The 53,229-nt window shown below is 49.4% G+C and carries 77 protein-coding genes and 1 pseudogene (2 of these 78 running past the window's edge); 9 read left to right on the top strand and 69 right to left on the bottom strand.

All coding sequences use genetic code 11. From position 1 onward, the window contains the following. The 7 genes from NK662_RS18890 to NK662_RS18860 form a co-directional block, all read right to left on the bottom strand. Positions 1 to 18: the beginning of a hypothetical protein gene (locus tag NK662_RS18890; RefSeq protein WP_254760503.1), read on the bottom strand. Its footprint begins 150 nt before the window's first position; only the first 18 of its 168 coding nucleotides appear in the window; the start codon lies at positions 16 to 18; its stop codon lies beyond the left edge, outside the window. A 5-nt stretch (positions 19 to 23) separates the two neighbouring features. Then, entirely contained in the window at positions 24 to 644 is a 621-nt protein-coding gene (locus tag NK662_RS18885; protein WP_438503641.1) for a replication-relaxation family protein, read from the bottom strand. After that, positions 586 to 1,767, bottom strand: a complete 1,182-nt coding sequence (locus NK662_RS18880; protein WP_254760502.1) for an FtsK/SpoIIIE domain-containing protein — start codon at positions 1,765 to 1,767, stop codon at positions 586 to 588. The genes NK662_RS18885 and NK662_RS18880 overlap by 59 nt, the downstream gene beginning before the upstream one ends. A gap of 119 nt (positions 1,768 to 1,886) precedes the next feature. Then, complete coding sequence (locus tag NK662_RS18875) at positions 1,887 to 2,069, bottom strand: hypothetical protein (protein ID WP_254760501.1); 183 nt, start codon at positions 2,067 to 2,069, stop codon at positions 1,887 to 1,889. Beyond that, the gene (locus NK662_RS18870) at positions 2,066 to 2,275 is read right to left on the bottom strand and encodes a hypothetical protein (RefSeq protein WP_254760500.1); all 210 of its coding nucleotides are present in this window, start codon (positions 2,273 to 2,275) and stop codon (positions 2,066 to 2,068) included. Before NK662_RS18870 ends, NK662_RS18875 begins: the two co-directional genes overlap by 4 nt. Further along, the gene (locus tag NK662_RS18865; RefSeq protein ID WP_254760499.1) at positions 2,275 to 2,562 is read right to left on the bottom strand and encodes a hypothetical protein; all 288 of its coding nucleotides are present in this window, start codon (positions 2,560 to 2,562) and stop codon (positions 2,275 to 2,277) included. Before NK662_RS18865 ends, NK662_RS18870 begins: the two co-directional genes overlap by 1 nt. A 1-nt stretch (position 2,563) precedes the next feature. After that, the gene (locus tag NK662_RS18860) at positions 2,564 to 2,824 is read right to left on the bottom strand and encodes a hypothetical protein (RefSeq protein ID WP_254760498.1); all 261 of its coding nucleotides are present in this window, start codon (positions 2,822 to 2,824) and stop codon (positions 2,564 to 2,566) included. A 148-nt stretch (positions 2,825 to 2,972) separates the two neighbouring features. On the opposite strand from NK662_RS18860, the gene NK662_RS18855 reads away from it, so the two are divergent. Next, positions 2,973 to 3,182 (top strand): helix-turn-helix transcriptional regulator, encoded by a 210-nt coding sequence (locus NK662_RS18855; protein ID WP_254760497.1) that lies wholly within the window; start codon positions 2,973 to 2,975, stop codon positions 3,180 to 3,182. Then, on the top strand, positions 3,172 to 3,504 hold the full coding sequence (locus tag NK662_RS18850; RefSeq protein WP_254760496.1) for a hypothetical protein: 333 nt from the start codon (positions 3,172 to 3,174) through the stop codon (positions 3,502 to 3,504). The genes NK662_RS18855 and NK662_RS18850 overlap by 11 nt, the downstream gene beginning before the upstream one ends. A 36-nt stretch (positions 3,505 to 3,540) precedes the next feature. Here NK662_RS18850 and NK662_RS18845 read toward each other — a convergent pair whose 3' ends face one another. From NK662_RS18845 to NK662_RS18630, 45 genes are all read right to left on the bottom strand, one after another. Then, positions 3,541 to 4,317, bottom strand: coding sequence for a peptidoglycan recognition protein family protein (locus NK662_RS18845; protein ID WP_254760495.1), 777 nt, complete (start codon positions 4,315 to 4,317; stop codon positions 3,541 to 3,543). Next, the gene (locus NK662_RS18840; protein ID WP_254760494.1) at positions 4,304 to 4,702 is read right to left on the bottom strand and encodes a phage holin family protein; all 399 of its coding nucleotides are present in this window, start codon (positions 4,700 to 4,702) and stop codon (positions 4,304 to 4,306) included. Before NK662_RS18840 ends, NK662_RS18845 begins: the two co-directional genes overlap by 14 nt. A 57-nt stretch (positions 4,703 to 4,759) precedes the next feature. After that, the gene (locus NK662_RS18835) at positions 4,760 to 5,572 is read right to left on the bottom strand and encodes a hypothetical protein (RefSeq protein ID WP_254760493.1); all 813 of its coding nucleotides are present in this window, start codon (positions 5,570 to 5,572) and stop codon (positions 4,760 to 4,762) included. A 5-nt stretch (positions 5,573 to 5,577) separates the two neighbouring features. After that, the gene (locus tag NK662_RS18830; protein ID WP_368736081.1) at positions 5,578 to 6,711 is read right to left on the bottom strand and encodes a siphovirus ReqiPepy6 Gp37-like family protein; all 1,134 of its coding nucleotides are present in this window, start codon (positions 6,709 to 6,711) and stop codon (positions 5,578 to 5,580) included. Positions 6,712 to 6,734: 23 nt separating this feature from the next. Continuing rightward, positions 6,735 to 7,598, bottom strand: coding sequence for a phage distal tail protein (locus tag NK662_RS18825; protein WP_254760492.1), 864 nt, complete (start codon positions 7,596 to 7,598; stop codon positions 6,735 to 6,737). Next, positions 7,591 to 10,395 carry a phage tail tape measure protein gene (locus NK662_RS18820; protein WP_254760491.1) on the bottom strand — a complete coding sequence of 935 codons (2,805 nt, stop codon included), beginning with the start codon at positions 10,393 to 10,395 and terminating at the stop codon, positions 7,591 to 7,593. Before NK662_RS18820 ends, NK662_RS18825 begins: the two co-directional genes overlap by 8 nt. Continuing rightward, positions 10,392 to 10,643, bottom strand: a complete 252-nt coding sequence (locus NK662_RS18815; RefSeq protein WP_254760490.1) for a hypothetical protein — start codon at positions 10,641 to 10,643, stop codon at positions 10,392 to 10,394. The genes NK662_RS18820 and NK662_RS18815 overlap by 4 nt, the downstream gene beginning before the upstream one ends. Positions 10,644 to 10,675: 32 nt before the next feature. Next, entirely contained in the window at positions 10,676 to 11,032 is a 357-nt protein-coding gene (locus tag NK662_RS18810) for a tail assembly chaperone (protein WP_254760489.1), read from the bottom strand. A 56-nt stretch (positions 11,033 to 11,088) separates the two neighbouring features. Then, on the bottom strand, positions 11,089 to 11,490 hold the full coding sequence (locus tag NK662_RS18805; RefSeq protein WP_254760488.1) for a phage major tail protein, TP901-1 family: 402 nt from the start codon (positions 11,488 to 11,490) through the stop codon (positions 11,089 to 11,091). 13 nt (positions 11,491 to 11,503) lie between these two features. Next, positions 11,504 to 11,848 carry a hypothetical protein gene (locus tag NK662_RS18800; RefSeq protein ID WP_254760487.1) on the bottom strand — a complete coding sequence of 115 codons (345 nt, stop codon included), beginning with the start codon at positions 11,846 to 11,848 and terminating at the stop codon, positions 11,504 to 11,506. Positions 11,849 to 11,861: 13 nt separating this feature from the next. After that, on the bottom strand, positions 11,862 to 12,251 hold the full coding sequence (locus NK662_RS18795) for a DUF3168 domain-containing protein (protein WP_254760486.1): 390 nt from the start codon (positions 12,249 to 12,251) through the stop codon (positions 11,862 to 11,864). Next, the gene (locus tag NK662_RS18790) at positions 12,248 to 12,607 is read right to left on the bottom strand and encodes an HK97-gp10 family putative phage morphogenesis protein (protein WP_254760485.1); all 360 of its coding nucleotides are present in this window, start codon (positions 12,605 to 12,607) and stop codon (positions 12,248 to 12,250) included. Before NK662_RS18790 ends, NK662_RS18795 begins: the two co-directional genes overlap by 4 nt. A gap of 16 nt (positions 12,608 to 12,623) precedes the next feature. After that, a complete protein-coding gene (locus NK662_RS18785) occupies positions 12,624 to 12,953 on the bottom strand; it encodes a phage head closure protein (RefSeq protein WP_254760484.1) in 330 nt (109 codons plus the stop codon). After that, positions 12,950 to 13,255, bottom strand: a complete 306-nt coding sequence (locus tag NK662_RS18780; protein WP_254760483.1) for a head-tail connector protein — start codon at positions 13,253 to 13,255, stop codon at positions 12,950 to 12,952. The genes NK662_RS18785 and NK662_RS18780 overlap by 4 nt, the downstream gene beginning before the upstream one ends. Before the next feature lie 45 nt (positions 13,256 to 13,300). Continuing rightward, positions 13,301 to 14,542 (bottom strand): phage major capsid protein, encoded by a 1,242-nt coding sequence (locus tag NK662_RS18775; RefSeq protein ID WP_254760482.1) that lies wholly within the window; start codon positions 14,540 to 14,542, stop codon positions 13,301 to 13,303. Next, the gene (locus tag NK662_RS18770) at positions 14,543 to 15,169 is read right to left on the bottom strand and encodes an HK97 family phage prohead protease (protein WP_254760481.1); all 627 of its coding nucleotides are present in this window, start codon (positions 15,167 to 15,169) and stop codon (positions 14,543 to 14,545) included. It lies immediately after the preceding gene. Continuing rightward, positions 15,105 to 16,397 (bottom strand): phage portal protein, encoded by a 1,293-nt coding sequence (locus NK662_RS18765; RefSeq protein WP_254760480.1) that lies wholly within the window; start codon positions 16,395 to 16,397, stop codon positions 15,105 to 15,107. Before NK662_RS18765 ends, NK662_RS18770 begins: the two co-directional genes overlap by 65 nt. Next, entirely contained in the window at positions 16,397 to 16,570 is a 174-nt protein-coding gene (locus NK662_RS18760; RefSeq protein ID WP_254760479.1) for a hypothetical protein, read from the bottom strand. Before NK662_RS18760 ends, NK662_RS18765 begins: the two co-directional genes overlap by 1 nt. 14 nt (positions 16,571 to 16,584) lie before the next feature. Further along, positions 16,585 to 18,141, bottom strand: a complete 1,557-nt coding sequence (locus NK662_RS18755) for a terminase large subunit (protein ID WP_254760478.1) — start codon at positions 18,139 to 18,141, stop codon at positions 16,585 to 16,587. Continuing rightward, positions 18,131 to 18,658, bottom strand: coding sequence for a hypothetical protein (locus tag NK662_RS18750; protein ID WP_254760477.1), 528 nt, complete (start codon positions 18,656 to 18,658; stop codon positions 18,131 to 18,133). The genes NK662_RS18755 and NK662_RS18750 overlap by 11 nt, the downstream gene beginning before the upstream one ends. Before the next feature lie 119 nt (positions 18,659 to 18,777). Then, positions 18,778 to 19,014 carry a hypothetical protein gene (locus NK662_RS18745; protein WP_254760476.1) on the bottom strand — a complete coding sequence of 79 codons (237 nt, stop codon included), beginning with the start codon at positions 19,012 to 19,014 and terminating at the stop codon, positions 18,778 to 18,780. After that, positions 19,014 to 19,388 carry an HNH endonuclease gene (locus tag NK662_RS18740; RefSeq protein ID WP_254760475.1) on the bottom strand — a complete coding sequence of 125 codons (375 nt, stop codon included), beginning with the start codon at positions 19,386 to 19,388 and terminating at the stop codon, positions 19,014 to 19,016. Before NK662_RS18740 ends, NK662_RS18745 begins: the two co-directional genes overlap by 1 nt. Before the next feature lie 628 nt (positions 19,389 to 20,016). After that, positions 20,017 to 20,559, bottom strand: a complete 543-nt coding sequence (locus tag NK662_RS18735) for a site-specific integrase (protein WP_254760474.1) — start codon at positions 20,557 to 20,559, stop codon at positions 20,017 to 20,019. Next, the gene (locus NK662_RS18730) at positions 20,556 to 21,014 is read right to left on the bottom strand and encodes an ArpU family phage packaging/lysis transcriptional regulator (RefSeq protein WP_254760473.1); all 459 of its coding nucleotides are present in this window, start codon (positions 21,012 to 21,014) and stop codon (positions 20,556 to 20,558) included. Before NK662_RS18730 ends, NK662_RS18735 begins: the two co-directional genes overlap by 4 nt. Positions 21,015 to 21,037: 23 nt before the next feature. Continuing rightward, positions 21,038 to 21,229, bottom strand: a complete 192-nt coding sequence (locus NK662_RS18725; protein ID WP_254760472.1) for a hypothetical protein — start codon at positions 21,227 to 21,229, stop codon at positions 21,038 to 21,040. A gap of 155 nt (positions 21,230 to 21,384) precedes the next feature. Beyond that, complete coding sequence (locus tag NK662_RS18720) at positions 21,385 to 21,624, bottom strand: hypothetical protein (RefSeq protein WP_254760471.1); 240 nt, start codon at positions 21,622 to 21,624, stop codon at positions 21,385 to 21,387. A gap of 61 nt (positions 21,625 to 21,685) precedes the next feature. Further along, the gene (locus tag NK662_RS18715) at positions 21,686 to 21,859 is read right to left on the bottom strand and encodes a hypothetical protein (protein ID WP_254760470.1); all 174 of its coding nucleotides are present in this window, start codon (positions 21,857 to 21,859) and stop codon (positions 21,686 to 21,688) included. 41 nt (positions 21,860 to 21,900) lie between these two features. After that, positions 21,901 to 22,029 (bottom strand): hypothetical protein, encoded by a 129-nt coding sequence (locus tag NK662_RS23635; protein WP_279665179.1) that lies wholly within the window; start codon positions 22,027 to 22,029, stop codon positions 21,901 to 21,903. Between the two features lie 83 nt (positions 22,030 to 22,112). Then, positions 22,113 to 22,541, bottom strand: a complete 429-nt coding sequence (locus tag NK662_RS18710; RefSeq protein ID WP_254760469.1) for a helix-turn-helix domain-containing protein — start codon at positions 22,539 to 22,541, stop codon at positions 22,113 to 22,115. 42 nt (positions 22,542 to 22,583) lie between these two features. Further along, complete coding sequence (locus NK662_RS18705) at positions 22,584 to 22,967, bottom strand: hypothetical protein (protein WP_254760468.1); 384 nt, start codon at positions 22,965 to 22,967, stop codon at positions 22,584 to 22,586. Positions 22,968 to 23,125: 158 nt separating this feature from the next. Then, entirely contained in the window at positions 23,126 to 23,509 is a 384-nt protein-coding gene (locus NK662_RS18700; RefSeq protein ID WP_254760467.1) for a hypothetical protein, read from the bottom strand. A 65-nt stretch (positions 23,510 to 23,574) separates the two neighbouring features. Next, positions 23,575 to 23,916 carry a hypothetical protein gene (locus tag NK662_RS18695; protein WP_254760466.1) on the bottom strand — a complete coding sequence of 114 codons (342 nt, stop codon included), beginning with the start codon at positions 23,914 to 23,916 and terminating at the stop codon, positions 23,575 to 23,577. A 21-nt stretch (positions 23,917 to 23,937) separates the two neighbouring features. Then, entirely contained in the window at positions 23,938 to 24,120 is a 183-nt protein-coding gene (locus tag NK662_RS18690) for a hypothetical protein (RefSeq protein WP_254760465.1), read from the bottom strand. 249 nt (positions 24,121 to 24,369) lie between these two features. Then, a complete protein-coding gene (locus NK662_RS18685; RefSeq protein WP_254760464.1) occupies positions 24,370 to 24,969 on the bottom strand; it encodes a hypothetical protein in 600 nt (199 codons plus the stop codon). A 41-nt stretch (positions 24,970 to 25,010) separates the two neighbouring features. Beyond that, positions 25,011 to 25,583, bottom strand: coding sequence for a dUTP diphosphatase (locus NK662_RS18680; protein ID WP_254760463.1), 573 nt, complete (start codon positions 25,581 to 25,583; stop codon positions 25,011 to 25,013). A gap of 196 nt (positions 25,584 to 25,779) precedes the next feature. After that, the gene (locus NK662_RS18675; protein WP_254760462.1) at positions 25,780 to 25,950 is read right to left on the bottom strand and encodes a hypothetical protein; all 171 of its coding nucleotides are present in this window, start codon (positions 25,948 to 25,950) and stop codon (positions 25,780 to 25,782) included. Between the two features lie 12 nt (positions 25,951 to 25,962). Further along, positions 25,963 to 26,757, bottom strand: coding sequence for an ATP-binding protein (locus NK662_RS23790; protein WP_254760461.1), 795 nt, complete (start codon positions 26,755 to 26,757; stop codon positions 25,963 to 25,965). A gap of 1 nt (position 26,758) precedes the next feature. Beyond that, entirely contained in the window at positions 26,759 to 27,811 is a 1,053-nt protein-coding gene (locus tag NK662_RS18665) for a DnaD domain-containing protein (protein WP_254760460.1), read from the bottom strand. Then, positions 27,808 to 28,014 (bottom strand): hypothetical protein, encoded by a 207-nt coding sequence (locus tag NK662_RS18660; RefSeq protein ID WP_254760459.1) that lies wholly within the window; start codon positions 28,012 to 28,014, stop codon positions 27,808 to 27,810. The genes NK662_RS18665 and NK662_RS18660 overlap by 4 nt, the downstream gene beginning before the upstream one ends. Before the next feature lie 66 nt (positions 28,015 to 28,080). Further along, a complete protein-coding gene (locus NK662_RS18655; protein ID WP_254760458.1) occupies positions 28,081 to 28,359 on the bottom strand; it encodes a DNA-entry nuclease in 279 nt (92 codons plus the stop codon). A gap of 119 nt (positions 28,360 to 28,478) precedes the next feature. Then, positions 28,479 to 28,874: a hypothetical protein gene (locus tag NK662_RS18650; RefSeq protein WP_254760457.1), complete on the bottom strand. Its 396-nt coding sequence runs from the start codon at positions 28,872 to 28,874 to the stop codon at positions 28,479 to 28,481. Next, positions 28,871 to 29,590, bottom strand: a complete 720-nt coding sequence (locus NK662_RS18645) for a BRO family protein (RefSeq protein ID WP_254760456.1) — start codon at positions 29,588 to 29,590, stop codon at positions 28,871 to 28,873. The genes NK662_RS18650 and NK662_RS18645 overlap by 4 nt, the downstream gene beginning before the upstream one ends. A gap of 127 nt (positions 29,591 to 29,717) precedes the next feature. After that, on the bottom strand, positions 29,718 to 29,876 hold the full coding sequence (locus NK662_RS18640; RefSeq protein ID WP_254760455.1) for a hypothetical protein: 159 nt from the start codon (positions 29,874 to 29,876) through the stop codon (positions 29,718 to 29,720). A 2-nt stretch (positions 29,877 to 29,878) separates the two neighbouring features. Then, positions 29,879 to 30,142, bottom strand: a complete 264-nt coding sequence (locus NK662_RS18635) for a helix-turn-helix domain-containing protein (RefSeq protein ID WP_254760454.1) — start codon at positions 30,140 to 30,142, stop codon at positions 29,879 to 29,881. A 23-nt stretch (positions 30,143 to 30,165) separates the two neighbouring features. Continuing rightward, a complete protein-coding gene (locus NK662_RS18630) occupies positions 30,166 to 30,408 on the bottom strand; it encodes a helix-turn-helix transcriptional regulator (RefSeq protein WP_254760453.1) in 243 nt (80 codons plus the stop codon). A 164-nt stretch (positions 30,409 to 30,572) separates the two neighbouring features. On the opposite strand from NK662_RS18630, the gene NK662_RS18625 reads away from it, so the two are divergent. From NK662_RS18625 to NK662_RS18615, 3 genes are all read left to right on the top strand, one after another. Then, positions 30,573 to 30,986 (top strand): helix-turn-helix domain-containing protein, encoded by a 414-nt coding sequence (locus NK662_RS18625; protein WP_254760452.1) that lies wholly within the window; start codon positions 30,573 to 30,575, stop codon positions 30,984 to 30,986. A 93-nt stretch (positions 30,987 to 31,079) separates the two neighbouring features. Then, entirely contained in the window at positions 31,080 to 31,943 is an 864-nt protein-coding gene (locus NK662_RS18620; RefSeq protein WP_254760451.1) for a HipA family kinase, read from the top strand. After that, positions 31,913 to 32,737 (top strand): DUF3037 domain-containing protein, encoded by an 825-nt coding sequence (locus NK662_RS18615; RefSeq protein ID WP_254760450.1) that lies wholly within the window; start codon positions 31,913 to 31,915, stop codon positions 32,735 to 32,737. The genes NK662_RS18620 and NK662_RS18615 overlap by 31 nt, the downstream gene beginning before the upstream one ends. A gap of 220 nt (positions 32,738 to 32,957) precedes the next feature. Here the strand turns inward: NK662_RS18615 and NK662_RS18610 are convergent, their stop codons facing one another. After that, positions 32,958 to 33,140 carry a hypothetical protein gene (locus tag NK662_RS18610; RefSeq protein ID WP_254760516.1) on the bottom strand — a complete coding sequence of 61 codons (183 nt, stop codon included), beginning with the start codon at positions 33,138 to 33,140 and terminating at the stop codon, positions 32,958 to 32,960. Here NK662_RS18610 and NK662_RS18605 point away from each other — a divergent pair. The 3 genes from NK662_RS18605 to NK662_RS18595 all read left to right on the top strand — a co-directional run bounded on the left by NK662_RS18605 (position 33,057) and on the right by NK662_RS18595 (position 35,204). Next, positions 33,057 to 33,353 carry an ImmA/IrrE family metallo-endopeptidase gene (locus NK662_RS18605; RefSeq protein WP_254760513.1) on the top strand — a complete coding sequence of 99 codons (297 nt, stop codon included), beginning with the start codon at positions 33,057 to 33,059 and terminating at the stop codon, positions 33,351 to 33,353. The two genes, NK662_RS18610 and NK662_RS18605, sit on opposite strands and share 84 nt — an antisense overlap. Continuing rightward, positions 33,350 to 34,498, top strand: a complete 1,149-nt coding sequence (locus NK662_RS18600) for a site-specific integrase (protein ID WP_254760449.1) — start codon at positions 33,350 to 33,352, stop codon at positions 34,496 to 34,498. The genes NK662_RS18605 and NK662_RS18600 overlap by 4 nt, the downstream gene beginning before the upstream one ends. Positions 34,499 to 34,754: 256 nt before the next feature. Continuing rightward, positions 34,755 to 35,204 (top strand): hypothetical protein, encoded by a 450-nt coding sequence (locus tag NK662_RS18595; protein ID WP_254760448.1) that lies wholly within the window; start codon positions 34,755 to 34,757, stop codon positions 35,202 to 35,204. A gap of 133 nt (positions 35,205 to 35,337) precedes the next feature. Here the strand turns inward: NK662_RS18595 and NK662_RS18590 are convergent, their stop codons facing one another. From NK662_RS18590 to NK662_RS18525, 14 genes and pseudogenes are all read right to left on the bottom strand, one after another. After that, complete coding sequence (locus NK662_RS18590) at positions 35,338 to 35,934, bottom strand: nucleotidyltransferase family protein (protein ID WP_254760447.1); 597 nt, start codon at positions 35,932 to 35,934, stop codon at positions 35,338 to 35,340. Next, positions 35,870 to 36,850: an XdhC family protein gene (locus NK662_RS18585; RefSeq protein WP_254760446.1), complete on the bottom strand. Its 981-nt coding sequence runs from the start codon at positions 36,848 to 36,850 to the stop codon at positions 35,870 to 35,872. The genes NK662_RS18590 and NK662_RS18585 overlap by 65 nt, the downstream gene beginning before the upstream one ends. After that, positions 36,847 to 37,308: a (2Fe-2S)-binding protein gene (locus NK662_RS18580; protein ID WP_254760445.1), complete on the bottom strand. Its 462-nt coding sequence runs from the start codon at positions 37,306 to 37,308 to the stop codon at positions 36,847 to 36,849. The genes NK662_RS18585 and NK662_RS18580 overlap by 4 nt, the downstream gene beginning before the upstream one ends. Beyond that, on the bottom strand, positions 37,308 to 38,147 hold the full coding sequence (locus NK662_RS18575) for an FAD binding domain-containing protein (protein ID WP_254760444.1): 840 nt from the start codon (positions 38,145 to 38,147) through the stop codon (positions 37,308 to 37,310). The genes NK662_RS18580 and NK662_RS18575 overlap by 1 nt, the downstream gene beginning before the upstream one ends. After that, positions 38,144 to 40,486, bottom strand: a complete 2,343-nt coding sequence (locus NK662_RS18570; protein ID WP_254760443.1) for a xanthine dehydrogenase family protein molybdopterin-binding subunit — start codon at positions 40,484 to 40,486, stop codon at positions 38,144 to 38,146. The genes NK662_RS18575 and NK662_RS18570 overlap by 4 nt, the downstream gene beginning before the upstream one ends. 317 nt (positions 40,487 to 40,803) lie before the next feature. Beyond that, positions 40,804 to 41,232 (bottom strand): methylglyoxal synthase, encoded by a 429-nt coding sequence (gene mgsA, locus NK662_RS18565; protein WP_254760442.1) that lies wholly within the window; start codon positions 41,230 to 41,232, stop codon positions 40,804 to 40,806. A gap of 68 nt (positions 41,233 to 41,300) precedes the next feature. After that, positions 41,301 to 43,322: a transketolase gene (gene tkt / locus NK662_RS18560; protein ID WP_254760441.1), complete on the bottom strand. Its 2,022-nt coding sequence runs from the start codon at positions 43,320 to 43,322 to the stop codon at positions 41,301 to 41,303. 75 nt (positions 43,323 to 43,397) lie between these two features. Continuing rightward, the gene (locus NK662_RS18555) at positions 43,398 to 44,054 is read right to left on the bottom strand and encodes an urease accessory protein UreH (RefSeq protein WP_254760440.1); all 657 of its coding nucleotides are present in this window, start codon (positions 44,052 to 44,054) and stop codon (positions 43,398 to 43,400) included. An 18-nt stretch (positions 44,055 to 44,072) separates the two neighbouring features. Continuing rightward, positions 44,073 to 45,362 (bottom strand): annotated as a pseudogene (gene larC, locus NK662_RS18550) (nickel pincer cofactor biosynthesis protein LarC). A 46-nt stretch (positions 45,363 to 45,408) separates the two neighbouring features. Beyond that, positions 45,409 to 46,155: a nickel pincer cofactor biosynthesis protein LarB gene (gene larB / locus NK662_RS18545; RefSeq protein WP_254760439.1), complete on the bottom strand. Its 747-nt coding sequence runs from the start codon at positions 46,153 to 46,155 to the stop codon at positions 45,409 to 45,411. Positions 46,156 to 46,168: 13 nt separating this feature from the next. After that, entirely contained in the window at positions 46,169 to 47,641 is a 1,473-nt protein-coding gene (locus NK662_RS18540; protein WP_254760438.1) for a gluconokinase, read from the bottom strand. Between the two features lie 3 nt (positions 47,642 to 47,644). Further along, on the bottom strand, positions 47,645 to 48,463 hold the full coding sequence (gene larE / locus NK662_RS18535) for an ATP-dependent sacrificial sulfur transferase LarE (RefSeq protein WP_254760512.1): 819 nt from the start codon (positions 48,461 to 48,463) through the stop codon (positions 47,645 to 47,647). A 38-nt stretch (positions 48,464 to 48,501) separates the two neighbouring features. Then, positions 48,502 to 49,272: an SDR family oxidoreductase gene (locus NK662_RS18530; RefSeq protein ID WP_254760437.1), complete on the bottom strand. Its 771-nt coding sequence runs from the start codon at positions 49,270 to 49,272 to the stop codon at positions 48,502 to 48,504. After that, the gene (locus NK662_RS18525) at positions 49,269 to 50,561 is read right to left on the bottom strand and encodes a nickel pincer cofactor-dependent isomerase, group 22 (protein ID WP_254760436.1); all 1,293 of its coding nucleotides are present in this window, start codon (positions 50,559 to 50,561) and stop codon (positions 49,269 to 49,271) included. The genes NK662_RS18530 and NK662_RS18525 overlap by 4 nt, the downstream gene beginning before the upstream one ends. A gap of 154 nt (positions 50,562 to 50,715) precedes the next feature. On the opposite strand from NK662_RS18525, the gene NK662_RS18520 reads away from it, so the two are divergent. Then, entirely contained in the window at positions 50,716 to 51,867 is a 1,152-nt protein-coding gene (locus NK662_RS18520; RefSeq protein WP_254760435.1) for an ROK family transcriptional regulator, read from the top strand. Between the two features lie 91 nt (positions 51,868 to 51,958). On the opposite strand, the gene NK662_RS18515 is transcribed toward NK662_RS18520, so the two are convergent. Together NK662_RS18515 and NK662_RS18510 are read right to left on the bottom strand one after the other, a co-directional pair. Next, positions 51,959 to 52,819 (bottom strand): sugar phosphate isomerase/epimerase family protein, encoded by an 861-nt coding sequence (locus tag NK662_RS18515; RefSeq protein WP_254760434.1) that lies wholly within the window; start codon positions 52,817 to 52,819, stop codon positions 51,959 to 51,961. Then, positions 52,789 to 53,229, bottom strand: the end of a protein-coding gene (locus tag NK662_RS18510; protein WP_254760433.1) for a Gfo/Idh/MocA family protein. 600 nt of this gene lie beyond the right edge of the window; the window shows 441 of its 1,041 coding nt (coding positions 601–1,041); the start codon falls outside the window, past its right edge; it ends in the stop codon at positions 52,789 to 52,791. The genes NK662_RS18515 and NK662_RS18510 overlap by 31 nt, the downstream gene beginning before the upstream one ends.

The following is a 53,229-nucleotide window of genomic DNA, read 5'->3' as shown; positions in this document are numbered from 1 at the left end:
CTTACCATACAGTCCCATCTTGCTCACACCTCCATGATTTGCTGTACAATCACATGTGCATCGTACTTTGCGGCCAGCTGCTCCAGCTTCATGCACCGGTATGATGTAATAGTAAAAAAGTAAATGATGGGCTTGCGGCCATTGTAGCGCTCACGATAGTATTTGGTGAGTTCGGCATACTTCTGAAGCTTCACCTCATTCGCCTTCATTTTCTGCGCCCGGTCGATCTCCACCGCGCACAGGATACCCTGATCATCCAGCAGCTTTACATCAGGAAGGATGGTCTTTTTCTTATCTTCGATTTTGTACCTAATCATCGTCTCAATCTGCCAGTCGTCCGGGCAGCCCATCATCAGCCAGGCTTCGTTGCGCAGCATCGCATGAGCTACCATGTGAGCGGTAAAAGACTTCCCCTCCTCTCCGAACAGCAGCCGGCCTGCCTTATTGAGGGAGTAGACATGTTCCTTGCGGTAGGTGTGAATGTTCAGGTACGGCTGCAGCTCCTTTAAAATGCGATTTGCATTACGGATGCCGCCCAGATCCAGCACAGCCATCAGATGCCGGCGTGTGGCAAAATGGAGCTGCTTAATCAAGATCAAAATCTTCATCTGCCGTTCTGTTTTCTGCTGCTTTAACAGGTTCACTTGGCTTCACCTCATGCTTTTTCAAAATATCCCACATCTGCTGGTCAGAGATATACGGCACCTGTAGCTCCACAATATGGTCCGTTTTGAATAGCGCCCGCCCTGGCAGTGTAGGCAGCTGCTCCAGCCCCGGCTCATCAAGTACCACCTGAGAGGCGACCTGTGTCGGCAGGCGGAAGCCCAGCTTTGCATCTGCATTCTGCTTCACCTGCCGCGGCAGCGTGTCACCTGTCGGATACTGCGTGCAGAACACCAACCGGACACCTAAGGCGCCGCCGATTCGTGCAATGTGGGAAAGCATCTCTTGGCAGCCTTCCAGCATTTTTTTCTTTTTAGCCGGCATACCCTTGCCTGGACAGAGCTCTGCGCCCTCATCCACGATGACAAAGATGCGCCCGGGCATATTGGATTCCACTACGTTTGAAAGATGCTGCGCCTTCATGAGCTCCATTTTTTCAATCATCAGCCCCACAATGTACTGAAGTGTCAAAAAGGCTTCCTCTGGTGTCTCAGCAATCCCCTTCACCTGTTTCAGGTGCCGATACCGGCCGAACTCAAGCCCACCCTTTAAGTCGATGACGAAGAAGTGTGCATGCTCTGGCTGCGACTCGATGATGGTCGTAGTTAGGACCTTGAGGAAGACCGTTTTTCCCATCCGGGTCAGGCCGCCAGCAGTCAAGTGCGGGATTTTGTCAAAGTCGTGCCAATAGAGTTGATCCAACCCCTGCCCCATCGGTACGCGCCATTTGCCCGGCTCCACCAGCTCTGGTGTCCAGTTCCATCTCTCCGGGATATGCCGAGAGAAAACCCGGATGCGCAGCAGATAGTTGTCATAGGTGATTTTGACCGGCTTCCCCAAACCTTCCCCTACGATTTCCTCAACCTTCTGGATAACCTTACTGGGCATGCCAAGCGGCAGCTTGTAGACATAGGTGGTGCTCCGGTCATCGCGTTTCGTCTCCTCCCAGGTTGGGTACTGCAGCTTGTCGTCACGCTTGATGGCGATGCCGGCCACCTCAAAAAACACTTTAATCTTTTCTTTGTCATCCTGTTTTTTCTTGAGCTTATCGCCGTGCATCGCGAGCACTAGCGCAGCAGCTGGGACTAAAAGCAGTTCGAACATGGTTTTAACCTCCTTTATATCCCTTCAATAGGGATATTACCCCTCGTTTTTGGCAGCGCAGTGTACAGGCTATAGGCCTTGCGGCAGTAAGAGCGGGGCAATTCCCGGTATATGTTCTATCAGAGAAAATGATTGAGCACATATTGAAGAAGATAGATGCACGAGCCTGCAAAGGTTGCCCGCATTGTCATTGCTGGAAGCCATGCTGGAATTGTCAGCCCCTTCTTTTCTGCGGCTTTCATAACCATGACAGACAAACCGGTTGCGGTCCAGACGACAATTGCCTCACCTACGATAGTCATAGTTCTTCCTCCTCTCTGTAGCGTTGGATCAAATCGGTAATGTGCAGATAGCGGAAGTCATCAGCCACATCGTACTGGTGCAGATGGCATAAAATGGCCTCCAGTTCGTCTGGATCCTGTGCCTGGTCGTAAAGATCCTGCAGCTGCTCAGCAGGATACAGGCAACCGACTTCGTTCAGGTGCCGATATTGCGGACGGTCCTTCATCAATCATCTCTCCTGCGCCGGAACTCAATTTTGCTGCCACGCTTCACAATCTCAAATTCCTCCTGCAGCTCCTCCCAGTCCAGCACGCGCACCTCGAGCTCCTCCTCAATATCCTCACACAGATCAAAGTATCCGGGGTAAATCGGACTGTCTGCATTATGCCGTTCAATGTGCCGCTGGATCGCCCGCTTTTCCTCCTTGCTGCGGGCATCGCTGTACAGGCCGCGCAGCGCCTGCGAGCTGTACAGATACGGCGTGCTGTTTAGCCAGGCATATTGATTTCTCACCCTACCACCCCCGCAGCGGAGGCGGGTTCAGGTACGCATCAATGTGCCTCTGGAAACCCTGCTCATTGTATGGGCCGATAAAGTCATCATCAAACAGCTCAACAAGATGGACGTACTCTGGATTGTCGAAGGCTTGGTGGCGTTGCAGATAGTCGTATACGGATTCCACTTCCTCGTCTGTGTCGGCCTCAACCCAGTGATTAAAAACAGTCTGCGGGCAGTATAACGGTGTCTCAGGCAGTGCTTTATATCGCGATCTCACTATTTATCCGCTCCCTTCTCATTTAACTTCCATGTGGAAGTAATAAAGGTATACGCATTAGACATTTTCTATTTGCCTGTCCGCACAAAAAAGATTTCTAAAAGGACAAAAAATTTTTAGGGCGAATACATATATAGGAGGTGGGGATGTGCTACAAAGCAAGTTAAAAGAAATTTTAGACGAGCGAGGATTACGATACGGGTTTATAGCCAGAAGAGTCGGAATTGCAAACTCGACTATGACAGCACTTGTGCAAGGTGGGACTCCGAGCTTATTGGTTGCTATAAGAATTGCTAAAATTTTGGATTTACGTGTAGAGGATATTTGGGTGGAAGGAGGAGAATATCATGGAGGTTAAAACAACCGCATCAGGCGATGCTTACGTGCTGGAACTGCGGAAGGAAAAGGTGAGTGTGGCAAAACGATTAGTCGGGACCTTGTGGATCGCGCTCGGAATTGCCTGTTTTATCATAGCAGTTATCTTATTTACGACTATCATAGGCATTATCCCCGCGGCGTTTATCTGCTTATGTGCAATTGGATGTATCTATTTAGGAATGGCAAAACAAAAGGTTACTTGCCCAAACTGCGACCGGACAATGACTGTGTTACAGCGTACACGAAAATGGAAGTGTACTGCATGTAAAAGGCTTGCACTTATCAATTGGATAGATAAATAAAAAACAGCCCTCCTCCACACGGAAGAGGGCTGTTGCTTACACCGTGAATTTATCATACCAATACTTGTGCCCAACTAGGAATTGCTCCAACTCCGCAAGCGCAGCCTGGGAAGGTGCATCGGATGTGAAGCCGCCTACCGTAAACTCAAGCGTGCCATCGCTCTTCCGGGCCGGTGTGTAGCCCCAATTCTTCTGCAGCAGCAGGCCGTGCACCTCTTTCAGCGCATCCCCTGCATATCCGCCTGTACGTACATATGTTGCTGCCATTTTGACCACTCCCTTTTGATATTCTTGTACCTTTGCCACAAGTGCCGGCCATGCGCCCGTTGCTCGAATTGTGGAAGGGCAGTTCTTCCCGCTCCACTTGTTATGCTGTACGAAGTTAGTGCTGACCGGAATGTTGAATCGGTTCAGCAAGTATGCAGCAATTCTGGCTGCATTGTCCTTCGTTTTCTCAAAGTTACCGCCAGCGTTCACACACAGTTCCATATGAATGGACTGCCGGTTGCCAGTTCCATTGCCGCCATCACCTGCAGCCCAAGCATTTTCGTCAAACGGGATGTGCTGGATGGCTTTGTTTTCATCTACCGTGATGTGCCAGCAAGCGACTCGGGACGTTGTACCAACCGCTTGATTGTACAAAAACTTTGCATGTGCATCCGCATTGGCGCCAGCATCTGTGTTGTCTGTCTCATGTGCTGTGACATATTTAGGGGTCATGGCATAGCCTGGGCGCACATCCTTGTTTGTGTTCGGGATGATCCGTACCTCTACGGGAACGCCATTAATTACATTGCTTTCAAATGTCAGCATTCTTATTCCCCTCCTTCTTTTCTGTATCTTGGATCACGTGCAGCTTGTCTGTAATGACGCTCGGTACATTCAGACCCACGCGTGTCACGTTTTCTACAATGCTAAGAGCTTCATTAATCGTATAGAAGAAAATCGTTCCATACGTCACTACACCATCGAGCTTCAGCAGCAAGTCAATAATGGCAGCTAACATGATGAGCACGAAAACAAACAGCTTTCTCACGTAGCCCCACCAAGCATTCCGGCTGTACAGCTTCCCTTCTTTCCACGCCGCTGCTACACCTGTGACAATATCCAGTAGCATGGCAAAACCCAAAAGCCAGATAAACTTTGCAGCCGTGGTAAAAATACTCTGCAGCTCTTGCAAGCCTAACATTTCCAACATCACGCACTCTCCCTTTTTCAAAATCTATATAAAAGGCGGTCGGCTAAGGCCCTGTTATCACTCGCTCTGGTATCTGAAGATACCAGGGATTCTGATTGTTGCCGGGATTGGTCCGGATAACTCAAATAAAATAACCGCCCGGTCACTCGCGCGGATGATGAGCGTATATATAGACGTACCAGTCTGCCCGGTGATGTACTCAGTTTTGGCAGACCCATATCCGGCCGGCATGTAAAAAAAGATGTTCCCGACTCCCCAGTTCCCTGGGTTTGCAAATGTGCCGCGCAGTTCATTCTCTCCTGATTCATTCTTTCGGCATTGCAGCGGGTTGTCCCCGGCCAATCCTGTTGTCGCGCTTAATAACAGTCCCGTAATATTTCTCCAAGCCTCAGGAAAAGCGTTCGGATTTTTAACGATATACCTTTCATCCGTCACTTTTGCAGCTGCTATAGTGGCCACCGCTGCATCCACACGTACTTGCGCGAGGGAGATTTCCCAACGACTAGTATTCTGCGTAAGAGCAGGCGCTGCTGGTGTTGCAGCTGGCGTCCCCTGCAGGACTACAAGTGCAATGGTGTTCAATGTCCAATCGACACGTAGGGCCACTCTATCCACACGCGGGTTTGTTGCATTTGCCGCAGCGATGGGCAGAGTGACAATTGCATCTGATTCATAATAATGCCCTTGCATCCAAGCTGCTCCTGTGTTGACCTTTATCTGCATGCCTGTGCTGTCTGCAAACACAAGCAATTCGTTCATGACGCCCTTTAGCACCCCGGTTGGCAGCCAGTTCTTCGCCATCTTGGACCATTGTGTCTCCGTAGCATTTGCCCCGGCCCCACTGTCAAACGGGAAGTATGTTTGTGTCATAGCTATTACCTCCTCTCAATATTGCTCACGCGGTTGTTAAGCTGCTTCATCTTCCTAAAAATCCCCATGATAGGGTGACTGAGCGTATCAGGAGTCCCGATAAAGGGGGTAATGACCTCGCCGTCAGTCGTAATCTTAAACCGTACTTCCCGCACCACATCCTGTATGGTATCTAGTACATCTTGTCCGCCTGCCTCATTTTGCTGTGTCAAAATGACAGATACCCGGTCTCCTAGACTGTAGTCCTGACCAAAAGCTATAGACTCTGTATCGACGGGTGTAATGGTCAGACTAGTCTTCTGTGCCTTCTGCGCCAGCTCCGCTATAATAGCTTGGTTGAGCTCAGATACATTGGACGTATTGCGGTTATCCAGAAACTCCTCAATCCTGCCATATGCGGCGATGCTACCAGGGTCGCCAGATTCTACAAAAGTCCTCGCAGTACCATCTCCATTGCCGCCGACTATAATATAGTTTGCGTCTGGATCTGCATCGCTGTACTCAAAGGACAGCAGGTTGCCGAGTGCAGGACTAAATACGGCTGATGCTGTTTTATCTGCTGGCTGATATACAAAAAATTGTAATCCATTGCCTGCTTGTACAATCCGGAATCCTATATCTCCGCCGGCAAGCGCAAGTGTAGAAAACAAATCCAGCAGTGTGCAGAACCGCGCCCGGCCTGTGACGGTTGTTCCTCTTGCCCGATCCGGCTCTATTGTGATGTTCAGTTGCCGATCTGCCTTAGCACCGCTGCCCATGTTGGCAGTTACATATGCCTTCATCACCGTTTCGACTGGTCCTGTTTTCACGTCATAGTCCGCAGTTGTGTAAGGCGGGCCACTTGTAACAGGTAGAGCAAGGTACCGGCTCAACCATACATTGTCATCCAGACCGCTCAAGGTGAGCTGGTCAGTCGAAATATCCCACTTCCGTTTTCGCTGTGTGACTGGGCCCGAGAAAACTGTTATGCCATCCCGTTTTACAATGATGCCGGCACGCGGCTTAACTAGCTCTCGCGCAGCTGCTGTGTTCGTGTGAATTTCCATTGTCCATGCGCCCACAGCATTAAAACGGGAGACCATCTCTAACGATGCATAATCGTCTATTTCAGCGACTTTATTAAAATTTTGATCTCTCACATAAATCTTATAAACTGCCACGACTAGGCCCCCCAGTACCGATTGCGATAGGACAACTGCACACTTGATTGATCTGTCGCATTCGACATCTCAATTCGAATATTGTTCACACCTTGTCGGAGAGACCACAGCGCAGAGTCATCAGAGAGCGTATAGTACAGGTTTGTTCCATCACCTTTCCGTACCGATTTTTTACCTGGTTTTGTGTCAACCGTTAAAGTCTCACCGGCTCCTAAACTCGTATTTAAGTTTAGTACCTCACCTGTTGTCAGGTTGCGCAAAAAAATAGTGTCTCCCGGCCCTGTAATAATCCATTCTGGCCACGCAGGTACATCACCGGTATTGTTAACCGAAGTGTCAGCAAACACCGTGCTGGACGAAAGCCTGATAGGAAAGAACGGGAAAAAGGTTGCCGGCTGTCCGGTCGTAAATGTCTGCACATTTGTGGCCACATCATACCAAAAGGGGTCGAATGCCCGCAGCACTAGAATAAACTTTTGAAATGTCTCCATCCTATTTTCTAGTGTTTCAGACAACTCCAGACCACTATGATACCTGCAGGTTAGCTCACGTTGGCTCCCGTCTGGTGCTGTCACACGCAGCCGCCCATTACCCCGTACAGGATTGAACAGCCGTAAGAGGTTGCGGAGGATGCCCCATATTTCTGCATCGTTAGCGCCTGTCACACGCAGTGGTATGTCTACATCACGCGATTTGATATTGACTTGCCGCAGATAGCTGCCGCTTTGGAATGGCACTTCACCTTCTATAAATTCAACAGGTGGCATAAAGCGTCCAGCCGTGCCGGGCAGCACCATATAGTTCGGTTGATTGCTCAGGATGGTCTCATTGCCATCCGCATCAATCCAACTCATTACATCAGCCATACAGCATCTCCACCCTCCTTAACGCACGCACCAGTTCTGCTTCGTCCATGCTGACTGATTGTGTATATACATTTATCGTTGTATCACCTTTTGTCTTTGCATTTGTTTTCAAATCAGCTGCAGGCGGCCGGACGGCAGGCACCTGGCTGTCACTGAGTTCCGGATTGATCTGCACTGCTTTCGCTAAATCGTTGGAGCTCCGGACTACATGGTCTACTGTGTTTTGGATACCGATGGCAAAGCCTTGCCCTGTGAATTCACCTAAATCCTCGGTAACACGAGAGGGAGAGTGAATATCTAATGCCTTACGCAAACCATTTGTAACACTGTCAGCAATATCAGTAACCTTCTTCCACACCGATGAGGCCATGCTGCCAATACCATTAATTAAGCCTTGTATAATGTTCCTTCCGATTTCAACAAGGTCTATGTTTTTAAATGTATTGATAAGGTTGTTCCCCATATCTTCAGCTGTCCTGATTACGCTGCTGGATGAATTTGAGACGATGCTCTTTAGCCAATCCCAAGCAGAGCTAAAGATGCTTTTTATTCCGCTCCACATCGACGAAAAGAAGTCCTTAATGCCATTCCAAGCAGCTGCAGTCCCACCGGATATAGCTGACCATGCCGATGATAAGGCTTGCTTAACGATGTCGAGTTCCGAGAAAAATATCTGTTTAATTGAACTCCAGATACCCTGCAATGCGCCAAGAATGTTATTCCAAATGGCTTCTGCATCCTTTTGCATAGCAGAAAAATTGAACGTAAACAAATCCACGATCAGAAGCAAAGCCCCAAGGAAAATATTTTTAATCAGTGTCCACACATTTGTAAAAAATGCCATGTAGCCGTTAAAAATATTTTGAATATCACTGCCAACCGCAGTAAATACAGCAGATATAATCCCCTGAATCACGCCTAACACTGTCGTAAACACGTTTTGAATACCTGTCCAGACAGCCGTAAAGAAACCCGTAACTGCCCCCCAGACAGACATTGCAATCCCGACAATAGAAGCCCATACACCTGATAGCCAACTGGATACTGTTGTCCAGGTGTCTATCGTAAACTGCTTAATTTGCCCCCAGTGCTGAATAATGACAGCCGCTATAATCACAATAATAGCGATGGCAGCCACAACAGCGGCTATAATGCCGATGATGGGCGCGATGACAGCCCATTCAACAACTACCAAGGCACCCAGACCGGAAACGAGAAAGCCGACTACGGCCGTTAACAAAATTAATGCTGTTGTAACCACCACTGCAACTGCAATAAATTGCTGTGTCCCCGGTGACAACGCATTAAATTTATTCACCAGCCCGTTTATTGCCTCCGTAACTGAGCGGATAGCAGGGGCCAGAGCTTCTCCGAACTTGATTTGCACGGTTTCTACGGATCCTTTTAGGTTATCTAAAGAGCCGCCGAGGTTATCCTTCATCTTCTTTGCAGCTTCTGCACTGGCACCTCCGCTGTTTTGTAGGGATTTTGTCAGGTTGTCTAATTCCTGCGGACCCGCATTTACAATCGCCAACATGCCAGATACTGCCTCTGTACCGAAGATGGTGCTCATCGCTGCTACCTTCTGTGCATCTGTCATCCCATTCATGCCATGCCCCAGTTGCTCAACAATTGACTTCAAACCGACAAACTTGCCGCCTGAATCCACGACATGTACGCCTAATTCTCTTAGCTGTGCAGCAGCTTCTTTCGGCGGATCCGCAAGACGCAACAGGGATGCCCGAAGGGATGTACCTGCTGTCTCGCCGCGAATGCCATTATTGGCCATAATGCCAATCGCTGCAGATAACTGTTCCATAGTAATGCCTAAGCTTGCTGCTGGCGCCGCCGCATACTTAAATGCGTACTGCATGTCCACCATGCCGGCTGCGGTCTGGTTTGCTACAGCCGCCAGCACATCAGACACCCTGCCGGTCTCCTCTGCTTTCATTTTCCATGTGTTCAGCGCACTGGCTACTGTGTCCGCTACAACCGCAAAATCCTCTCCAGATGCCTCCACAGAGGAAAGAATGCCCGGCATGGCTGACATAATCTGCTGTGCGTTGAAGCCGTAATGCGCCAGTGTCTGCATCCCCTGCACCACTTGCGTGGAGGTCTGCGATGTTTTCGCCCCTAACTCCAGCGCGGTTGCAGAGAGTGCTTTAAGATCATCCTTCGATGCGCCGGCCAGTGCTCCGACTTTTGACAAACCAGACTCAAAATCTGTAAACTTGTTGACAGCCGTACCGATTGCCGTTGCCATCACGCCGCCGACTACACCGGCTGTCATCCCTACCTGCTTGCCGACGTCCTGCATCGCCTGTGAGTTCGCTTTAATGCTGGCTCCAAGCCGCTGGAACGGGTTGCGGTTCAGTACGTTTTCCGTCTGTTGGATCGAGCCGCGTAGCCGCTCGTACTCGAGTTGTAAATCCAACAAGCTGCCCCGATGCCGCATCACTTGTATGGAGTTCTCGCCGTGCACAGCCTTCAGGCGCTCCAGGATGGCTTCCTGCTGCTGAATGGCTGCACCAAGGTCCTGGAATTTCTCACGCTGCATCGTGAGCTTTTGTGTCAATCCTGTGGTGCTGTTTTCCGTTGCGCCGGTGCGTGCCTTCCATAGCTCAAATTCTTTGCTCATGTTGCTCATAGATGCATTAATACTCGTGTTTATTTCGTTGCCCAGACGGCGCAGTTGGCCGCCGAAGCGGTTGAGTGACCCTGTTGCCTGCGCCATACCGGCATCCAAGTCACTCAAATTCGCGCCGATTCGGACAAATATAGATGCAACTTCACTCATTCTGTCACCTCCCCGAAGAGCCGCTTCATCTCTTGCAGCTGCTGCCGCTTCTCAGCAGGCGTAATGGATTTTATTTCCTCTTCCTCGAATCCCAAAATGTCCGCGATGCTCGGCATCCGTTTGACATGCGGGCTAAGTAGAAACTGAATGTACCGGGCTTTTCGCTTTTCTAAAAGCAACCAGCCCAGGTACATGTTTTCGAATTCTCTCGGCGTATAGGTCAATAGTTCAGTAGCCTTGATGCCCATGAGGAACGCCTGCTGCTGCAGCTGGTCGATGTTTATTGTGCGACTTGGTTGAGCTCCGCTTGCTGTTGCAGACGATCCGCCTGGGCTTTCATTTTTTTTAAGATCACGCTCTCATCCAGTGCTTGCGTAATAGCTGCATTCAATACATCAAAATCCAGCGTCGCTTCCAGCTCTGTATCCAGCAGGGTTTCAATATCAACAATCGTCGTGCCTCGGAAATCACTTTCACGCTGCAGGCATGCCCACAAGACGGCATTCAAGTTTTCAAGGTCTAGGCCGGACTGAAATACATCTGCGATTGGCTTTTTGAAGTATTTTTCGAGGGAGAGAAGGGACTTGTAAGTGAATTTAAGTTCGTATTGCTTTTGGTTTAGAACAATAAATGCCATTGTGCATTCCTCCATTTACTTTTCTAGAAAAGAAAAAGAGCCAGCCGAAGCTCGCCCTAAATCTTTTGCAATGCGCCGCTGCCTTCAAATGTGACTTTGTAAGTCGCGCTGTCATCATAAGGCATTTCAATCGGGAAAGATTTGAGAACTGCCATTCCCTGATACTTAGACCCGGCCGCTGTCTGTGCGAAAACCTGTACCTTTGTTCGGGTCATGTACGCATTTTCCAGCGCAAGATAGCCGGCATCATTTTCGACTAGCAGACCGTCTGCCTCAATGCCCCAGCTGCGCAGGCCGTAATCTAGCTCCTGCCATCCGGCAGAATCCTTTGTTGTGAGGTCCAGTGTATCGGCATCCCGTTTGAGTGTGCCGCCGCGCTGGGCAGCTACAGTCGTCCATGTAGGCGATGCAATCGTGCCGGTATTGACCTTGATAATAAAATCCAAACCTCTTGCCATGCCTTATACCTCCTTATTTATAGCCTAATGAAATTGGTGCAACCGTAACGGATGTAACCGCTGAGTAGGACACGTTGACGCGCCCGTTGCTGTCATTAAAGCGCTCTGGATCAAAGAGTCCTACAAGTACATCGCCGGATGTAGCCGGCACGGTGACGGCTAAATTTTGCTTAAATCCGTGGTTGTTGGCTGACTGTGTAGAAAACGTGACAGTCACTGCAGAACCGCCTGCATTTTTCACGCGGAATACTGTTTTCCCATCGTTGATAAATGTGTCTCCGCCTGCTGCCGCTGCAACAAGTGTAGCTGAAAAAGAAGAGGCGTTTGGGTTAATCACGGTAGGTGTTAAATCTGCCATTTTATCTCACTCCTTATCTTTGTACAATTCTGAAAGTATAGGTGAGGACACCATGCTGATACCGGTCATCCTCCAAAATATTTGCGCTGCTGAGCCGCCAAAAATCCATAGTGTAACCGGCATCCAATGTTAAACCGGCACGAATCGCATTATCTACAAGCGAAATAATGTTTTTAACCTCTTTTTTACCCTTGTACGCGCTCCAGATGTGGATAGTGCTCGTAACCTGATGCCCGTCGAAACTCTTTGTCTCCCAAGGCACCGCGCGGTCATCACCTACACGGACATATGGGAAAGAAGCATTTTCCGGGATAAGATCATACACACCGCAGAACGAAGTAATGTTGCCGGTTGTACTCAGCTTCTGAAAAATTGCTTTCTGAATCACATCAAGCGCAATCATATATCACGCAGCTCCTGCCGCAGCTTCTGCAAATACGGCTCCCGATTCTGCTCAAACGCCGGGCCCATAAACGGGCGAGCCGGGATTTCGCGCTTGGCCAATACGTTATAGCTGCCGAACTCCAGAAAATGCGCCTTCCAACCAAGCGGCTTGCGCGGCCCAATGGTAGCAGCCAGACCGCCGTCAAAATACTTCGGCTTAATGCTCTCCTCTGTATCGCCTGTCATGTAAGGCACGAGGCTTTGTGCTTCTTGTTTGATGTTCTGCGCTGTTTCCTGCACCACGCGCTTCACACCGGCTTTTTTAGCAATGTTGTAAATTTGTAGCTTGCTAATTGCACTTTGCAGCCCAGACAATTCTGTATAAAATCCCCTATTCGCCATTCACTTTCACGTCCTGACACATAAGAGTCACATAAATCCGCTTCGCATCCGGCAGCACGCTGTTCACGTCGATAAGACGGCCGCGCCAGACGATGCGGTTGAAGGGGTCAATCGGCGTAGAGCGATAGCGCGTGATAATTTTGTAGTAGGTCGTATTTGTCAGAGCCTGCTGCTCATAGTCCTCCAACCCATTCAAAATGACAACCTGTGCGAAGGTGGTCACGACATCCACCCATGTTTGGATAGAGCCGCCTATGCCATCGTTCACGCGCTTGACTTTTTGCACCGTGATCCGCTCCCTCATCAGCCCCGGATTCATTGATATATCCCCAATCGGTACGGTGTGAGCAGGCTTTTTACCGTGAACGGCAGTTCCTTGAGGTTTGCCGGTCCGACTATGCCCCGATTTTCGTACCAGTGCGTTACCAGCATTTGCTGTACAATGTCAATCGTTTTCGGGACCGTCCATTGATTTGCGGCTGTCATGGCTGCGGAATCAATCGGGCGCTTGAGAAATGTCTCAATGTGGTCTTTTGACGCGGCGATTAGCGCCGTAATAAGCGCATCGTCATCGGCAAAGTCTACTCTGAGATATGCTTTGGCATCTGCCAAACTCAACATATGCACGCCTCCTTCATCAAAAAGAGAGTGCAGAAGCACTCTCCATTAAGTTGCTGAGTTTTGATAGTACGCAATCGGGTTGGTTCCGGCGTTGACCAATTTCCCGTCTGCACGAGCAAACGCCACGAAGCCCACTTGGCCAGAATCCATATATTTTTCGTTGAAGCGAACCAGCGTGATGCCGAGCACATCGCGAATCCAGTAGTTGCTGAAATCACCGAACAGCATGGACTTCGCAGATGCTGCCATCGTCGCCATGTCATTGTTCAGCGTGTATTTGTAGCCGTTGATCGTATCCGGCTCCTTGAAGGCAAGACCAGGCAACCAGAGTGGGCGGCCATAGCTGTCTTTCAGCTTTTTCAATGATTTTAACGTGCTGTCATGCATCATAAACTGTGCATTGGGACGATATGCAATGTCCACTGCGTGCTCCAGCTCAATGAGGTCGTCATACACGATAGATGTTGTCTGTCCTGTTGCACCTGTGGTGCCAAGCGTGGCACCTGTCACAACGCCCTGCGGCTGAGATGTACCTGTCCCCGTCGTAAAGTGCGTGTTGTGAATGCGGCCAATCCGCACGCCGAGCGCCTTTGCCAAATAATCCTCAAGATTGAATGCAGAATCCTGCAGGAGTTCCATGGATACCAGAATCAGCTTGGACGTGTACTTGTAAGCATTCAGTGTAACCTGTCCAAAGGTAACATCCTGCTGCGTGACAGCAGTGTTTTCTGCCACAATCGCACCAACTTGCGATGTGTCATTGACAGATGGAATTGGCAAAGCGTTGCCCATCTCTGTCTGGATGACATTCGCTACATCGCGCATGCCGCCGTAAAACTTCAGCGCCTCAATGAGCTTGTTATAAAAGCCCTGTGGCACCGTATATCCACCAGCTGTATTGGTGCCGGCACTCATTGCACGTTCTTCAGAGCGCTGGCTGAACAGCAGGTTACGCTCTTCTGTAGACAGCATCTCCACGCCGCCTGTCAGCCACTTGCTGAACACAGAACGATACTCATCCTTGTTTACTTCTGCCTTTTCTTTGTCATCCGCCATAAAGCGGTTCTCATGACCGGCAAGAGACTTGTTTTGCTCCTCCAGGTACTCCTCGCGCTCGATTTGCTTGCGCAGGGATACTTCTTCATTGTGCAGCTTATCCAGCTGGTTCTCTTCCTCTTGTGTGAGGCTGCGCTTCTCCTCTTTATGACGGTTCAGCACTTCCTCATACTGCTTGACCACGTTCGCACGCTGGCGGCGCAATTCCAAAATCGTATGCACGTTTGCCATTTAATCACCCATTTTCATTAGTTTTAGTTGGAATTCAAAAAAGCGGCTTGAGCCCTGGTGCTGATGGCGCTGCTCAAACTGCTTTCGAATTGCTTCATCTTCAATTTCTTCTGCACTTCTCACGCTGGCAGAGGTGCTTGTGTAGGCTGGGAAAGTCACAATGGACACCTCCAGCAGATTCACATCCAGCAGTTCGCGCAGGGTTGTGCCATCTTCAAGATCTTCCCATTTGTCATCTTCGGTCGTAAAACCAAATGACATCTGATTGATGTCACCGCGCTTGATGCTCTGCTGCAGGTCTTCTGCCCAGGTAGCATCCGGCGGCGTAACCGAGAAGAAGAGCCCTTTTGCATCACTGCGTAGCTGCAGGGTGCCGGATGCTGTCCGGCCGAGCACATAGCTGGAATCATGGTTGAATAGGCAGCGGATATCGCCGTTTATGGAGGAATCGAATGCTCCCGGACGGATAACCTCTCTAAAAAATCCGTAGAGCAGTTCGCTTTCTGAGTTGTACAAAGCAGCATAACCGCTGATAACAGGTGCTTGAGCCCCTTCATCGCCATCATTGCCCTCCATCTCCCTGATCTCCAGGTCGCTGATTGTCAGCGTTCGTTTTTCCAGCTTCATTATTTCCACCCCCTTTCATCAGTACAGAAATCGGCTGCATGGCGCTGTTCACCATGTACTCATTGCCTCCCTGTTCTTTTGGGATAGGGTTTTGGTTTTCTTTTGCTCGGATATCATTTGCGCTCATCCAGCCGTTTTGCCGCGCAATCTGATAGGCATTGTACCGGCTCAGCATATCGCCGCGCAGCAGATCATCCATGTCGAAGCTGCAGAAGTATTTCTTCCGCTCCCGCGGCAAAAGGAGCTTGCTGTTGATTTCCTGCTCAATCTTAATAGCCCATGGACGGATAGTATGCTTTACAAACTCAATGCTTTGGTGCTCAATGTTATTGTTTGTGGAGCGATCCAACTCAGCCAACATGTGCAGCGGCACCCGATAGATACGGGCAATTTCTGCAATCTGGAATTTTCGGCTCTCCAAAAATTGGCTGTCCTCTGGTGGAATGCCAATTTGTTTGTAGCTCATACCCTCCTCGAGGATGGCGATGCGGTGCGTGTTGTCCAAGCCTTTGTGCATCGTTTCCCAACCAGTCCGAAGATTAGCGTTTGCCGTGTCCGATAGCTGTCCCGGATGCTCGAGCACGCCGCCCGGTTTCGCTCCGTTCCCGAAGTAGGAAGCGCCGAATTTTTCAAGCGCAATCGAAAGCCCGATAGCTTGTGTGTGCATCTTGATAGGAGAATAGCCGCGTAATCCATCGAAGCCTAAGCCGTGTATGTGCAGAACCTGATGCGGCTTCAGCTCACGGATTTGTCCATTGAAAGAGACCCGATATTTAAACGAATTATCGCTGTAATCCACATAAGGGAATGTCGTGTCTGGACGAAGCGGCCATAATGCCTTTGGCCATCCATCCGCCCCCCACTCGATCTCAGCATAGCCGTTGCCCCAGCTGAGCACATGTGACATGAGCAACTCCCAGAATACGATAGCGGTCATGAACGGATTCGGGCTGTCATGGATGAGCATCCACACCGGATGCTCTTTCGCAATCTGCCGGCCATCCTTCATGTGTTTGTATAATTCCAATGGAAGGGAGCCGATTGTTTCACTGATGATGCCGATTGCAGCGCTCACGGCTACGTTTTGCATAGCAATATTTTCGTTGACCGTTACACCTGCATCCGATTGCGGCGGCGACAGGCTCAACACGTCAATGTTCCCTACAAGTCCGGAATAGGATGTTGTGATTAGAAAGCGATTCTCGACCGCCTTAGAAAAGAGACCCATTATGTTTTCTCACCCCCTTTTTGCGCTACAACAGGCTTTAAAAATGTTATTTTCAAGCCGATGCATAGCAAAATGATACCTGGTACCGCAAAGGAGAGCGGGAGATAGATCATGCCACAGCCGATGCTAAGAAGTACAATACCGACTAAAATTAAGATGTCTGCCAAATCCACTGCCTCACCTCCCCCTATAACATCAAGAAGCTTCGTCCTTCATACACACTTGGCTTCTGGGCATCTTCCATTTTGACAGCTACTGCCATGGCATTGATAAGAGATACCGTTAGGTCAATGCGGTCTGTGGACCTGTTTTTCATCGGTTTGATGTTTTCATTGCCATCAACAGCAACGACCACATTCCCAAAGCACCAGCGGCCTAATGGATTGTGGTCGTGTTTCATCATGCCTGACTTCAGCATCCGTTCAATTTCCTTCATGGCCGGCGACATCATAGCCATGTTCTGATTAACTTCAAGAACATCCACATCCTTCGCCATGAGCCGTTGTGTCAGCATACGGCTGTTCCATGGGTCCGTACCGAGCACCTGGCACCGATACTGCTTGCTGAGCTGCAGGATACGGGCTTCCACAAATCCGTAGTCGATGACATTGCCTGGCGTTGCATGCATATAGCCGCCCTGCACCCAGCGATCATACGGCACTTTGTCACGGCTTACCCGCTCCTTCATGTTATCCTCCGGCACCCAGCCCTCACTGAAAAAATACCAATGCGGCAGTCCATCTTGCGGCGGAAAGAGCAAGGTTAAGCCCGTTAAGTCTGTTGTGGAGGATAAGTCCAGCCCTAAATAACAGCGCTTGCCGAGCAGGTCACTCTTATTCAGTTGGGATACTGTGCTATCCCACAAGGTAAGAGGCAGCCAGCCGATTTTCTTCAGGGAAATCCACTGATTCAGCCGGAGCCATCGGAACAATTTTTCCTTGGCTGGATCATTCTTGGCTCCAATTGCCTCTTGTCGAACAGATTCAATATCAATCGTGACGCCCAGCGAAGGATTGGCTATATACCATGTTTTTTCATCAAAAATATCAGCATCTTCAGGAGCTGCAAAAATTTTGACGTACCAATATGGGTCATTCAGTTCTCCGTCTCTCACCTTCAGCGCATACTCATGTACTTCCCAGCCAATTGAGTGGCGGTCCGGATCATCTCCAGCTGTTGTGATGACCCAGTATAGCGGCTCCTTACGGGCGGCACCGGAGCCAAATGTCATAACATCCCACAAGTCACGGTTTGGCTGTGCGTGCAGCTCGTCAAAAATTACGACCGTCGGGTTAATTCCGTGCTTCGTATACGCCTCTGCAGACATAACTTTTAAAAATGTGCCCGTCAGCTTGTTTACGATTTCTTTCCGACTGTCCGTGATCTTGAGGATAGCTGCTAAATCCGGGTCCTGCTCAATCATCTGCAAGGCTGCCTTATATGTTAAGCTTGCCTGCGCTTTGTCTGCTGCACAGCAATAAATCTGTCCGCCGGGCGGGTCACAGATCAGATGCTGGATAGACAGTGCAGCAATGGTCGTTGTCTTTGCGTTCTTTTTCGGAATCTCCAAATAGGCGTACCGGTATTGCCGGTACCCCTGTTCATTCACTGTGCCATACACATCCCAGAGCACATCATGCTGCCATTTTTGCAAAACGAAGGGCTGTCCATAAAAATCATCAGTAAGATTGAGCAACTGAAGGAATTCAATTACCTGCAAAGCTCTGTCTGGATTATGTAGCATTGCCTATCCCTCTCTTCTGCAGGAAGGAGGCCATTTTACTTTGTGATTTCGTCTCTGGTGTTTTCGGTACAGAACGCAGCGCAGATTGAATTGTCATGATATTCTCCTTAGAAATATCAATCAGCATTTTCCGCTTATCTTTCAGTGCCTTATCACAGTCAAGAACTTGCTTTTGCAGCTTCATCTTCAGATCCATCTTTTGCGAGAATGGCATATCTTCCTCCGCTGCCTGTTCTTCAAAATCCAGCAGCGTCTGGCGAAACATCTCCTTGTTCTCTTCGATCTCCTTGCACTCAGCATGCAGGAGACAATGCAAATTAATCATGCTGCCATACAGGTCATCGTCTTTACCGATAGACTTCAGCAGCTTCTTGATTCGGGCAAACTCTTTATGCGCGACCGGGTTCTTTTTGACCTCGGGCATTTCTTTCAGGTGAACGCCAGTGAGCAGCTCACTTTCACCTTGTGCGCGGACAGCCATTTCGGCTTTTGTCCGGTGCCCTTGGACAAGTTGCAATGGTTTTGGTGGTCTCCCCCCTGGCATACTCTCACCTCGTCCAAAAAAATTGTAGTTTTGGGAAAAAAATTCACGCGAAGGGGTCCGTGCGGTCTTTCCGAAGCGGTTTTTAAGGATTTTTAGACCCCCTCCCGTTTCACCTCATTTTCCCTGCTTTTTACTGCTATATAGCCAATTTTATAGGTTGTTACATCATCTACACCTGCGTTAAGTTGTAAATCCGTCCAATGTTGTACCTTTTGCCCCTGTATGTATATCGTTTCATCGCCGCTATGCCCACCACCAGACACAAAGAGGAACGCTGGCGGCTCATCGAACTCTAAGATAAACCTGCGCTTGCTCTTATCACTATCCATTACTCTCTCTCCTTGACCGGCTTACCAAAGCCGCCGTCTTCTGTGACTGTCTTAATATCATGGCACCTCTTACATAGTGGCTGCCAGTTAGTCTTATCCCAGAACAGCGCGCTGTCTCCTTTATGCGGCACGATATGGTCCACTACAGTAGCAGATGTATACATGCCAGCCTGCAAGCAGTGTACACATAGTGGCTGCCTTGACAGATAAGTTGCCCTTGCTTTACGCCAGCGGCTGTTGTATCCGCGCTGATGTGCTGTCTGCCTGTTCTGCTCTGCCGGTCTACGATCTCTACTGTGCTGTTCACAGTAGGCGTTGGGACTCAGTACGGCGCACCCCGGATGACTACATACTTTTAATGGTCTTCTGGGCATAGGCACTTCTCTTGCAACGCTATTTGTACAGGATAATACTGCTTATAGCGTGCCATGGCATAAGATAACATTTCGTCTGCTCGCTGCTCACCATGCATTTCAGTCAGCCTCAAGATAATGGATACAAGCGAAGGAATTGTGTTGGGTTTTATATTCATTCAAACTCCCACTTTCTTTTATATGCAAGGAGGAGCTGCCTGTAATCAGGCAGCTCCACAACTAGGGGATTATACTGGAAGCAAAGGAGCTCCTGGCAACAAACGCACCTGCATTTGCTCCCAGAAGAGCCTAAGCCCTTCCATGCCAAGAATATATTGTCGAACCCATGACGGTGCCAACCGCTTTTCCATCACGACTAGCACGTTATCAATATACCACGGCATCCTCCAAATTGAGCGTCCCTTTTCCGGTCAAAAATTTCGTACTTTTTCGGTCACTCTCTCAGCTGCTCCCGCTTAGCTACGAATCCGCCTGCCTGCCCTATGACTTATCCATATCTTATATTCTGGGTAACTCGGCTACCTGTAAACAGCCCTTGTCCTGCCTGCTTTTTTACTTTCCCTCTAAACGACTTACACAGTACAAAAAATATGGTGATGTAATAAGAGCAAAAAATAAAAAGAGCTTACTATATTTTGAATTTTGTCAGTGCTTTATCCATAGCGTCCTGGTTCACTCCAATATACCTGAGTGTCACCTTCTCTGAAGAATGATTGAATATCTCCATCAGCAAGGCTATGTTCTTCGTCTGCATGTACATGTGATAGCCGAATGTCTTCCTGAGCGTATGAGTACCGATGTCCTCCAGCCCAAACTCTGCAGCTGCTCCCCTAAGAATCTTATATGCCATGCTGCGTCCTATCGGCTTATTACGGCCCTGCCGGCTCCGGATCAAGTACTCCTCATCCTGCCGCCCCTGCAGGTACCATTTCAGTTCCCGCCTCAGTGAGGGAGTGATCTGGATGCGCTTCTGCTTGCCGGTCTTCTTCTCCCTCATTGAGATATGGCTGCTCTGTACATCCTTCACCCTTAGTCTTAAAATGTCGCTGATCCGCAGACCTGTGTTAATGCCCATAACGAACAGCATATAATTACGCTCATTCTGCTGCTTCAGGTAATCTTTAATACCTTGAATCTGTTCCTGGTCCCGGATAGGCTGCACAAAGTTCATGCTTGCTCATCCCCCTCAAACACTTCCAATCTGAGAGCAAAAGCTAAATGGTAAATCGCTTTGTCCCGGTGCCGGCGGAAGGTTCTCTCAGCCATGCCAAGTTCATTGTATACAATATAGTCAGGCTGATCTGTTTCGCCCAAGTACCGCTTGTTGATAATTTCGCGCTGCATCCGTCCCATCCGCCCAAGGACTGCATCGACCCGCTTTGACATATGTGCAAGCCACTGATCGCGCTGCTGCTGCCTCACATTCTGCAGGGCAACATCCGCTGCCGGATCTCCTACAGCATGTGTTGTTCCGTGGTAACGTGGCTCATAGGCTGGTGTCATCTTCATCTCTTGCCGGATCATACCAAACTGGCGATGCAGGCGCACATTCTCCAGCAGCTCCTCCACTTTCTTTTGTGTAGCCTTCCTGTCGATGGGTTGTAAAAAGGTTGCTTGCTCCGTCATGTCCAACACTCCATTCTTGGTTTTTATTTTTGCCGAATGGCACCGCCGCGGCCGCGCTCATATCCCCGGGTTCGTATGCCCATCAGATCTTCAATGTCCCGACGTGTCAGCTGCTCCTTCTTTTTCCCTTTCTGGCGCTTCTTCTGCCGCTTCTCTTGCTCAATCATGCGGGTCTGCCGCTTCCACTCCTTCAGCTGCTCCTTCAAAGTGTTCATCCGCTCCCATCCCCCTTTGATACAAAAAACGGAGGACACTAAAACAAAGAGCTACCTAACCCTTCATTCCAGTGTCCTCCATATCTGGCTGGACCTATGCTGTTTGCTATTATTTTATCACTCTTTTTTTATCAACATCAAAACTTTGCAGCAATTTATTCGAGAGCATTTAACTCCTCGATACTCCGGTTGGACAGCTGTATGTCTTTAACTTTACAATTCCCATGCGTTCTATGAAATTTGCGAATAGCTGCATCCTTATCTTTTGCTCGTATCCATGTTAAGCGAGCAGCCTGTTCTTGATAATAATAGACAAGGAATGTAGGCTGAATTTTATCCTGCTTGCGGGGCAAGAAGTCAAAAATGGTCATCTGTCCCTTAATATTTAGTTCCATATCTCCACCTTGCTTTTATGTGGTAATATTTACGTCACTTTAAATCTAAATGCGGGTTTGGTTAAATTTCTTTCCGAACCATAATAATCTTTATTTCATCTCCTTCTACAATGCCATAGTCGCTAAAAAGACTACTGAAAGCTTCTGCCAATGCAGCACTTCTAGAGTCGGCATATACACTTTTACGGTATTCCCCAACTTCCGTTACTTCTAAGGCAACAATCCATGTTTTCATGTAGCAAACTCCCTTCCTATCTCAATTCGGATTTTATAGCATTACTTCTCCCCTTGCTGCTTTCTCTCCCAATCCTCATACACTTTAATTGCCTTCGCGGTGCAGTCATCGCACATCCACTGCTGCCCGCCTTTTGTGTCGTAAAACTTCCCGCACTCAAGACAGCCCATATTGTACTCCTTTCTCTACAAAATCGGATTTTAATTAAAAATGCCGCGCTGCTTAACTAAACAGTACGGCATTCGGAAATTCTTTATTTTTTAGCCCACTTCTCATTGACGGTATATAGTAACTCTATCTCATCTTCATCAAACCCTGCATTCTGTACCTGCACACAAAAGCTCTCGTTGCAAACTAGAAATTCTCCCGCGCCTGTTACGCTGCTTTCTTCATACCCTTTTTCAAATTTTTGCTCCGCTTCTTTAACATCAATCCCTAAAACAGCTGCTACCTTTTCAATCACTTGCCATTTATTCATCTTCTCCGCCTCCTTCATTGGTCCGAAAACCTCTTCCATTGCCTGTTTCGTCACAATCCATGTACCGCCCGACTTTTTTGCTGTTCCCTCGCTGATTTGCTTTTCAAAACGTCGGAACTTACCAAGCGCATTGCGCAGGTTACTGTCACTGACTCCCCACAGCTTCCCTGCTTCCTGCAAACTATACACCTCATCTAAATTCATACTGCCGCCTCCTTTTCGCAGGTTAAACGAATCGTAAGGAGATTAGGCGATGCAGCAGCTCTTAGGAGCCCATGTTGTGATGTTACCAAGCTTAGCATTGTGAACCCGCAACTTGTATGCTTTTGCAGTCTCTTCCAGCACCTCAATCCAGTCGTTTGTCTCGATTACGAAAGCTTCAGCAGCGTTGAAGTTTTTTTTCACGAACCATCTCTTGATAGATGTGATTTCAGCCGCAGCCTTTGCCACGCGAGCAGCCTTTTGTGCTGGAGCTGCAACCGCAGCCGCTGCCATACGCTTCGCGAAAGCCCATTCAGCTTTCAAGCACTCTGCAAAATACTCAGCCTTTTTGCCGCCATGAAAGTATGCTGCGTTTGCAGCTGCCACCCAAGCATTTGTCATGATCTGCTTTACATCGAACTTTCTCATTTTCCCCATCTCCTTTAAACGTTTTCGTTTAACCTTATGCTCTTATTATAAGTGAATTCGTTTAAAAGTAAATAGGGAAAATGGAAATTTTTAAAATTAATTTTGCCGTACTATTTAGTTGTCAAGGAACGCTTTACAACTTGCTTCCAAATCAAGTTTTAGTCTCCTTCTAGCGTCTTCCGTAATTCATCGACTGCCCTCAGGAGGCCATACGCTTTCCCCTGGAGATACTGTGCCTCATTGAGGTTCCCGGCTTCTTTCAATTCTCCGGCCTCCGCAAAGCAATCTAGCCCTTCAAGCTGCAAAGTACGAAGCGCCGGCAAAGCATTGTTCCCCTTGTGCCTGGCTATGGCTGCCTGCAGATGCTTCACTTCTTTCTTCCGCCGCTTCTCTCGCTGCCGTGCAGCTACCACGCGAGCTTCTAACAGCTTCACTCTGTTCTGCAGCTTTGCCATTGCTCCACCGATCACTACGCCCTCATCATACGTCAGTGTTTTGACAGCCTTGATTGCCGCCTCAACTGCCTGCTGTAGCTGATCCATACCGTTCCCCCTTCCGGCAGCCGCCCTGAAGCGGCCGCCTAATGTCCTTATCCCAAATGCCCTTATTACCGAACCCACACCGTCAGCGTATTTGTGGGAATTGATTCCTGTCCGGACTTATCTACAGTTGTGACATATATTTTGTATGTCCCAATCGGCTCCACTGGCGTGTAGTAGACAACCTTTGCTTGATAGTAGCTCGCGGCCGGAACATATACCTTCTTGCCATTTGTGTACACGTTGTAGCCTGCAGCTCCATATACCGCGCTCCATGTAACCCGAATCTCTTTTGTGAAATCAACATAAGTTGTCACCCCGCGCGGTGCTGCCAGCCCTGCTGCATCTGCAGCTCCTGCCCCAAAACAAAGCGCAAGCGCCGCAACAACGGACAATACAAGCTTTTTCATTCCGTTTCCTCCTAAATGGATTTATTGTTCAGTTACCTGCAACTGATGCTTTTCCAATACCTTCAGCGCTTCTTTAATCTGCCGTACCTTGCTTTCGAATCCCTTGTACTCCGCTGACCAGGCGGGATAATTCCCCATTCCCTCCTGCAGCTCATGTAGTTCTATTCTCAACGTGTCAAGAACGTACGGAATACCGAATCTCATCCAATCACCTCACTTCACATAGAACGATTATTTGGTTATTTCTTTGGCTGTGTAACCCGCAATCTGGTCCGGAACTATGCCAGCGCGATCTACGTTTGTCATGCCTGTAAGTTCATATCCGGTATAGCAGCCGCTCAAATAACTAAACTGAAACGTAAAACTTTCGCACTCAATTACCATCGTGTGTCCGGACTTCAAATAAACCTCTAGCCTATACATTTTTTCACCTCGCTTTCCAAGAAAATGACGTTATAGTTGATCATCCGCCAGCAAGGCCATGACATGTTGCTGGGCCGCATATGCTCTCCTGTGCAAGCTGTTATTTTCCTGAACAGTGATCATATACTCCGAGCTCAGACAATCAAACTGCTGCTGCAGCTCCTGCAGCGCCTTGGCTGCAATGAGCCGCTGCTCCACCTGCCAATCATTGTCCTTTCTCAAAGTTTCATAGTCTTCAGCAAGCTCTGCGTACCTTTGCCGCAGGGACTCCAATTCCGCATTTTCTTCCCGCACGGCCTCAATATAGCCCTGCAGCTTGCCATTCTCTTGCTCCAACTGCTCCACGCGCTCACCGCGGGCCTTCAGCTTCAAAAGCACCTCTTCCTCAATACGAACTGTCCGCATGGCCTTGCCGCCAATCCAAAGCGTATCCTGCGTATCAATGGCACGCTGCAGCCTTGTATTTTGCAACTGCAAATTGTCACGTTCCGCAATCACCTTCTGAATGAGATCCTTCAGGCCCTGAAGTTCTTGCTCACATGCCACTCTTTCCGCTGACAATGGCTGCCGGATACTATGCTGCACCTGTACTGCCTTCCCCGTTCTGACAGACTGCTGAACGCTTGTCATCTTGATTTCCCCCTTTTCCCCTTTTAAAAATCTTATGGCTCTTAGTACCCCTGCTGCTGCCGCTGATGATTGATGGCGTTCTTCTCCATGTAAGCCTGCTCCAGGTCATCCCATGTGAAGCCAAGTGTCTCCACAATGGCAAGGAAGTCGCACATCACATCCTCGTACTTATCTATGATTTGACGCTCATCCAAAGGACAAAGCCCGTGAACCATTTTCTCTAAATCCCGCACAGTTCTGTCGAAGTCCCGGAACCGCTGTGAAATGTCGCCCCCAATTACGTCCGGCCCTTCATATTCCCGCACAAGGGTGATAAGGAACTGCTCTTGCAGCTCCAATCCAATCGACATGATAAAATGATGCATGTCGCTGAGCTCGTGAAGCAGTGGATTGTAGTACTGCTTGTCCTCCTCCATCATGGCTGGAACAAGGACCGCCTTGGTGTTTGGTTGTTTGTATTTAGTGCTCCAAAATTTAAAATCCCTTGTCTCGTTCAGGGCCTCTGCAGTTTCCACCCACAGTGCCGTAAACTTATGCAGCAGCCGATCTGTGCCCTTGTAGGCAATCCGGGCATCCAATTCCTTTTGCATTGCAAACAGGTTCAAATGACTCATTTCCTTTTCCCCTTTCCCTTTCTAACCGCTCTGTTGATCCGCGGTATCTCTGTGCCGCCCAGGTGCTTGCAGTCAGCACCAAGACGCACAGAGCAATGTCTGGCAACCGGGCATCGCGTAAGGCACGCCATAACCCGGTCCTCCTTCTTCATCCATTCCGGCCGGCTATCTACAATGACAACCTGACTATTGCCTTTCATCCGGCCAGGTCTCCCTGTTGAAGTGCCGCAATCATTTGCTGCAGTTGCTCCACTTCCCGGTCCCATTGCTCCTTTGGCATCGGTCCGCAGACCGGGCAAGGTCCCCACCTTGCCACATAGCCTGACTGGACGAAATGCACATGCGTTCCCCCACATATTTCACACATACCCCGTTCCCCCTATTTTCGTTTTCTACGAAAATCCGGACCTACCATGTAAATGATCTCTGTGTTGTCTAAAATGCGAGAGAAGTTGCGCCCATTCACCTTGTCTTCCAGCGCTTCCTCAACCAAGTTCGTGGTGTAAATGGTATGCCGACCTGCCCGGCCATCCAGAATCTCGAAAAGCTTTGTATGACCCCAACTTTCTCCATCAGTATCCTTGCCATAGTGCTCTGTACCAAGGTCATCGATGACCAACAGATCCACGGACTGCAGATAGCTGATAAACTGCGACTCTGAGAAACTAGAATTTTTATTAAAGCTCTCTTGGATCTTCGCAAACAGCTTGGGCACCGAGATGAACATGCAGGAGTATCCTTGCTGCATCAGCTCAATTGTGGCCGCCCTGGCCAAGTGGCTCTTGCCGGTACCGTATGAGCCGGCTAACAGCAGGTTCTGCGGCTTCTCCTTGTCAAAGTTCATCACAAACCCCATCACAGCTGCTTTCGCCTTATATAAGCTCTCTGTAGGCGGATTGTACTTCGCAAAGGTTGCTTCCTTCAGGCTTGGATTGATGAAGGAATGTGCGGCAAACTGCTTCTCCAGCTGCTTCAGCTTCATCCTCTCTCTGTCTGCGATGGCTGCCTTGGCAAGCTCCGCATCCTCTTTTGCAATGACTTCGCACTGGAAGCAGAACTCCCGGCCTTCATGGAAGATCAGAGCCCGGTTGCATGCCGGACAGCGGTTGCCGGTTGTAGCAGGAATCCGGACCCGACCCCGGATTTGCTCAATTGCCTCTCTTGCGCTTTGCACGTTACTCCTCCTCCCTGTACTCAAAGGTGCGCGGCTTCTTCTTGGCTGGCGGTTTGGCAGAAGTATCCGGCTTACGCTTATGACGGTTTTCAAACTCTGTATCTAGCGCTTTGACATCAGCCAGGCTCTTCACGTTCTGATCATGCCAATCGCTCAAAATCTTCTTGATGTAGCCCCACTTCCGGGCATTGTTTTCAACTGCCCGTCGAATGGCTTCAATCATGAGCTCCTGCCCCATGGCTTCGTACCACTGTCCAAACTGCTCTGCAAAGATGGGAGACATCACACCAATATTCTCTTGGTATGTTTGTACGACTTTTGCATATAATGGGTCATACAAAGGATGATTTTGCTGAGGTTGATGAGTGCTATCATCATCCTCTTTTTTTTCTGAAGTAATCTCTGAAGTAATCTCTGGTAATGGCCTGTTCATTTTGAGCAAGTCCTCTGTCCAATTTGAGCATTTGGTCTGCTCATTTTGAACAGACGTCTGTTCACTGAAGTGGATATTATCATCATCATCTTTATTTGTAGTAATCTCTGTAGAAGTCTTTGTATACGTGTCCACTTTTTCGTAAGGACCCCCCTTACTTTTTTGTAAGGATGGGGGTAACTTTTTTGTAAGGACCTCCTTACTTTTCTGATACATGCTACTAATGTATTTAATACTTTCCGGTACCGGCTCAATGAACATAACGTTACTTAACGGTGTTCCATTTACGACTAGGTTACGGAATTCAATATCAACAAGATTTAAATCCTTGAGCAGATCACAGGCACGCTTGACTTGTACTTTTGATACACCAAACTTGTCAGCAAACTGCTGATAGTTCTGCTGAAGCTTGTCAGCACGGAAACGCTGCTTATACTCAATAGCACCAGTCTCCTCATCACGATGCGTCATAGGTCGGTACCAGTACACAACATCACCAAGAATCATGATAGCCAGCATATGTGGTTTTCCTGCTTCTGTCTTAATGTGCTGGAACCAAGAATTATCAATGATGTTCCCCCGTAGGTTCAGACCTCCTATTTCTTGTATAACCCTGTTCATACTACTTCCCCCTTGTTGCACTTCTTCATGTAGCATTCATACCGCGCGTTTGGAGCCACTACGCGCTCCTTGCGCGGCACAGCGCGAATTGGAATGCAGCACTCCCACCCACGGGCTTCCAGCGCCTGCACAGCCTTTACAAGCTGCAGCTTTGTAGGCCGGCGTAAATGGATCATGCCCTTCTTTGTCACACCTGGTCTCATTCCTCCCACTCTCCCCGGCATGCTATACTGTTTTTAAGCTGATGGTCTGTGCTGCCACACAGCCCATCAAGAAATCGTAGCTGCTGCAAAAGCTTCCCATAAGTCCCGGTACGTATCGTACATCCCTTCCTTTTGCAGCTTGTACACCTTTGTCCGTACAGTTGTCTCCGTGCGGCCAAGTGCCATTGCCACACAACGAAACCCATCATATTCATGGAATTTGCAGGCATATGCCAGCTCCTCCTTTGACCAAGGCTTCCCCTGATTCGGGTGGAAGTCAGGATGATACATCATCCTGCCACATCCGTCATACTGCACTGGCTGTACTGGGAGAGTCACTTCCATATTCATCATCACCTCCCTTCATAGGGACAGGGAGATGATGATATGCAATGATTAGAGCTGCAGAGCTATATAAACCGCGGGCCTGCAGATCATGAACCATGTGGATGACACGCTCCTGGTCACTTTCCATACGGCACACCCTTTAACACTTCCAGAACGAGTGCAGCTGCTTCTGCCGCATCATCAGCAGCTTCATGCTTGCCGCGATACTCAGCAATATCCTCTACATCACGATGCGTCTTCATCATATTTCTATATAGCTTTGCATCTTGCTGACGCTCTTTGACATAGCGCTCTTGCTCGCGGATGGCTGCCTGCAGGACTGCTGCTTCTTTCTCCATCTGTTGCAAGATCTCCTCAGCTTTTTGGAGCACTTCCTGCATACCTTCCGTTTTGAATCCCATCTGTTGCAATGAGCCTTCAAAAAATCTTTGCTGCCGCTGCACATCAATCGTGACGCGTAGGAAGGTTACAAGTCCCCTTTGCATTTCAAGCGAATATGGTTCACGTGTCATGCTGTTTCTCCCCCTTTACGAGGCACCCATGCCTCTATGTATCGGACCGCTGCCAGCATATCCTTGCGCTTCACATCACGATAGCTGGCTACCCCAAAGCGGTCCCTGATCTCCCGGTACAGCTCAGCAAACAATTCCTTGCGCCGGTCTCTATCACGGGTCTCAGCATACACCTTGGCAGAAATGGCCTTCTGTAGCCGTCGCTGTTCGCCGTGGTCCAATGTAATCTGCTCCTCCACCTTCTGCCGGATAGCCTGCACCTCGTGCTCCACGCTGCTGACCTTCTCTTTCACCTGACCAAGTTCTTCATCGTGCATGAAAGCCAGCTTCATGGTTGCCAGCAGCTGCTCCCGTTCATTGACTACCGGCAGGCTGTATGATCCAGTGCGCCGGATGTTCGGCAAGACTTCCGAGGTAACCCATTTCCGGAAAACACGCGCTTCCTGTTTGCGACTTCCCATGATGAGGGAATAAAGGCCTGACTCATTGACGGTAAGCATTTGCTGGTTTCCACCAAGGGTATCGGTTAAAACTATACCCTTCTCATCTTCATCAAGCCGCCCCATTGCATCCGATACATTGTTGATTTGCAAAACCTTACAGACATCCTTGGCAATAAAGAAAACCTCTCCGCGATATACAAATGTTCTAACTGGCAGCGCGCCGAAGTTAAAAATTTGCTCTTGCGATTCTGCAATTTGTAGCTGATTCATCATTTCCCCATCCCCTTCTATTTACTGGCCCAGCTATGCAGCATTGTCATGGCAATACCAATTGTGCCGCATGTAGCCAAAATCAAAAGCAGATACCAAGCACCAGGAAACAGCGTCTCCTCTATCACATTTACCCCTCCAGCACGTGAGTTTCTTGTAAATAACGCAACAAATCTAAAAGCTCCCCTTCAATATCCTCTTTCGTCGTTGCTTTATCTCGTGCTGATAAGATTAGGTTTGCAATAGCTAACTGGACTTCTAAGCGAAACGCATACTCCTCAATGTTCACGCTTATGCCTCCTTTTGTGTTTCAAGCCAAGCATCAAGATCCTTCTGTAGGAATAGCATCTTCCGTCCCTCCCAGATCACCGGGAATCCTTCGCTGTGTGCCAAGTCATATATCCGGGACTGGCTGATGTTTAGGTATGCCGCTGCTTCTTTTGCCTTCAGGACCTTGTTTGCCGTTTGCTGGCTTGCAAGCAGCTGCTTCAGCTCCTCCAGAAACTTTTGCTGCTCCTCACGGACGATGGCGCGTATTGTTTCCTCGATGCTCATGTTGTCACCTCGCTTTGTGTAGACTATGATAAGGGCATTTCTCCTTCGATACATTTTGTATCAAAATCGACCTTAAAAATGTCAGGGAATAACTCTCTATCCCTAACCCCATAAAAAATTTCAAGCTTGAGCATTGTCTTTCTTCCTGGATTTGCGTCACCTTTTTCTAATTTACGGATATAAACCTCGGAAACACCAAGGATATCAGCGACTTGTTTTTGGGTGAGATTCCGCAAATGTCTTTCTTGAACAAGTCTAATTCTCAATATGTCCACCTCACTCCCGATACATTTTGTATCGTTAATTTGATTATAATTGATACATTTTTTATCGTCAATCATATTTTGATACATTTTTTATCAATTATACAGAGCGATACAATTTTTATCTATAATAGGACATAGGAATGTCCGAGAAAGGAGTGATCGCATTGACCGAAAAGAGACTTTCTGTTTTAGGTAACCGTTTAAAAGAATGCCGTGGAAAGCGTACGCAAGAAGAAGTTGCGGCACATTTAGAAATATCCAGAGCCCGTTATTCGCATTATGAAAACGGAAGAAGTGAACCCGACAACGAAATGTTACAGAGAATGGCCTCATATTACGACACTTCTTCAGACTACCTATTAGGGATAACAAACGATAAGTCACCCGTGAAAGTAGAAACATACGACTCCCTCACCGAGATCACCAAGTACGTCCAGCAGCTCGGTATCACACAGATGGGCTTCCTCGACATTGAGAAGTGGAAAAACCTCGGCCCGGAGGAAGTCGAGGACATCAAGAGGCATTTTGATTATGTGCTGCATAAGGCGATGGAGAAGAAGAAGGGGCAAGGAAAATAGATTATAAAAGGGCTGCTAAGTGATAAACAGTCCTAGAATGCATTTTAAGTTTTCTCGTTGTAAGATTTCTGTCTTTTAATGAGGAGGAGAAGAATGGTTGAAGCAGAAATGTTAGTAGACATCGCATCACGTGGCGTGACCAAACCGAAGTTTTTCCACTGTAGTGACAACAACATTTATTTGGTGAAGTTTGACTATCCAATCGAAAACAACAGAATTCTTTTACATGAGTTTTTTGCCTATCAGTTAGCTGATCTGTTACAACTCCCTATGCCAACAATGTCTTTGGTACATATCAGTCAGGAACTGTGTAATATGTACTCAGGTATTGAAGGACTGACACCAGGAGTAAAAATTGGCTTTTTAAAAGAAGACATTGAAGATAACTCTACGTCTAGTGGTACACTAAAAGAGCCGTATGTAAAGTTATTCTCAAAGATATCGAATAGCAGTGTATTTCCAGACCTGCTTGCCTTCGATAGCCTAATCCACAATTTTGACCGCACGGGAAATGATGGCAACTTCATACTAACTTCTATTGGGTTCAATCGATATGAAATGAAGCTTATAGACCATGGACATGCATTCTTTGGTCCATCAGCCTCACCGCAAAGATTACATCTTTTGCGCACGTATGCCGAAGTGGATATGAATCTTGTGGGTGTTGTTTATGATGCAATTAAATACCAAATTGACTTGACAGATGGAGAAAATCCGTTCCTTAGTATTATTAACAGGATTGAATCTCTAAACCCACAACATTTAAACATGATCTGTAGTTCTATTCCATCGAGTTGGTCTATAGATACTATTGAGAAGGAAGCACTGACTCACTTTATCTTGAGCCGACGTTTTAAAGTAAAATACCTAATTAACCATTTAGTGAACGCAGGATACTTTCCTATATGGACAAAGGAGGCGTTACCATGGAGCGGGCTGCTTGCAAGTTCTCTGTAATTCAATATATGCCCGACACGGTCAGACAAGAAGTGGTCAACATTGGCGTCATTATTCATTGTCCAGACCGCGGTATCATACAAACCCGATTTCTGCATTACCTTCAAAAAGTATCTAAAATCATGGATATGAGGCAAATTAATGAGTTTAGACATTTTAGATATCAGTTTAATCGCCATCTTAAGGAATTGAGAAATGAATTAGTAGACACTCGTATTACTGGAGAGACTATTACCTTCGACTATTTAGATGTTCTCTCGCAATACAACTTTAATAAATTTATCATTAAGAAACCGCAACCATTATTGACAGATGATCCATTGAAGAAGCTAAACGACTTATTTAACCTGTTTGTTTATGATGAAGATCATTTGGAGAAGCGTGAACAACCTTTCTCTAATACCATATGGACTAAATTTAAAAACGCAGGGATTGAGAAATATGTAAGAAAGGAAGTTCATATTCCTGAATTTCCTATCGCTGTTGATTTTGGATTTCAGAATGGATGCGCTAATCTTATCCAGACAATTAAGTTTGGAGATAATTTCAAGGAAAATTTTAAGGAAGGTTTGGTTTGGAGAGACGCTCTACAAGCAAAAGAAAGGTCTCAAGCGTATAAAGATTCTCCGTTCTATGCAATTGTCAAACCGCCTTCTAACCCTCAAAAATCAGGGTTCTCATTAGCTCTAGAGCAATTTAGCGATATGGACAATGTTGAAGTTATAAAATATGGAACAAGGCAATTTGATGGTCTAATTGATTACATCAAAGATCATGGTCATGTTCTACACTAAATTAAAACTAAAAAGAAAAAAGCCTTTTCCGGGCTTTTTTCTTTTTCCTCTTTTTCCAAACTTACCCTTCCCTTTTACCAACCTCTATATTAAAATAAGAACATACGTTCCTATACATAAATATGAGGTGATATTCATGTTTTCTAACTACGCCCCCACTCCTCTCGAGGACTGGGTCACCGATTTTTACAAGCATCTGAACATTGCTACACCTGATGAACTACAACCGGACACCATTGCGGAACGTGCCGGTATCATCCTGCTGCAGGAGGATATGGATTCTCACTGCATCACCAATTCCTACATACAAATCATTGCGCTGGACTCCCGCCTTCCGGATCTCCAGCGCCGCCAAGCGTTCTTTCACGAGCTCTGCCACATCCTTCGGCATGAAGGGCTGCAAGGTGCTATGCCTCCTCTCTTCCGGGAATGGCAGGAATGGGACGCGGTAAATTTCGCCAGATGCGCGGCCATACCACGGCATATGCTACACTATATACGTCTTGATGGAGATGCTGTCGCGCATGCATCTGAAGTATTTCAAGTCCCTCCCAGGTTATGTGAAGAACGATTGCAGCAGATTTTGAATCGAAAACGGGAGGCGTCGGCATTATGAAAGGCCATATTACAAAGAAAAAACGAGGCGAGTATTATTATTTCGTCATAGATATCGGGCGGGATCCGGAAACAGGAAAGCGCCGGCAGCGGTGGTTTAAGGGAGCAACTACAAAGAAGGAAACGCAAGTCCTATTGACACAGAAGCTCATGGAACTGCAAGAAGGAACATACGTAGAAAAAAATCAGATGACAGTGGGTGCGTTCGCATCGCAATGGCTTGTAGGCAAGAAGAGCTCCATCAGGGATGGCACGTACTCTGTGTATCGCTCCTACGTCAATCTGTACATCACTCCCTATATTGGAGACATCAAGATGCAGGAGTTGGCGCCGCAGCATATCCAGCAGCTGCATACTGCGCTGTTGGAACGTATTGTACCGAGTACTATTGCCAAGGTGCATAAAATTCTGCGGGCGATTATGGACGAGGCGATGACGTTCGGTATAATTCGTAAGAATGTGGTGCGTCTGGTGCAGACACCAAAAGCACAAAAACCGAAAATCAGCTACTGGAACGAGGAGCAGGTGCGAACATTACTGGCCACTTCCCAAAAAAGCCGCTTCTACATCGCCTACTTACTTGCGGTGACAACAGGGATGCGTGTTGGTGAGGTGCTTGGGTTACGCTGGCAGGACGTGGATTTGGAGCGCGGGGTACTGTCCATTATGCAAACACTATCCCAGAATTCAACTACTTTTTCCGAGACGAAAACAGAGAGCGGGCGCCGTTCTGTCACTCTGCTGAATGAAACGCTTCGAGCTCTGAAGGAGCATCGTATTTTCATTGCAAAGGAGAAGCTGCGTGCTGGCGATGCCTATAGAGACCATGACTTGGTTGTATGCACTGCATTAGGAAAGCCAGTTAATCATACAAACTTTCGGGACCGCTGGAAAAAAGAAGTGCTGAAGGCGGATCTGCCGCATATCCGCTTCCACGATTTGCGCCATACCCATGCAACCCTGTTACTCAAACAAGGCGTCCACCCCAAAATTGTGAGTGAACGCCTCGGTCATGCAAATGTGAATATTACATTGAACACCTACAGCCATATCCTGCCTGGTCTGCAGGAAGAGGCTGCACGAAATTTAAATGATTTACTATTCCATCAAACCACGTTTCCAAATGAAAAGCAAAGTAAATTTTAGTGTTAGATAAATGTTAGAAAAAACGGATTTCCTAAAATAAGGATAGCCGCAAACCCTTGTTATATCAAGGTTTCTTCAGCTATTCAGCAGAGAATATGCGTACCCTAAGGGATTGCGCAGGCACATATGATACAGCGCAGAGTCCTTTTCCATTGGATAAGGGCTCTGCGCCTGCTTTTTAGGCGGACAATAACGCATCCGGGCTCTTTTTGAATAGGATACAGGAAAAGGTCATTGGGCAAAGGATTTGGTTATTATGAACCGTGCAACAACAGAAGCTGAGCTGCAGGCAGTCGGCAGTTTGCTGCGGTACCTCGATATCACCACCGCAGTGCTGCTGCTGACCGGCCAAATTACGATTATCGGCGTGTTTGTGACACCGGGAGGATTCCGTCTGTCTGTCGGAGGCCCTTTGACAGGCATCAGCAGACTGGAAGGAAAGCAGCAGCGGAAATGGGCCAGCTGGCTGATCGACATCCTGGATGTCATCATTGCACTGCTGCTGATCAGCGATCAAATTAATGTATCCGGTGCCTTTACCTCCTCCAGACGCTTTACCATTAATGTCACCGGGCCTATTTTTGGCGTTGCCAAAATTGCGGCAGCCTCTCCTGACATCCAAAGCATATCCCGGGAGTTCCAGCGCATTGTACCCCGGCATTATACAGTAGACCAATCGCTGCTGCAAAAACTGATGAAGGACTGATTGTTATGCCATTAACCGATATGCCGACCATTAAGCCGCCTGAAAACGTAATTTATATAAGTGCCCTCTTACTGGTCACATTTATCTTCTTTTTCACACAATCCAAGACCGGAGATGCCGGCCGCGGACAGCTTTAAACGTTTTTTCGTATTTCTATATAATCCTCCCATGTATCCACATCATACAGCCAGTCCCTTCTTTCGCAAGCAATCAGCCGGCCGGCAATGGAAGGATGGCGCAGCACCGAACGGGCGCCTTGGTCACCCTGCAGCCCCTTCAGCAAAGGAAACAGCTGCTGCGAAAGCAGTACAGGAGGCTGCAGGATGCCGCAATGAGACACAGCCACGTAGGACCATTCAGGCTCCTGTTCATATGTCTCCAAAATCTGATTCAGCAGCGCCGCGGGAACAAACGGCTGATCCGCCAGCATGATCAGCACGCCGTCCGCCTGCAGCTGCTCTGCATACGCAATTCCGCAGGAAAGCGAGCGGGACTGCCCGAACCCGGCCTGTTTACAAGGAACGATGTGCACGCGTTCCGTCTGCACAGCAGCAGGCAGCCAAGCCCTGTCATTCGTCACAACGACAATCTGCTGCAGCCGGGACTGCAATGCGGACTGGAGCGCAGAAGCCCCAAGCGGCAGGCCCCGCAGCGGCAGCTGCAGCTTATGAATGCCCGGCCCCATTCTTTTGCTGCATCCGGCAGCCAAATACACCCCTACAATATTCATCGCGCTTCCCCCTCAATACCGCAATCATTTCGGCCACAATGCTGATGGCGATTTCCTCAGGCCCCTCTGCCCCGATCGGAAGTCCGACGGGGGCAGAGAGCCAGTCAGGGGCAAACTCCCGGAGCAAACGGGCGGTACGTTTTCTGCTTCCCAACACCCCCAAATACTGCAGGTTCTGCTCTTGAAGAAGCTCCAGCAGCTCCCGGTCCCGCTGAAAATGATGCGTCATCACCACGACAAAATCCCGTTCAGTCAGAGACAGCTCCGGCACAACCTCTTGCGGAAGCCCAACGAAGTACTGCTTCGCTTCCGGGAAACGGACCGGATTGCACCAAGCCTCCCGCCAATCGCAGACGATTACGGAAAAGCCGGCCCGGCTGGCAAACTGAACAAGCGGCACAGCATCCTCCCCTGCTCCGAAAACAACCAGCCGCGGCTTGGGGGCAATGGTCTGTGTATATATGGAAGCTCCCGGCGCAGCTGCCCCCCAGATGTGCCCGTTCTCACTGAAAAAACCTGTACACTGCTCTTCCAAGCTTTTCGTCACGCGCACCTGGTATCCCTGGTGCAGCTGTGCCACCGCGCATTGAAGCTGCTCTAGAGCTGAATGGTCCAAGCTCTCCAGTAAAATTTGCATCTTTCCGGCACATCCAACCGCCCATGAAACATCCGTGTCATCATAGGTATCATACTCGCACAGCAGCCAGTCCCCGCTCCCCAGCTCGTTTGCCCGGCAAGCAAGATCTTCTTCGATGCACCCGGCACTCAGCATACCCTGCCTCGTGCCGTCCTCCCAAAACACCATTACAGCGCCCGATTTGCGGTAAGAGGATCCTTCTGTTCCAACGAGCGTGGCCATCACACAAGGTTCATCGCGGGCTACGGCCGCCTCCCATATATCCTGCACAGTGTTCATTCCGCCCCACCCTGCTTGCGCAGCACCGATTTCACTGCCTCTTCAATTTCCTGATAGCTTGTGCAGCGGCAAATGTTGGACTGCAGCCAATTCTCAATCACCCTGTCATCCGCATCCGGATGCAGGCTCACCAGGGCATGGCAATTCGTAATGAAGCCAGGCGTACAGTATCCACATTGAAAGGCCCATTTCTCGATGAAGGCCTGCTGGATCGGCACTCCCTGCAAGCCTTCCGCCGTCGTGATTTCCCGTCCGGCAGCTTCAACGGACAACATAATACAGGATTTAAATGGCATTCCATCTATTAATACCGTGCAAGCACCGCAGTCTCCGTTTTCGCAGCCGCGTTTGGCGCCTGTCAGCCCCAGCTGGTTGCGCAGCGTGTCCAGAAGCGTATCAGCCATTCGGATAACCGCTCCTTGGGTGCGCCCATTTACATGAAGATATACCTGTTCCATCAGGTTCTCACCTCCTCCAGCTCAGTTACCGCATCATAAAGCATGTTCCGCAGCACAAACAGGCGGTATTCCTCGGAGCCGCGAAGATCATTGCGGACCCGCCCCGGAATATAACGCAGCGCCTGCTCAATCCGCTGCTCAAGCGGCAGCCGTACATCACTCAGTTCTCGTTCCATTTCTATGGAACGAAACGGAAAGAGACAAAGGCCGCTGCAGGCGATCCGGATGAATCCCTTCCACTTTAAGGCGGTCAGCGTAATCAATGGATAGTCAATTTTCTCAAGCTTGCGCCTTTTCACACTGTAAAATGGCGCCCTTGTATAGACACCATCTGTCAGCACCTGCACCAGAAATTCTCCGGGCTGCAGACGCAGCAGCTCCTGAAAAGCCTCATGAGCGGGTGCATAGCGGATTCCGCCCGGTCCGGCGATGACAAAGGTACTGTCAGCAAGCAAACACGGCAGCACCGCTTCCCGGTACGGAATATGCCCCGCAATATTTCCTCCCAGTGTGATTTTGTTGCAGGATGTGCGGTCTGCCACTCTTGAAACTGTCTGAGCCAGAAGTGGAAACAGATTTGCCTCTGAGATCTGCGTTAAGCTTAAGGCAGCACCCAGAACGAGTGTATCCCCTTGCCACCCCATGACCTTGCATTCTGGAATCTGTTTGATGTCAATCACAGCTCCGGGAGCCGTCAGATTCAATCTGCCGCCGGTGATGATTTCCGTCCCGCCGCTGTAGTACATCGGCCCCTTCTGTTCCTTCTGCAGCTGCTGAAACAATTGTGCGGCCTCGCCAATTGTATTTGGGCGGTAATACTCAAAATCCCTTGGAATCAAAGCAGACGCCCCCTCTCCTGCCCTCTCGTCCGCCAAATCAGTTCGGGTGTAAGAGGCAGATGATGCAGGGAAACACCCGCTGCCACAGATAAGCTGTTTCCCAGAGCAGCCGGCATACCAAGAATGCCATGCTCGCCCAGCGCCCGGGATTTAAAAGCTGTCCCGTCATGTGGAATTTCCAAAAACTCTACGATGTACTCCGGGTGCTCCCCATAATGCAGCACCTTGTAGGACCGGAACTGCGTATTCAAAATCCGGCCCTTCTCATCATATTGATGGCCTTCTCGGGAAGCAAAGCTTAATCCCATGCTCATCGCGCCCATCACCTGGCCCAGTGCGCCCTTATAACTCAATATCTTCCCGGCATCCACCACGCTGACAGCCCGCACAATTTCATAGGTGCAGTCCCGGGTATCAAACTCCACTTCAACTCCTTGGGCAATGATTCCCCATTCCGGTCCATGCATGCCGGCTCCGGTTGCCGGGTCCGCTTCTGTAATCCCCTCCATCATATAAGAGCCCCGTCCGATGATCTGAGGAGAGACAGCTGTTCCATCTTCCTTAACAAATCCCTGTACAATATCAGAAAACTTCACACCCATTTCCGTCCGGTTCCTTTGATACACCCTTTTCCCCGCGACTTCGAGCTCTTCCGCTGGAACTCCCAACAGGGCGGCTGCAGCCTCCTTCATTTGAACAACAGCATCCGCAGCCGCCCTGACAACCGCATTTCCAACCAAATAAGTCGTCCGGCTTGCGGCCGTTTTCCAATGCTTCGGCGCTGTTTTTGTATCCACCTCCATCTCAATATCCACGTCATCCGGATTCATCCCGAGCACCTCAGCCGCCATCTGGGTCAGCACTGTTTTTGTGCCTTGGCCGATTTCAACTGCACCGCAGTTGATGCTGACATTGCCCTCATCTGTAAATGTCAGCACAGCACCCGCTCCGGCGTCCCTTGGTGTTGTAGAATTCTTCCAGGCGAAGGCGATGCCCTTGGCGCGTACCTTTCTCTCTGAGATTTGCTGATACTGTCCCTCATTCCATTTCATTAATTCTTTTAACTGAATGAGACATTGAACCGGCTCTCCTGTGTTGCTCCTTGTCGCTACAACCTGTGTGGGTGTTGTATCTCCCGGGGCAATGGCGTTTTGCAGCCGAAACTCGAGCGGATCCACCCCCAATTTTTTTGCCAAAATATCCATCGTCCGTTCGACCACGAAAGTATATTCCGAATGGCCAAAGCCACGAAACGCGGTGGCGTACGGGTGATTTGTATACAGACACAGGGAATCACACCATACATGCTCAATGGCATACGGCCCTGTACAATCCAAGCCGGCTGCTTTGCTGACTACAACCGCCCGCTCCGCATAGGCGCCCCCGTCAAATAAATATAAGAGTTCTGCCGCCTTCAGCTTCCCTTCCCTCGTGCAGCCAAGACGCACCTTCGCCTGCAGCCCGATGTGGGTTGGCGATGTGGCCGAGTCTTCTTCCCGGCTGTTGCGCAGCTTTACTCTTCGTCCGCCGACAGCCTTCGAGGCAATATAAGCAAGAATTTCCAGTTGCACATGTGTCTTGCCACCGTATGCTCCGCCCACCAGCGGCACGTGCACATTAATTTTGGATTCATCCAAGCCAAAGTCCATGCTGAGCTGCTCGCGAATTTCAAAGGGCGCCTGTGAACTGGAGGCTATCCATACCTCTCCACTCGGCTTAATCTCCGCTTCGGCACATCTTGTCTCCATCGCTGCATGAAGCGATTGCGGAAAAGAGAAATATTCCTCCACAATGACATCACTCTCAGCGAACCCCTGCTGGATGCTGCCCTTTCGAACCTTCGTCCGGTTAGAAATGTTCGTTCCCGGCTCGGGCTTTGCTTCCTCTCTTACCTTGTACTCTCCCAGCCGTTCATGAACGAGGATGCTGTCCGGCTGATAGGCCTGCAGCGGTGTGTGCACGACGGGGAGTTCCCGATAAACGGTCCGCACAGAGAACGCCCCTCTTCTGGCCGCCGCCTCTGTATCCGCAATCACCATTGCCACTGGCTCACCAAAATACCGGACCTTCTCGAAAGCAAGCGGCGGCCGGTCCACAATGCTGGATCCCACCAGCATCGGCATATCCCGCCCTGTTACAATCGCCTGCACACCCGGTATTTGCTTTGCTTCTGCGATATCCATTCCCTCTATGTACGCATGTGCATACGGGCTTGTCACAAATACTGCATGCAGTGTTCCTATTTCCTCTTGGTCATCTATATACTCAGCCCTGCCCGTAACCTTGTCCCAGCTTTCCTTTCGCGGAACACTTTTGCCGACTGCTTGATACTCAGGCATCCCACTCTCTCCTCCTTGCTTTGCTACCAATATATGGACAATCCTGCCTGTTTAGCACAGAGAGTCCTTGCCAAACAGCTTATAAGTACCTTTTACTTTCTCTTTGCTGTTTTGTTACTTACCTTCTTTTACAGTAAATGAAATTCAAAATACGTATTTAGGTTATACTCATTACCAAAAAGAATCTGGGCAAAACATGCTGCAGCCGGATTCTTTCTGCCAACAGGATGGCCAGTCATCATATCAGCCCTTTTGATTTAACATGTCTGCAGCGAAAAAATAAGACCCGGGACAGTGCCGCGGGTCTTGCGTTGCAGTTATTGGGCTCCCGGTGTTTCCTTCTGCTGCCGTTCATGAATGATGGTGCGCCAGTTCAAATCTCCCCTTTGCAGCCCGTGCACCAAAATTTCCGCCGTTCCCATATTTGTTGCCAACGGGATATTGTACACATCACAGAGCCGAATAAGAGCAGAAATATCAGGCTCATGCGGCTGCGCCGTAAGAGGATCCCGGAAAAAGATGACCATGTCCATTTTATTTTTGGCAATTAAGGCACCTATTTCCTGATCTCCGCCAAGCGGGCCGGATTGAAAGCGATGAACGCTCAGACCTGTGTTCTCTATAATCAGGCCGCCTGTTGTCCCTGTCGCATACAGCTCATGCTTTGCGAAAATGGGTTTATAGGCCGCTACAAAATGAACCATATCCTTCTTCTTTTTGTCGTGTGCAATCAGTGCAATTTTCATCCTCTGCTCCCCCTTAATTTAAAAAAGGAGATTCTCCGCACAGAAAATCTCCTTCTCTTATTTTTGCATTATTTATGCAAAGAAGCAACCAGCTCTTTGAAGCGCTGCACTACATTCTCCACTGTAAACCCATACTCCTTCAGCAGTCTGCCGGCCGGGGCGGATGCGCCAAAGCGGTCTACCGTAATCATGCTGCCCTGATCCCCAACATACTCTCTCCAGCCAAGAGAGCAGCCCATTTCAATTGCCAAGCGAGCCGGTATGTTCTTTGGCAGGATACTTTCCTTATAAGAAGACGGCTGCTTCTCAAAGCGGTCCCAGCTCGGCATGCTGACCACAGCAACAAAAACGCCTTCCTGTTCAAGCTGCTGCTGCGCCGCCATGGCCAAGGAAACCTCCGAGCCGGTTGCCAATAGAATGCCTGCTGCTTCCCCGGATGCCGGTGACACTACATATGCGCCCTTGCTCACTCCTTCGTAAACCGCGCTATCCTCCAACGGCAAAGTCGGAAGATCTTGGCGCGTCAGTACAAGCGCTGTTGGTGTGTCTTCACTCTCAATGGCCAAGCGCCATGCCGCAACCGTTTCCTTTGCATCTGCCGGACGAACCACAGAAACCCCAGGCATTGCCCGCAAGGCGGCCAACTGCTCAACCGGCTCATGCGTCGGGCCGTCTTCTCCCACCGCAATGCTGTCGTGTGTAAATACGTATATCACAGGAAGCTTCATCAATGCAGCAAGGCGAATGGCCGGGCGCAGATAATCCGAGAACACAAAGAAGGTTGCACCAAATACCTTGACTCCGCCATGGAGAGCCATACCATTCATGGCAGCCCCCATCGCAAATTCCCGTACGCCAAACCAAATGTTGCGGGCCGCATAGCTGTCCATCCCATAATTCTTCTCAAAAGTGAGCGTTGTCTTATTGGAGCCGGCCAAATCAGCAGATCCGCCAAGCAGCTGCGGAATTTCCTTGGCAGCCGCATTCAGCGTTTTTCCTGAAGAAGCGCGTGTTGCCATGGATCCTCCTGCCGGGAAAATGGGCAACTGCTGCTCCCAGCCCTCCGGCAAGACGCCGGCAACTGCAGCCTGAAACTGTGCTGCCAGCTCAGGGTAGGCAAGCTTGTACGCTTGCAGCTGCTTGTTCCACTCCTCTTCCTTTTGCTTGCCGAGCACTGTGTATGCCTGCACATGCTCATACACCTGCTCCGAAACAAAGAATGGCTCTGCCTCCCCCAAGCCATACGCTTCCTTTGTCAGACGCGCTTCTTCTGCGCCAAGCGGCGAACCATGCGAGTCGGATGTACCTGCTTTGTTTGGAGAGCCATAGCCGATTATAGTTTTTACTTCAATTAAGGTTGGGCGGCTCACATCAGCCTTTGCGTCCTGCAACGCCTGCTGAATTGCTGCTGTGTCGTTGCCGTCCTCCACACGGATAACCTGCCAGCCGTAAGCCCGGAAGCGCTGTTCCACACTTTCCGAGAATGATAGATGCAGGTCTCCGTCGAGAGAAATGTCATTGGAATCATATAGAACAATCAGCCGGCCAAGCTTTAAATGTCCCGCAAGCGAAGCTGCTTCGGCAGATACGCCCTCCATTAAATCTCCATCCCCGCAAATACTGTAGGTATAGTGATTGACAATTTCATAGTTCTCCCGGTTGTACACCTCAGCCAAATGCCGTTCTGCCATTGCCATGCCGACTGCCATTGCAACCCCTTGTCCAAGCGGCCCCGTTGTTGCTTCTACTCCCGGCGTATGCCCAAATTCCGGATGTCCGGGCGTCCGGCTGCCCCACTGCCGAAATTCCCGCAAATCCTGCAGCGTCATATCATAGCCAAACACATGCAGCAGGCTGTACAGCAGCATGGAACCATGGCCGGCAGACAGCACAAAGCGGTCCCGGTTAAACCATTGCGGATTCGCCGGGTTATGATTCATTTCCTTTGCCCAAAGCGCATATGCCATCGGTGCTGCCCCCATAGGCATGCCCGGATGGCCGGAATTCGCCTTTTCAATTCCATCAATGGATAATGTGCGAATGGTATGGATGGCTAACTGATCAAGTTCTGTTTTTTCTGTCACTAGCATACTACAACACTCCTTTTCATTGAATTGTATATGTACAGGATCTCCGCCATGAAAAAGCGGGAATCCAACTCTTTCTTATTGCAGCCACATTCGAAACAGATGCTCCGAAACTCCCAAATTGTACATATAGTACATCCCAAACACAAGACTGACTGCACCTGTACACCGCAGCAGGAAGCGATTCGCCAACATATTCTTCTTGCCGCTGTAGACAAATGGGATGCCAATGACTGTCGTAAACCCAAGCATACCCAGAATGGTGCCAATCCCAAACACAAGGATATATACAGCGCCTTCCCACACTGTGTTGACCATGGACATCGTCAGCACAGTCATGGCAGCGCTGCCCGCTAATCCATGAACAAAGCCAATCATGGTTACCTTCAGAAACGAACGCTTGGCTGCATCAGATGCGGCCTGATGTGAATAATCCTTTTGCAGGGAAAGCAGCCCTCTTGCGCCCAAGCATACAAGCATAATTCCAACAAGAAATTCAAGCGACATTGCCCATTTTTCCGACAGTTGCCCTTTTGTTAAAACAAGCAGCATCCCGACAAGCAGCAAGGTAGCGGTATGGCCAATGCCCCAAAACACTCCCGTCAGTGTGGAGCGTGACAGCTTCCTGCTGCCGCTGACCGCCGTCGCAACTGCCACGACATGATCCGGTTCAATGGAGTGCTTCATGCCCAGTAAAAATCCTAAGGCCAAAATGGAAATATACCCAGTAATCAAGATGAACCCTCCTTTCCTCTATTCAACATGCTTCCATACATATTCGTAGATTTTTTTCAAAGGAACCTGGTGAAGCTTGGCAAGCTGCCGGCATTCTTCAAACTCCGGTGCCCGTTGCACAACTTGTCCTCCCAGCAAGCCCTCCTTTACTGCAACTGCTCCCCATGGTGTTTCCACCTTGCGAAAGCGGCGCTCCAACCGATGAACTGTAAGCGGAGAATAACGGATTCCCAGAGTGGTAGTTTCCCGGAATACGATTTCCTCTATATCCCTCAGCCTGTTCAGCGGGCAAAGAATTTGCAGCAGGGTACCCGGCCGGTTCTTCTTCATGTAGATGGGAATGTAGAATACATCATTTGCCCCGGCCTCCAGCAGCAATTCCATCACATGTCCAAGCCACTCACCGGAAATGTCATCCAAATTCACCTCCAGCTTCATCATTTGGTCGTCAACATGCTCCCCATCAGGCGGCCGCTCCGCATGCATTACCCTTCTCCTCCTTTACTCTCCAATCATGACTCGCAGCACATTCGGACGGTCTGCAAACGTTTTTGTACCCGCTCCGTATCCGATTGCTTCCACCCTCATGGACGGAATGCTGCCAAACTTCTCAGCCAAAACAGCAGCAATGGCTGCTCCAGTCGGAGTGGTCAGTTCAAACCGCACATCTGATTGCGCAAGCAGCACGCCGCGCAGCATTTCCAATGTTGCTGGTGCCGGCACAGGATAGATGCCATGGTCAATGTGAACCCGTCCCGTTCCGACAGGCACTGGAGCTGACTGAATCGCTTCAATCCCCAACTGATGGATAAGGATTGCTGTACCGACAATATCAATAATTGAATCGACCGCACCCACCTCATGAAAATGCACCTTCTCCAGCGGCACTCCATGAATCTTCCCCTCAGCCTCGCCAATTTTCTTAAAAATGCGCAAAGCCATATCAGCAACGGGTTCGGCAAATCCCGCCTTTTGAATCATTGCTGTAATATCCTTGTATGTTCGGTGATGATGCCTGTGGTGATGGTCATGGCCATGATTGTGTCCGTGGTCATGATGGTGATCGTGTCCATGATGATGTTCATGCTCATGATGGTGACTATGCCCGTGATGATGTTCGTGATGGTGGTCATGACTACGGTAATGTGTGTGATCTGACAGCAGGACGTCAAATTTCGTGCTTGTAATGCCATTTTTGACTACCTTGTTCCATTGCAGCTCGTACTCCTCTTCTATTTGCAGCTTCTTCAGTTCCTCCACAAGTACCTGCGGATCTGCTCCAGCATCAAGGAGCGCACCAATTACCATGTCGCCGCTCATGCCGGAGAAGCAATCAAAGTATAGGGTCTTCATGCTATCTTACTCCTTTTTGTACAAGCTGATAAATGAGTGCGGCATTGTAGCCGCCGCCAAAGCCGTTATCAATATTGACGACGCTGATGCCCGAAGCGCAGGAATTCAGCATGGTCAGCAAGGCCGACAGGCCATGAAAACTGGCGCCATATCCAATGCTGGTCGGTACAGCAATCACAGGGACAGAAACAAGACCGCCCACCACACTTGGCAAAGCCCCCTCCATGCCAGCCACTGTAACCACAACAGACGCCTTTTGGATTTCCTCAAGATGACTGAGCAGCCGGTGGATGCCGGCCACCCCCACATCGTAAATACGCCTAACGGGACAGCCAAGCACCTCTGCGGTAATGGCCGCTTCCTCTGCAACCGGAAGGTCTGAGGTTCCTGCACACAGCACTGCAACATAGCTGTCCTCCTGCTGCTCCACCGCTTCCTTCCAATACAGCATACGCGCTGTTTCCTCGTATATAAAATCCGGATAGACGGATTGCACCAGCTCGGCTTTTTCCTTGGAAACTCTTGTAACCAGTACGGTTTCCCCCTTCTCCCGCAGCGCTTTGCTGATGGAGAGAATGTGCTCTGCCGTCTTTCCTTCCCCGAAGATAATTTCCGGAAAGCCCTGGCGCTTCCGTCGATGATGGTCAACCTTGGCAAAGCCGAGATTCTCGAAGGTTGCCAGGCGCTCCTTTGCCTCTGCCACACTTAAGCTGCCTTGCTGCACCTGTTGTAAAATGTCCTCCAGCATATGACTCCCCCACTTAAAAATGCTTTGTGATATCCCGTACGAGCTGCTCGTATTGCTGATAGATTTCCTGATACCGTGCGCTGTTTTCTTCATCTGGATAAAACCTGTTGCCTGCCGGAATATTTTTCTTGATGTCCCCCAAGGTCTCCACGCGTTCGATTGCCAGCAAAGCCATCCAGGCTGCCCCCCAGGCCGCGCTGTGATGACTTTCCGACACCTGTACCTCAGCATCAAAAATATCTGCCAGCATTTGCAGCCAAAGCGGAGAACGTGCCAATCCGCCATTTACATATAAGCATTTCGGTGCTCCGGCCAACCGCTCCAAAGCCTTCCCAATTTGATACAGGTTAAAGGTAATGCCCTCCAGAACAGCGCGAATGAAGTGCTCCTTCCGATGCGCCAGCGTCACCCCGTAAAAGTTTCCCTTCGCCCGCTGATTCCAAAGCGGCGCCCGCTCCCCATTCACATAAGGGAGAAAGAGAATTCCTTCCGCTCCCGGCGGCACATGCTCTGCCTTTTGCAAAAATGCCGGAAAGCTGCTCTCACTGTCAAGCAGATCCTTTGCCCATTGCAAAGCGATACCGCCATTATTCGTTGCACCGCCGATAATGGAAGTGTCCGCTGTGAAAGCGTAGCAAAAGGTCTCGTGCTTTTCATTTACCACCGTACCGTGTGTCACCTGGCGGATGGCACCGCTCGTTCCTGCCGATACCGCCACTTCTCCCGGCAAAATCGCACCGATCCCAAGGTTGGCAAGCTGCCCGTCGGCTGCCCCTATTACAAAAGGCAGATCTTGCGGAATTCCCATTTCTGCTGCCACGTCTGCACGAATTGCAGGCAGGATCGTTGTCGGCGGAACAATCCGGGAGAGCTGCTCCTCCTTCACTCCGGCAAGCTCCAGCAGCTCCGCTTCCCAGTTGAGCGTGCTTGGATTGAATAGGCCTGTAGCAGATGCCATCGAGTAGTCGATGAATTGCTCGCCAAACCAGCGATATATCATATATTCCTTAATGGACATGAAATAAGCTGCCTGCTGGTACGGCTCGTATCCTGTCTCCTTCATCCATAACAGCTTGAGAAATGGTGTCATGGGATGAATGGGTGTTCCCGTTTTTGCATACAAGCTGTAGCCGTCGCCTGCCAGCAGGCGCTCTGCCTGCTCATGGCTTCGGCCGTCCGCCCAAATCAATGCCGGCGACAGTGGATTCAGCTCACTATCCATGCAGACTAAAGAATGCATGGCTGCTGAAAATCCTACGGCAAGCAGCTGTGACACTTGCACGCCAGCCTTCTCTATCACTTCTTTCAGAGCCTGCACGGCCGACTGCTCAATCTCCTGCGGATTCTGCTCCGCCCATCCCGGCTGCGGGTAGAAAAAAGTATTCATGTTTTCCGCTTCCGCCAGGACATGCCCCCGCAAATCGAACAAGCATGCCTTTACGCTTGTTGTGCCAATATCAAGTCCTATGACAAATTCCTTCGACATCCTTCATCTTCCTTTACTGTATTGAGCCAGCGCCTTGTTCATGCTGCCGCTCTTATATCCAAGCAAGTCTAGGGTCACATACTGATAGCCGTAGCTTTGCAGCTTTTCCACGAGACTGTCGTGATGCTGCAGAATGGCTGCCATATCTCCCGGTTCCACTTCAATCCTGGCCATTTCTCCATGTGTCCGAACGCGCACCTGGCGGATTTGCAGCGACTTGATATACGCTTCTGCCCGTTCCACCTTCGTGAGCTTCTCCTGTGTAATCACTTCTCCGTACGCAATTCTGGAGGAGAGGCAGGCAAAGGACGGCTTATCCCACGTTGGCAAGCCAAATTTCTTCGACAGCTCCCGAATCTCTGCCTTAAACAGGTTTGCCTCCTGCAACGGGCCGCGAATACCGCGCTCCTTGGCTGCACGCATGCCGGGACGATATTCATTCATATCATCAGCAATGACACCGTAAATGATATTCTGGAAGCCCTGATCCTCTAAAATGGGAAGTAAATGATCAAACAAGCTGCTTTTACAGAAATAACAGCGATTTTGATTATTCTCTGTGTAGCCCGGAATGGCAAGCTCAGAGGTTTCAATGACCTGATGTGCAACCCCAATTTGTTCAGCCAGTGCAACGGCCTCCTCCAGCTCGCTTGTCGGATATGTCTCAGAATCTGCCGTGACGGCCAGAACACGTTCGGGGCCAAGTGCTTCCACAGCTGCCCGCAGCAAAAAGGTGCTGTCCACTCCTCCGGAAAACGCGACGACCACAGATTCCATTTCCTGCAGAATTGTGATCAGCGTATTATATTTTTCTGCCAGCATTTGCAACTCCCTCTCTTCCTTCGCTGCTTCTCTTTTTCTTAAATTGTCATGCTGCCAAAGCCGCCATCCACGCGGATAAGCGTTCCCGTCACGAAGCCCGAAGCCTTCCCGGAAGCCAGCCACACCGCTGCTCCCTGCAGTTCATCCGGCTCGCCAAAGCGCTGCATCGGCGTATGATTCATAATGGATGCCACCCGTTCCGGACTCAGAATCTTCCGATTTTGCTCGGCCGGGAAAAACCCCGGAATAATCGCATTCACACGAATGCCGTATGGAGCAAGCTCACGCGCCAAAAACTGGGTTGCACTGTTTAAGCCTGCCTTGGAGACAGAATAGGTGAACACCTTGGAAAGCGGCGTCGTGGAGGAAACAGATGAGATGTTGATAATGCTTCCTCCTCTTCCTTGCTCAATCATTCTCTTTGCAAAAATCTGGCATGTTTGTACAATTCCCTTTAGGTTGACATCCATGATGTCATCCCATTCCTCCATCTCCAGTTCAAAGAATGGAGTTGCACTATTTTTCCCGGGAGCATTCAGCAAAACGTCACAGCCGCCGGACCATGCATCAATCTCGTCTGCCACCCGCACCAGATCGGCTCTTGTGCTGACGTCCGCCTGAAACGCCTTGGCAATGCCGCCATTCTCTTCAATTTCTGCTGCAACCTGCTGCGCCTTCTCCAAATTCCGCCCGACAATGGCAACCTTTGCCCCATGTGCCGCCAGGCCCTTTGCCATAGAAGAACCCAGTACGCTGTTTCCGCCGATGGCCACTGCTGTTTTCCCTGTTAAATCGAATAATTGCGTCATATTCTATCCCCCTTGTTTGTTTCAAACAAATTTCCTTCTTCATTGAACGGCAAATCATATACATCAGAAACTTGTTCCATCGACGGATGAGCTGCAATCTCTCCAAGCAGTGCTTCCGATACCTCAATCTCGCTGATTTCCAGCGTATTTTTAATTCTTACGAGTTTCACAGCATGGAAGTCCAATATATTGCAAGTCTTAATGGCGGCCTGAATGGCTTCCCGGTCATTCGGAAGTGTCGTGGCAATCTTCGTTGGCGCGACAACCGTGGAGGTCAGCCCATTTGCATACGTTGTCTCCAAATCCATACGCTCCACCAAGCGCTTAGTGGTAAAGTCGGCTGTTCCGACCCCGTTGGCATTCCCTTCTGTTTGCGGTGTCAAGCCGAGAACGACCATTTTATTTACCTCAGGGCCGCCGTGCGCGTAAGGCGTCGGGTAACGTCCCGTAATATTCGGATCCATGCCATCACCACTGATGTTTTTGCCGATTTCATCAATGACAAGCACATCAAGCTGCTTGAAATACAGCTTCGGCAGCAGGCTCTTCGCCATGACTTGCAGCTCGGGCTCACGTGCAATCATTTCCTCCTGATTCAGTACATCCACAAATGCAACCTTGTCAAAGGCGTTTTCAATTGTGGCAACACCAAACAGGACAGGCAGCTTTTCCATAATCATGCGGGCCATCGCCGGCACATTCTCGGCCATATACTTAAAGCCCAATTGATGACAAGCTTCCGCCCCCTTCTGCTTCCCAAGTCCAATGCTGATCATCTTCATGAGACCGCTCTCAACAGGCCCACGAAAAGCAGTATGCGGCTTAATCCGGTTGACGACGATGATTCCGTCCGCGGCTGCCGCATGCTGGTCGACATATACCGGCAGGCCGTTTGGCAATGTTCCTAGTTGGACAACTTCCATGGAGGAGCGAATTTCACAGCCGACGCTTTCCTCTGTCACGCCCAAATGCTCCAGCACAGCACGTTGCCCCTCTGCAGTTGCACCGCCATGGCTGCCCATGCTCGGTACGATGAATGGACGCGCCCCAGCAGCCTGCAGGAACTGGACGATTGTTCTCGTCAGCTCCACCAAGCGGTCCAGGCCGCGGCTGCCGACTGCAACTGCAATCTTCATGCCCGGCTTGACAATGCCCCGAATATGCTCCTGCTGCAGCTTATCCAGCAATGCTTCTCCAACATGCTCTATTTTTGTATCGTCAAATGTAACCTTCACCCTTGCCATTTTGGGAACAGGGATATCTCTTAGTAAATCCTGCAGAATACCCATCATCATCTTCCCTTTCTTTTTTAAAATATGTACGAGAAAGCTAGACTTTCAATTAATTTGTTTACCAAACAAATTAATTAATTGTATAATATCATCATGAGCATGCTCCGTCAATAGCTTTACTGTGCTTCGGAGCCCATAAGGAGGATGTTTTATGATTACAGGAGATGCAGCCTATATCAAGAGGATGAATCGAGCTTCCATTATTAGCAAAATCATTGAGTATGGCTCAATTTCAAGAGCGGAGTTGGCCAAGGTTACCGGCTTAAACAAAGCAACCATATCGGTACAGGCAGCGGATCTGCTGGAGGAAGGGATTTTAATTGAGACACAGCCGGTGCACGGCGGCTTGGGAAGAAGACCGATCATGCTGTCCATCCATCGAAAAGCGGGCTATGTGCTTGGCGTTGACCTTGATGAAAACACGGCAACCTTTGCCCTGGCTGATTTAACTGCTTCCCTACTTGAAGTCCGCAGCGTTCAACTGAAGAACGCCAGCTACCCTTCTGTGCTGCAGTCCCTGATTGATGATGTGAAAGCCTATCAAGCAAAATGCGATTCTTCCCAATACGGACTTGTTGCTGTTGTCATCGGCATTCATGGAACCGTCAGCAAGGATGAAACCGTGCGCTTTGTTCCGAAATACCAGTGGCGGAATAAGCCCCTGAAGCTGGATGTAGAGGCGGCCGTCGGCATCCCCGTTTATATTGAAAACAATGCCAACCTATGCGCTCTGGCGGAAATGGTGTACTGCGACCCGCAAAGCCAAAACTTGCTTTCCGTCAGTCTGTACTCCGGCATCGGGCTTGGCATGATGATTGATGGGAAGCTGCTGCGCGGCCATCACGGCTACGCCGGGGAAATCGGCCATATGATTGTTGTGCCTGATGGACGGCCGTGCAGCTGCGGCAATCTTGGCTGCTGGGAGCAGTACGCCTCGGAACACAGCTTCATCAAACAACTGCAAAGCCTAAAACCGGACGTTTCACCTGTCCGAATACAGGAATGGCTCAGAACAAAGGAAGCGGGCACCCATCAGCACATGCAAGAGCTTCTCCGGTTTCTATCCATCGGATTAAATAATCTGATTAACGTCTACAATCCTGAGGTCATTGTCATTAACAGCGAACTGCTGGGCTTCTATGCCGGGGCGATTCCTGAAATTCAGGCGAATTTGTCCTCCACCATCAGCCATTACCAGGAGCTTCGCCTATCGACTCTTGGCCGGGAAGCCTGTATGAAAGGCGCCTGTGCATTTGCGATTCAACGCTTTCTTGGTATTGCAGAATTGAATTTATCAGCATAGCGTTCTAGGGATGTCGGGCTTGAAGGGTTTGCTGACAAAAGCCGGGGAAAAGACAAAAGCCAATCACCGCACAGGTAATTGGCTCTTCTTCTTAAAACCACTCAGCATATCCCAGCTTGCGCAAATTCTCAGCAGACGTCCGCAAGCAATCAAACGGATCACGTCCATACACGGCGTCCTGCTCTACTAAAAAGTATTGTGCGCCGCTGGCAAGACCTGCCTCAATAATTGCCTTCATGTCCAGATTGCCTTCCCCAATTTCTGCAAATTCAATGGTGTTCGTGAAGCGTTGCATAAACTTCTGCATATCCTGGAAGTCCACATCACTCAGGTCCATTCTCCCAATTCGGTAGTCCTTCAAATGCAGCAGCGAAATCCGGCCCGCATACTGCCTAATGAACGCCACCGGATTCACACCCGCTCGTTGAATCCAATGCACATCCAGCTCAAAGCCGAGCTTGGACGTATGGTTCTTCATCATATCCAGCAGGTATTCCCCGTCATATTTTTGGAACTCCAGGTGATGCGTATGGTAGTACAGCTCAATTCCATGCCAGGCCAGCCGCTCCGCCATTGCTTCCGCCTTTGCGATAAATTCCATGATTTGCCCATGATCCCCCATGATGTGCAGCGGCATCATCCCGATGCGCAGGAAGCGGCAGCCCAGCACCTTGCAATCGCTTACGATTTTGTCGAAATCCTTCACCAGCGTTTCGCCGGGTGCCCCTGGCAGCATGGGCTCCAAGGCGGCAGAGAGAGCAGCAATTTCTACCCCAAAATCGGCACTTGCTCTCTTCAGCTCTGCCACATTCTCCACAGTCATTGGAATTTGCGATACCTCCACGGCGCGATAGCCAAGCTCCCGCACCATTTTCAGTGTTTCATATACACCAATTTCCTCCACCTTGCCCTTTAGCATCATCATCTGTACGCCAAGTTTCCCCTGCTCCATGCATATTCCCCTCCCAGTCTTATTTCCTGTTGCAGCTCTGCTGATTTGTGGATCATATCAATGATTTGCAGGGACGGCAGCGCATCCCGGGCATGAACATAGTCATGTGAATGCCTATCTATACATGCATAAAAGCGATGAATAAGTTTGGCATGGCTTGCGCCGTAATAAAATTTCGTCCCCGGCAGCTTGCGGTCCTCCGCCAGAATTTCCTGCTCCCCATTTTCATGACAGACAAACAGCATGCTGTCCCGGATCACAAGGCGCTTCTGCTCGAGTGTCACCTGCAGCTCCACGCTGGAATTTTCGGTGTTCGCAACCGTTGCAAAAAACAGGCCGGCTGCACCATCCGAGAATGTCATGCGGGCCGTCGCAGTATCCTCCACCTCAATCCCATAGTCCAGCAGCTG

The organism is Ectobacillus ponti, from assembly GCF_024294785.1.
GTDB classification, from domain to species: Bacteria; Bacillota; Bacilli; order Bacillales; family Bacillaceae_G; genus Ectobacillus; species Ectobacillus ponti.
Note: the sequence above shows the minus strand (reverse complement) of the source record. Positions and strands in the feature narration are given on the sequence as shown.

Bases quoted from the DNA above. Each gene is read 5' to 3' on its own strand.
- NK662_RS18880 (WP_254760502.1), bottom strand. From the start codon at position 1,767: ATGTTCGAACTGCTTTTAGTCCCAGCTGCTGCGCTAGTGCTCGCGATG.
- NK662_RS18875 (WP_254760501.1), bottom strand. From the start codon at position 2,069: ATGACTATCGTAGGTGAGGCAATTGTCGTCTGGACCGCAACCGGTTTG.
- NK662_RS18870 (WP_254760500.1), bottom strand. From the start codon at position 2,275: ATGAAGGACCGTCCGCAATATCGGCACCTGAACGAAGTCGGTTGCCTG.
- NK662_RS18850 (WP_254760496.1), top strand. From the start codon at position 3,172: ATGGAGGTTAAAACAACCGCATCAGGCGATGCTTACGTGCTGGAACTG.
- NK662_RS18845 (WP_254760495.1), bottom strand. From the start codon at position 4,317: ATGCTGACATTTGAAAGCAATGTAATTAATGGCGTTCCCGTAGAGGTA.
- NK662_RS18840 (WP_254760494.1), bottom strand. From the start codon at position 4,702: ATGTTGGAAATGTTAGGCTTGCAAGAGCTGCAGAGTATTTTTACCACG.
- NK662_RS18835 (WP_254760493.1), bottom strand. From the start codon at position 5,572: ATGACACAAACATACTTCCCGTTTGACAGTGGGGCCGGGGCAAATGCT.
- NK662_RS18825 (WP_254760492.1), bottom strand. From the start codon at position 7,598: ATGGCTGATGTAATGAGTTGGATTGATGCGGATGGCAATGAGACCATC.
- NK662_RS18820 (WP_254760491.1), bottom strand. From the start codon at position 10,395: ATGAGTGAAGTTGCATCTATATTTGTCCGAATCGGCGCGAATTTGAGT.
- NK662_RS18815 (WP_254760490.1), bottom strand. From the start codon at position 10,643: ATGGGCATCAAGGCTACTGAACTATTGACCTATACGCCGAGAGAATTC.
- NK662_RS18810 (WP_254760489.1), bottom strand. From the start codon at position 11,032: ATGGCATTTATTGTTCTAAACCAAAAGCAATACGAACTTAAATTCACT.
- NK662_RS18805 (WP_254760488.1), bottom strand. From the start codon at position 11,490: ATGGCAAGAGGTTTGGATTTTATTATCAAGGTCAATACCGGCACGATT.
- NK662_RS18800 (WP_254760487.1), bottom strand. From the start codon at position 11,848: ATGGCAGATTTAACACCTACCGTGATTAACCCAAACGCCTCTTCTTTT.
- NK662_RS18795 (WP_254760486.1), bottom strand. From the start codon at position 12,251: ATGATTGCGCTTGATGTGATTCAGAAAGCAATTTTTCAGAAGCTGAGT.
- NK662_RS18785 (WP_254760484.1), bottom strand. From the start codon at position 12,953: ATGAATCCGGGGCTGATGAGGGAGCGGATCACGGTGCAAAAAGTCAAG.
- NK662_RS18780 (WP_254760483.1), bottom strand. From the start codon at position 13,255: ATGTTGAGTTTGGCAGATGCCAAAGCATATCTCAGAGTAGACTTTGCC.
- NK662_RS18775 (WP_254760482.1), bottom strand. From the start codon at position 14,542: ATGGCAAACGTGCATACGATTTTGGAATTGCGCCGCCAGCGTGCGAAC.
- NK662_RS18770 (WP_254760481.1), bottom strand. From the start codon at position 15,169: ATGAAGCTGGAAAAACGAACGCTGACAATCAGCGACCTGGAGATCAGG.
- NK662_RS18765 (WP_254760480.1), bottom strand. From the start codon at position 16,397: ATGGGTCTCTTTTCTAAGGCGGTCGAGAATCGCTTTCTAATCACAACA.
- NK662_RS18755 (WP_254760478.1), bottom strand. From the start codon at position 18,141: ATGCTACATAATCCAGACAGAGCTTTGCAGGTAATTGAATTCCTTCAG.
- NK662_RS18745 (WP_254760476.1), bottom strand. From the start codon at position 19,014: ATGGATAGTGATAAGAGCAAGCGCAGGTTTATCTTAGAGTTCGATGAG.
- NK662_RS18740 (WP_254760475.1), bottom strand. From the start codon at position 19,388: ATGCCCAGAAGACCATTAAAAGTATGTAGTCATCCGGGGTGCGCCGTA.
- NK662_RS18735 (WP_254760474.1), bottom strand. From the start codon at position 20,559: ATGAACTTTGTGCAGCCTATCCGGGACCAGGAACAGATTCAAGGTATT.
- NK662_RS18730 (WP_254760473.1), bottom strand. From the start codon at position 21,014: ATGACGGAGCAAGCAACCTTTTTACAACCCATCGACAGGAAGGCTACA.
- NK662_RS18725 (WP_254760472.1), bottom strand. From the start codon at position 21,229: ATGAACACTTTGAAGGAGCAGCTGAAGGAGTGGAAGCGGCAGACCCGC.
- NK662_RS18720 (WP_254760471.1), bottom strand. From the start codon at position 21,624: ATGGAACTAAATATTAAGGGACAGATGACCATTTTTGACTTCTTGCCC.
- NK662_RS18715 (WP_254760470.1), bottom strand. From the start codon at position 21,859: ATGAAAACATGGATTGTTGCCTTAGAAGTAACGGAAGTTGGGGAATAC.
- NK662_RS23635 (WP_279665179.1), bottom strand. From the start codon at position 22,029: ATGGGCTGTCTTGAGTGCGGGAAGTTTTACGACACAAAAGGCGGGCAG.
- NK662_RS18710 (WP_254760469.1), bottom strand. From the start codon at position 22,541: ATGAATTTAGATGAGGTGTATAGTTTGCAGGAAGCAGGGAAGCTGTGG.
- NK662_RS18705 (WP_254760468.1), bottom strand. From the start codon at position 22,967: ATGAGAAAGTTCGATGTAAAGCAGATCATGACAAATGCTTGGGTGGCA.
- NK662_RS18700 (WP_254760467.1), bottom strand. From the start codon at position 23,509: ATGGATCAGCTACAGCAGGCAGTTGAGGCGGCAATCAAGGCTGTCAAA.
- NK662_RS18695 (WP_254760466.1), bottom strand. From the start codon at position 23,916: ATGAAAAAGCTTGTATTGTCCGTTGTTGCGGCGCTTGCGCTTTGTTTT.
- NK662_RS18690 (WP_254760465.1), bottom strand. From the start codon at position 24,120: ATGAGATTCGGTATTCCGTACGTTCTTGACACGTTGAGAATAGAACTA.
- NK662_RS18685 (WP_254760464.1), bottom strand. From the start codon at position 24,969: ATGACAAGCGTTCAGCAGTCTGTCAGAACGGGGAAGGCAGTACAGGTG.
- NK662_RS18680 (WP_254760463.1), bottom strand. From the start codon at position 25,583: ATGAGTCATTTGAACCTGTTTGCAATGCAAAAGGAATTGGATGCCCGG.
- NK662_RS18675 (WP_254760462.1), bottom strand. From the start codon at position 25,950: ATGTGTGAAATATGTGGGGGAACGCATGTGCATTTCGTCCAGTCAGGC.
- NK662_RS18665 (WP_254760460.1), bottom strand. From the start codon at position 27,811: ATGAACAGGGTTATACAAGAAATAGGAGGTCTGAACCTACGGGGGAAC.
- NK662_RS18660 (WP_254760459.1), bottom strand. From the start codon at position 28,014: ATGAGACCAGGTGTGACAAAGAAGGGCATGATCCATTTACGCCGGCCT.
- NK662_RS18655 (WP_254760458.1), bottom strand. From the start codon at position 28,359: ATGGAAGTGACTCTCCCAGTACAGCCAGTGCAGTATGACGGATGTGGC.
- NK662_RS18650 (WP_254760457.1), bottom strand. From the start codon at position 28,874: ATGACACGTGAACCATATTCGCTTGAAATGCAAAGGGGACTTGTAACC.
- NK662_RS18645 (WP_254760456.1), bottom strand. From the start codon at position 29,590: ATGATGAATCAGCTACAAATTGCAGAATCGCAAGAGCAAATTTTTAAC.
- NK662_RS18635 (WP_254760454.1), bottom strand. From the start codon at position 30,142: ATGAGCATCGAGGAAACAATACGCGCCATCGTCCGTGAGGAGCAGCAA.
- NK662_RS18620 (WP_254760451.1), top strand. From the start codon at position 31,080: ATGGTTGAAGCAGAAATGTTAGTAGACATCGCATCACGTGGCGTGACC.
- NK662_RS18615 (WP_254760450.1), top strand. From the start codon at position 31,913: ATGGAGCGGGCTGCTTGCAAGTTCTCTGTAATTCAATATATGCCCGAC.
- NK662_RS18600 (WP_254760449.1), top strand. From the start codon at position 33,350: ATGAAAGGCCATATTACAAAGAAAAAACGAGGCGAGTATTATTATTTC.
- NK662_RS18595 (WP_254760448.1), top strand. From the start codon at position 34,755: ATGAACCGTGCAACAACAGAAGCTGAGCTGCAGGCAGTCGGCAGTTTG.
- NK662_RS18590 (WP_254760447.1), bottom strand. From the start codon at position 35,934: ATGAATATTGTAGGGGTGTATTTGGCTGCCGGATGCAGCAAAAGAATG.
- NK662_RS18585 (WP_254760446.1), bottom strand. From the start codon at position 36,850: ATGAACACTGTGCAGGATATATGGGAGGCGGCCGTAGCCCGCGATGAA.
- NK662_RS18580 (WP_254760445.1), bottom strand. From the start codon at position 37,308: ATGGAACAGGTATATCTTCATGTAAATGGGCGCACCCAAGGAGCGGTT.
- NK662_RS18570 (WP_254760443.1), bottom strand. From the start codon at position 40,486: ATGCCTGAGTATCAAGCAGTCGGCAAAAGTGTTCCGCGAAAGGAAAGC.
- mgsA (WP_254760442.1), bottom strand. From the start codon at position 41,232: ATGAAAATTGCACTGATTGCACACGACAAAAAGAAGAAGGATATGGTT.
- tkt (WP_254760441.1), bottom strand. From the start codon at position 43,322: ATGCTAGTGACAGAAAAAACAGAACTTGATCAGTTAGCCATCCATACC.
- larB (WP_254760439.1), bottom strand. From the start codon at position 46,155: ATGCTGGAGGACATTTTACAACAGGTGCAGCAAGGCAGCTTAAGTGTG.
- NK662_RS18540 (WP_254760438.1), bottom strand. From the start codon at position 47,641: ATGTCGAAGGAATTTGTCATAGGACTTGATATTGGCACAACAAGCGTA.
- larE (WP_254760512.1), bottom strand. From the start codon at position 48,463: ATGCTGGCAGAAAAATATAATACGCTGATCACAATTCTGCAGGAAATG.
- NK662_RS18530 (WP_254760437.1), bottom strand. From the start codon at position 49,272: ATGACGCAATTATTCGATTTAACAGGGAAAACAGCAGTGGCCATCGGC.
- NK662_RS18525 (WP_254760436.1), bottom strand. From the start codon at position 50,561: ATGGGTATTCTGCAGGATTTACTAAGAGATATCCCTGTTCCCAAAATG.
- NK662_RS18520 (WP_254760435.1), top strand. From the start codon at position 50,716: ATGATTACAGGAGATGCAGCCTATATCAAGAGGATGAATCGAGCTTCC.
- NK662_RS18515 (WP_254760434.1), bottom strand. From the start codon at position 52,819: ATGGAGCAGGGGAAACTTGGCGTACAGATGATGATGCTAAAGGGCAAG.